The sequence below is a fragment of the Prevotella sp. CAG:255 genome (genome assembly GCF_000431195.1).
Lineage (GTDB): Bacteria > Bacteroidota > Bacteroidia > Bacteroidales > Bacteroidaceae > Prevotella > Prevotella rara.
This window is the reverse complement of sequence record NZ_HF986775.1, coordinates 32,407-87,425: the sequence shown is the minus strand read 5'-3', so window position 1 is coordinate 87,425 and position 55,019 is coordinate 32,407. Positions and strand designations below refer to the sequence as shown.

Here is a 55,019-nt window from a genome sequence, read left to right as displayed (position 1 = left end):
GAATATCAGGATCTGTGATCCGATTACTTCCTATTTCTGTCATTATCATATTGTTTTAAACTCGCTTAGACATTTAGATTTTTAACTTTTAATTTTTAATTTTCGCCAGAACTGTCCGATTACTTCCTATTTAAAATTACCTTATAACATTATACCAATTTGGTATTTGGATTTTTAACTTATCATCCTTAACTTAAATAAGCGGTATTTTAAGCGGATCAGAGATCCTTATATTCAATTCCGGCGGAGCGCAGATCCGCCGGCACATTAGTCTTGTTGATTATTGACGCAAGCATTACTTTTGCACATGGATTTTTCACTCTTCGTTCTTCACTCTTCACTTAAATATGCTCCTAGCCAACTCCGTTGGCGATAACTCCTCTAACTACTTTAACTACTAATTACAATATCCAACAAAGCAATTGGATTTTTCACTTTTAACTGTTAATTTTTAATTGCGCAAGCCTGCTTGCGCACTACGGTTCCCCTAATGCCTCTACGATCAGTTTTACCTGTGCGGGCGTATAGGTGCGCGACTTAGGCGATGCGCCTATGGCTGCAAGTTGTTCACGAAGGTTAGGATAGCGGTCTATCCATAATGAGAGCTTATGATAGGCGGCACGGGGATTCATGTCGGGGCAGTAAGCCTGGGCAAGCTCCATGCGGCCGTATGTGCGTATCTTGAAACATTCCATATCTGCTTTGACTTAAAGACTCCGTCGCTCCGTAGAAAGGCGTGAGATGCCTGCGGCAACGGGGACTGTTATTATGTAGCTAAGATACGAAAAAATTGCGAGATAAGCAAAGGTTTATGTAACTTTAAGTCACTGTAACTCACCATTTTACACATTATCTCATTTCTGACTTTTGCAGTGTTGTATCTTTGCAAAAGAAAGTTCAGTAAATTGATAATTATGAAACGTAGTTCTGCGTAAGCTAAAAGAAGTTCAGCATAAGCTAATTGGTGAAACAGGAAGTAAGCGGATTGAAAATCCTGATATTCCTTTCCGGCGGAGCGCAGATCCGCCGGCACAATAGCCAACGTAGTGATTGCGAGAAGAATCAATAATGCATTTGACTCTAACTACTAGCCAGCTCCGTTGGCGATAACTACCATAACTACTTTAACTCCTGACAAGAAACGGAGTTCGGCGCAGCTAATTGGTGAAACAGGAAGTAAGCGGATTGATAATTAGCTACGCTGACCGTTGGTTCCTGATATTCCTTTCCGGCGGAGCGTAGATCCGCCGGCACATTAGCAAACGTAGTGATTGCGAGAAGAATCAACAATGCATTTGACTTTAACTACTAGCCTGCTCCGCTGGCGATAACTCCTATAACTACTTTAACTCCTGACAAGAACGGGTAAATTAATTATGAATTATGAATTGTGAATTGTGAATTATAATCGTATTATTAATCTTTAAAACTTAAAAAACTATGATTCGTTACAAATTGTATCAGAACAAGATGGAAGGCAACACGGGGTATAACCTATGGTACGCCCGCGCCGTGTGCGACGAGACTTACGACACGGAGATGCTTGCCAAGCACATGTCTACTCACAACACTCCCTACTCGCCCGGAGTTATACACGGTGTGCTGAAAGACATGATTGCATGTATCAAGGAACTGCTGCTCGACGGCAAGAACGTTAAGCTGGACGACCTGGCGATATTCTCCGTCGGTATAAGGAGCAAGGGTGCCGCCTCTGTTGCCGCCTTCAACGTGGCCGAATATGTCAGCGGTCTGAAACTCCGCGCACGTGCCACCGGTAACCTCTCGACCTCTACCTTGAAACAGGACGCCGTGGTGAAACAGCTCACGAAATACTCGGTAACTGACACCGGCGAAGGAGGAGGAATTTAAGTGAAAAGTGAAAAAACAGAGTTTGACGTTAGTCAATCCAATTGTATTGTAGGTCCTTTTCGCAAGCATTATGTTTGCCGTTGACTCTAACTTTAACTCATGGTTGAATTGAACCCACAAGACATATGGATTTTCATTCTTAAGTTTTCACTTTCGTAATACTGCGATAGTTTAAGCGGATTGAAAACAGCCCTACGCAGAGTGACGAAAAGAAGCCACTTTGAAGCCTCCCCACGGGGGAGGTTTGGAGGGGCTCTTTTTCTTTAACTTAATATTAAATTTATAATAAATATGAACGACCAGAAGAAAACTATCTTTAAGATTATTATTCAGACTGTAATCAGTGTGCTGTCGGCTGTGGCTGCAGCTTTCGGCTTACAGAGTTGTATGTAAACTTACATGACCGATGAGAACAATTACTCTTATCATCATTCACTGCTCGGCGACTCCCGAAGGGAGGAGCCTGAGCTTTGAGGAGTGCCGGCGCGACCATATAATGCACAGACACTTCCGAGATATCGGATACCACTTCTATATCACGCGCGACGGCACCGTGCACGACGGACGGCCCATAGAAAAGGTCGGAGCGCACTGCGAAGGCCATAACTCCCACTCTATCGGCATCTGCTACGAAGGCGGACTTGACGCCAACGGCAAGCCGGCCGACACCAGGACTGAAGCCCAGCGCAAAGCCTTGAAATCTTTAGTAGAGAGAATGCACCGTCTGTTTCCTAAAGCCCTTATCGTAGGCCATCATGACCTAAACCCACGCAAAGCATGCCCATGCTTTAAAGTGGAGCCATAATTGGGTCGGAACGAGGATTCCGTAATGTCTATGTCAGGAGTTAAAGTAGTTAAAGACTCTTCACTTAAATATGCTCCTAGCTCACCTTAGTGAGCGATAACTCCTTTAACTTCTTTAACTCCCAATTACAATATCCAACAAGGCATTTGGATTCTTCACTCTTCACTCTTCGTTCTTCACTTAGAAAATACTCCTTTAACTCCAAATAACAATATACTCAACAAGACAATTGCAAAAATAATTAACAAATAACAGAATTATTAAGACATTATCATTAACATGGCATTGGGGCTTATGGTAAGATAAATAACACAGAAAGAACATGAAAAATGGACAAAACGAGGCTATTTGTTTCGTATATGACAAATTTAGGGCGGATATAGAATAATCTTAATCAAAGTTAAATCCGTAATTTTGCACACCAAAAAAGCGACATAAAGTATGAGATTACGGAAATTAGCCGTGTTGTTATTATTTGCCGGCAGCAGTGTTATGGCGTGCCGGGTGTCCGCTCAGAAACCGTTGAGGATGACAATTGACGAATTGTTTAGAAGAGTGGAACAATCGAATGTAGAAGTTAAAGCGGCACAAAAGGATGTGAACATTTCCAGACAACTAGAAAAGAACGCAAGGGCAAAGCGACTGCCCGACATCGGTCTGGAAGCAGGAGTAAATTATCTGGGGGATGCAACAATTCTGGAACGTGACTTTTCGGACCCTACACGTTCGGCAATGCCCCATCTGGGCAACTTGCTTTCTCTTTCGCTCTATCAGCCTCTATACTCCGGAGGTGAGATAACGGCAGGAATACAGAAGACGAGATATCAGACACAGATGGCATCTACCGACCTGAAGATTGTTACGGATAACATTAAAATGGAGGTGCTCGACTGCTATCTCAGTCTTCTGAAAAACCGCAACCTGCTGAGTGTGTACGACGAGAACATCAAGCTGACAAAACAACTGATTGAGGAGATGAAGGTGCGCTCTGAACAAGGGCTGGCACTGGCAAACGACGTTACGCGCTACGAACTGACCCTGTCGAACCTTACTTACGACAGAAGCACCGTGGCCGACGCCGTGGAACATCTTAACTACAGTCTGCTGGTGTATCTCGGACTTGACGAAGGCACGATGATAGAGCCATGGCTCGGCACGGACGAGATGAATCTGCCCGACCTTGGAGCAAGCCACTGGAGACAGGAGGCCGAGATGTCGCCAAAGCTGAAACGGCTCGACCTGGCCTACTCGCAGGCTAAGACCGAAGAGAAGATTGTGCGCAGCCGCATGATGCCAATGATAGGACTGACGGCAGGCAACAGTCTCGAAGGCCCGATAACCAACTGCGCTCCCGTGAAGAACAACAACATTAACACATGGTGGGTGGGCGTGAAGCTGTCGATGAACCTGTCGGCCTTCTACAAAGACAACACCTCGCTCAACGCCGCAAGGATGCAGACGGCAAAGCTGGTGGACAACCGCCAGGCCGAAAAGGAAACTATAGACCGAAAGGTGGACCAGATGTACAAATACTACACCGAGGCATGCCATCAGGTGGAGACGCAGAAAAAGAACGTGGAACTGGCCAACGAGAACTACAGGATTGTGGAGCAGCGCTATTCGGCCGACCTGTCGCTGCTGACCGACATGCTCGACGCATCGACGTCAAAGCTCGACGCCGAGGTAAGACTGGTTAACGCACGCGTGAATGTGGTGTACTATTATTATCAACTAAAATATATTTCAGGAAACTTTTAAACATGAACCGCAAGACAAGACGAATGATCCAGAACATCGTGGTTCTGGCTGTGCTGGCAATAGGTATATGGTGGATATGTGTACAGTTTATAAAATTCAACGTTTCAACCTTCACTGACAACGCGCAGGTGCGCCGACACATCGTGCCGGTGAACGCACGCGTGCAGGGCTACATCAAAAAGGTGTGCGTTGAGGAATATTCCTTCGTGCATAAAGGCGACACGCTGGTGATACTCGAAGACAGAGAATACAGGCTGAAGCTGGCAGAGGCCGAAGCCGAACTGCAGAACGCCGTGTCGGGCAAGACGGTGATGAGCTCGGCGATAAGCACCACGGAAAGCAACATAGGCGTGAACGAGGCGTCGATACTGGGCACAAAGGCCGAACTGGAGAACGCCGAACGCGACCTGCAACGCTACTCGGTGCTGCTGAAAAACAAGGCCGTTACGCAGAAACAGTATGACGACGTGAAGACAAGATATGAAAGCACAAAGGCCGAATATGACATGCTGTGCAGGCAGAAGCGCTCAACGTCGCTGACCAAGAACGAACAGACAAAGAAGCTGGGACAGCAGGACGCAAGCATAAAACTGGCCAAGGCGCGCAAGGACTATGCCGCACTGGACGTGTCGTACACCGTGATAACGGCACCTGCAGACGGATATACATCGAAGATAACGCTGCAGGAGGGACAGCTCGTGCAGCCAGGACAGACGCTGATGTCGGTGGTTGACGAAAACGACGTGTGGGTTGTGGCCAACTATAAGGAGACACAGACGGCAAAGATGAAGCCAGGCGACCGAGTGAGGATAACCGTAGACGCCATACCGGGCATTGAATATGTGGGCGTGATAGAGGCCATGTCGAACGCCACGGGGGCACAATACTCCATAGTGCCGCAGGACAACGCCACGGGCAACTTTGTGAAGGTGGAACAGAGACTGCCGGTGAAAATACGCTTCACGAAAGAGAACAGCAAAGAGAACATAAGGCGGCTGCGTGCCGGCCTGAACGTTGAATGTGAAATGATCGACTGATAATGGCCAAGCTATATCATACGACAAACACCGTTATACGCACGCGGCAGCTCCTGATGTATAAAGACTGGGTGCCGCCACGGCTGCGCTTCTGGCTGTATATGGCGTTCGGCTTTCTGTATCAGTATGTGGGAAGCATCAATACGTCGTACTCAAACCAGATTGTAAGCGAGATAGCGCTGCTCAACGAGGACATACAGATGGCAGGCTACTGCACCCTGGGCGGCATAACGGTGTGCTTCCCGGTGATGTACAGGCTGAAATTCTATATGTACACTCGGCAGCTGTTTTTCGTTTCTGCCATCGGAATAATAATATGCAACGCCCTTACCATGTCGGTAACCGAGCCGTGGATGATATGGGGACTGGCCTTCATTGCGGGCTTCTGCAAAATGCTGGGCATGTTTGGCTGCACGAGCGTGTTCCGTCTATGCGTAACGCCGTCGCGCAACTATGCCGTGTTCTTCCCTGTTGTCTACATCATGGTGTGCGGCGGAACATATCTTTCTGGCATAACGACGGCATATCTTACATACTACGGCAACTGGCGACTGATGAACCTGTTTGTCATAGCGCTGATGATGATTCATTGCGGCATAGTATATTTCATGATGAAACCCGACCATCGTCCGGGTCCGTTCCTGTCGCTAAAGGGTGTCGACTTCATAGGTCTGTTCCTCTGGAGCGCGTTTCTGATATCAGGCATGTGGCTGTTCACCTACGGCGAGTATTACGACTGGTGGACGAGCAGCACTATATGGCAGGCCACGGGCATAACGCTTGCGTTTTTTTCCGCAGCCCTGTGCCGGTCGAAGTTTCACGAAAAGCCGTATCTGCCGCTGTCTATATTCAAGTTCAGGTCAGTGCAGCACCTCATGCTGCTTCTGCTCGGCGTTGGCATTCTTCAGGCTGCACCCAAGCTGTTGCAGTCGATATATCTGTCATCTGTGCTGAAATACGACTCGCTCAACACGATATCGCTCAACTGGCCTATACTCTACGGCGTGGTGGTAGGCTCGCTGCTGGCCTTTGCCACATTCGTAAAGTGGCACTGGGGATTCAAGAAATACTTTATTGTGGCGCTTATGCTGCTCACCTTTTACGAAGTGTCGATGTATTTTCTCATCGACGGCGACACCAACAGAGAGGCTTTCTTCATCCCTCTGTTTGCCTTTGGCGTGTCTGAGGTGATGATAGGCTCGGCGTCTAACGTATATCTGTCGCAGTCGCTCCCCTTCTCTCACTTCTTCTTCGGCCTCAACTCCATAGGCTACATACGCTGCGGCATAGGAACGGCCTTAGGTTCAGCCACGGTGCAGCGCCTATACAACTGGTCGATATCAAAGAACAGCCTCAACGCGGCCGACAACATGGACGGCACGGTGATGCCGTTCGACCTGCCGTCGTGGAGCGACACGATGGCTGTGATATCCAAGCAGGCCGTGATGATATCCATAAAGGAGTGCTACGGCTACATGACGGTCATAGGCATACTGATGATGATGCTCATCATTATTCACCACTACCGCCTGCCCGTAATCCGCCTGCTGCCCAGAATGGCAGCCATACGCCAATGGATGAACACCGAGAAGACCAACGACCCGAAGGGCTCCGTTATTCCGAACAAAGCGGAAGAGGACGACGAGGATGAAGAAGATGACGCTGACTGTCTGGAAGATAAAAAAGAAAAAGAGAACTGACGGAAGACAGACACTCCAAAAAACTTCACCTTTCGCCAGCTCCTCGGAATGAAGAGCAAATAGAAGGCTAAAACACTAAGACGGCATAAAAGTTGTAAAATTTTGAACAGTTAAGTATGTTATATATATATTACTGTTCAAAATTTTACTATATTTGCAAAAACAAACAATGTTCTCAATATCCATGCTAATCTAAATAAGCATGCTTACCAGACATCTTGTTTGAGTAAACTTTATCCGTACATCATGAATAATGTTTTAGCAAAACTCGGCAACATACCGGTAACGTCCTCAATAATTGAATCACTATATCCACAATTAAAAGGAGGAAGCCAAAAAATAAGACAACTTGAGAAAAGCGGAGATATTATCCGCCTTAAGAGAGGACTGTACATATGTAATCCTGAGATATCAGACAGGCCTCTGTCTACCGAGCTTATCGCCAATCATCTTTACACCCCGTCATATGTATCTATGTCTTCTGCATTGCGTTACTATGGCCTCATACCTGAAATGGTTTACACTATGCAGTCAATGACGCTAAAACATTCACGTAGCTTTGACACTGCATTTGGACGGTTTGAATATACATACACCCCAAGAAAATCATTTTCAATAGGACTGTCGAGCATTGAAAAGGACGGATATGCGTTCGTGATGGCTACACCGGAAAAAGCACTATGTGACCTGATTGCCAACTCACCAAGCGTAAATCTAAGATCCATAAAAGATGCTGAAACGTATCTTGAAGAAGACATACGCATGGAGATGGACGACTTTTTAATGATGAACGTAAACATCTTTGAAGAATATGCCAAGACTGGCAAAAAGTCGGAATCAATAAGAACCTTAATAAAACTGCTAAACAATGACAAATGACATTTACGACAGTATGCTTTCGGCATACGACCTTTCTACCGAACAGAAGAAACGCAATGCCATATTTGAGGTTAACCAGCAAATAATACTTGCCGGTCTTTATAACGGAGGTTTCTTCAACATGGCTGCGTTCTATGGCGGTACATGTCTTCGTATTTTCCATGGTCTTCAACGCTTTAGCGAAGACATGGCCTTCTCTCTTTTGGCACCTGACGACGAATTTGATTTCAAGAAATATTTTCAGCCCATCATCGATGAATTTGCCGTTGTGGGAAGAAACGTGGAAATAAAGAAGAAAGACAAAAAGAGTTTCGGAAAGGTTGAATCGGCATTTCTAAAAGACAACACTGATGTTTACGACATATCTTTCCGTACAGACAAATCGATAAAAATAAAAATTGAGGTTGACACACAGCCACCGCTGAAATTTGAAACTGAGCAAAAGTTGCTGTTGCAGCCACATTCATTTATGACACGCTGCTTTGTTTTGCCCGACCTGTTTGCAGGCAAAATGCATGCACTGGTGTACCGTGCCTGGAAAAATCGTGTAAAGGGACGCGACTGGTATGATTTTGAATGGTATGTACGCCATAATGTACCACTTGACTTCAAGCATCTGGCAGAACGCGTAAAGCAGTTTAATAATGAGGAAATTGACATGGATACATTTATCGCGTTGCTGAAAGAAAAATTATCAACTGCCAATATAAATCAGGTTAAAAATGACGTCCTGCCTTTTGTCAGGAATCCGAAAGAACTGGATATCTGGTCAAATGATTACTTTGTACAACTGGCAGATATGATAAAGATTATAAATGTGTAAGAAATAACAAAAACTCGATGATATGAAAGAAATAAGATGTCCTAAATGTCAGAGCGTGTTTCAGGTAGACGAGGCCGACTATGCTTCTATCGTCAGTCAGGTTAAGAACGCCGAGTTTAACGACGAACTCAACCGCAGACTTGAAGAAGTGAGGAAACAATATGCGGCAGAACTGAAGGCCGACGTGATGAAGTCGGAACAGACGTTCGGACAGCAACTGTCGGCTAAAGACCTTGAAATAGGAGAAAAGAATACTGAGATAGAACGGCTGAAGGCGCAGATAGACAGCATGGCGCAGGCGAAGGCGCTTGAACTGGCTGAAGAGATGAGTAAGAAGGACCAGGAGATATCGGAACTGAAGGCTAAGATAGAGAGCACGGCACAAGCCAAGGCACTCGAACTGGCCGGAGAGATGAACAAAAAGGATCAGGAGATATCCGAACTGAAAGCCAAGATTGAGAGCACAGCACAAGCCAAGGCGCTCGAACTGGCCGGGGAGATGAACAAGAAAGACCAGGAGATATCCGAACTGAAAGCCAAGATTGAAAGCACGGCACAGGCCAAGGCACTCGAACTGGCCGGAGAAATGAACAAAAAGAATCAGGAGATATCCGAACTGAAGGCTAAGATTGAGAGCATGGTACAGACTAATGCACTTGAACTGGCCGGTGAGTTGGCAAAAAAGGACAAGGAGATTTCGGAACTGAAATCCACCATTTCGCAGAGTAAGGATGCCTGTCAGATAGCCGTGCTTGAGGAACAGCGAAAGGCGCAGGACGCCATGAAGGAGAAAGACAACAAGATTGTTGAGCTTACGGGCATGGTGAACCAGCAGAAGAATGAGGCCGCACTGCGTGAGAACAACATAAAGGAAACTTACGAGATACAGCTGAAAAAGAAGCAGGAAGAGGTTGACTACTATAAAGACCTGAAGACAAGGATGTCGACAAAGATGGTCGGCGAGACGCTCGAAATACACTGCAGCACGGAGTTCAACCGCATGCGCCCGCTATTCCCCAACGCCTACTTTGAGAAAGACAACGACGCATCGGGCGGCAGCAAGGGCGACTTCATCTTCCGCGACTACGAAGACGGCTTTGAATATATCTCCATTATGTTCGAGATGAAGAACGAAATGGACCAGACTGCGACAAAGCATAAGAACGAGGACTTCCTGAAGAAACTCGACGAGGACCGCAAAGCCAAGAAATGCGAATTTGCCGTACTTGTGTCGCTGCTCGAACCTGAAAGTGAGCTTTACAACACGGGCATCGTTGACATGTCGCACCGCTATCCGAAGATGTACGTCATCCGTCCGCAGTTCTTCCTCCCGCTGATAACGCTACTTGTGCAGACGTCAAAGAAGAGCATAGAGTATCAGCGCCAGCTAGCCATTGCGCGCAGCCAGTCGGTAGACGTAACCAACTTTGAGAGCCGCCTCAACGACTTCAAGGAGAAGTTTGCCAACAACTACCGCATTGCGAGCGAGAAATTTAAGACAGCCATCGACGAGATAGACAAGTCGATAACTCACCTGCAAAAGATAAAAGAGGCCCTCGTAGGCTCCGAGCGCAACCTCCGCCTTGCCAACGACAAGGCAGACGGACTGACAATAAAGAAGCTTACATACAACAACCCGACTATGAAAGAGAAATTTAAGGAAGCACGGGCTGTTGAGGAGGATGAGGACGAATAATACTCCTGAATGACACACATCAGGCAAAAAACAATAAGCCCCGAAACATCATTATTTACACACACAAGAATGTAAAACCAATGACGCTTCGGGGCTTATTATTATGTCTAATACAGCCACCTAAAAAGCAGTTTGATATAAAAATATCCGCATAATTTATTTCAGCAAATTGACAAAATCCAATGCGTCATCAGGCAAACTATAAGTCAACTTACCGTTGTCCCTTAATTCCATAAGCAGACGTCCCTGAAGATTTGGACCGACATATTTGTCATCTACTAATTTTACGCCCCAAGTATCTGCATACTTTTTACGGAATGTTGTCTGATCCTCAACTATATATCTGTTGTCGGTATCTTTAAGTTTTTCCCTGAAATCTGCATTTTGATCATACTTACATTGAAGACAGAACTTTATTGCGTCAACAATCATCTGTCCCCAATCGCTGCGCCTGTAAGCTCTCTCCCATTTCTTTGCTTTCATCTTCGGATTGCCGGCACCATATATATCCAACAAAACATCCTTATCCTTAAACTTCATCATCTGGAAGAGCTGCTCAGCAGACTTAAATTCAACACCGTTGACTACTATTGGAGTCCGTCCGAAGTTACTTAATATGCCCCACTCTTCTTTAACTTTATGTATGGTTACACATTGCTCTTTCGGATAATCTTTGATAGAATAATACTGTGGATAGTATTTTTCTATGAATGGCGCTATGCTATAAAAACTCATATCTGCTATACTTCGTTGTTTAATTGAAAAACCGGGACGACAGTGTCTTGTATAAGATGTTTACTTGCATCCAGACAAACCCGGTCAATCCTTATTATCTCTATTTTGTTGACATTAAAAATCGCACGATTTGTACCAAGAGAAGGATTTCGCCATGAATATGGCCACACAATACAGTCGACACCGATTTTGTTATCCAAAAACTCGGCAGCGGCTTTCTCTCCGATAAAGTCATCATTCCCAGTAAGTGTGTTTGCCAGATATTTACGGAATAATTTCCCGTCAGCCTTAACCTTATCAGGAATTTTCTCACCAAGCACATTTTCTGTACGCATAACAATCTTTGCATTAACAGGCTGCTTAAACATTATGTAATTATCATCCATCAATGAAGGCACTGCCACGGTATAGACAAAGTTTTCACCTTCTGACTGTGCTTTTTGACCTGAATAATGGGCAGCAGAACTATATTTTGAAGTGACATACACACCATAACCGAACTTAATCTTTCCGCTTCCCTCCAAGACATGCTTCAAGTCAAACTCAGTAAAATAGTTATGTGAGCCATGATACATAATATCTGTATTTTGCATATTATTTTTTTCCAGCCAATTTCAATTCATAAATATTAATTAGAAGCAAATATATAAATTTTTCAGAAAATATAAAAACTGTCTATCTGAATGTTGGATATTTTAAATCCCAGAACTTTCATATGTTGTCCTCATGACGCACCACAATACGCCATGAGGAAACACAATAATAACCGGCAGAAGCAACATATAAATAAAGAACAAAAAAACATTGTTGCTTACCAACCGGTTATGACACGAAGCAAAAAGCTAAAATCCTATTCTTACCTTATTTGATTTTCCTATAACCTCGTTTTTACAATATTCCTCAATCTTAGCAAGATTGACATTATCTTCGCCATACAGGATTGAATCGACTACAGCTTTACGCGCCACATTTTCGATCTGACCTCCAGAGAACTGATACTTACCTGCAAGAAACGCAGCAGAACTGTCATCAATAGTTGTCATTATAGTCTGCCATAATTTCTTTCTGGCCTTTTCTGTTGGCTTTGTAAACTCTATTTTATACAAGAAACGTCGTTCAAAAGCCTTGTCGAAATTTTTAACAAGGTTAGTAGTAGCAATGAGTATGCCGTCGAAATTCTCCATTTCCTGAAGTATGATGTTCTGAATAGAATTTTCCATTTTGTCAACAGAGTTTTTTGCATTGTCAATTCGAGAACTGATAATGGCATCTGCTTCGTTGAAAAGCAAAATCGGAATACGCTCAGAACGCTTGCACATCTCTTTGTAATTGTCAAAAACAGCCTTTATGTTTTTTTCACTTTGCCCAACCCACATAGAGCGCATCCGTGAGATATTAATCTGCATAATCTCTCTCCCGGTACATCTGGCTATCTGCTTAACAGCTTCAGTCTTTCCGGTTCCCGGCGCACCATAGAAAAGTATAGAAAATCCTCTGCTCATATTCTTCTCCTCAAGCCTTTGGCGAACAGTATTCAGATTCTTATCACTAAGCAGTCCGCACAGTCTGTCATATTGCTCAGAGACGGTATTATCGAATATCATCTGCTTTTCATTAATCGCGTCAGGCTTCAATATGTCCGTATGTTCGTCATTCACCTCGTCATAACATGCAATCTTTACGTTGTCAAGAAGAATTTTACGTGCCTTGTCAGTAAGCATGAACGTTCCGCGGTCTTTAAAGCCATTGCTCATTGAGAAATCTATCAGTCCAAGCTTCATCAGTTCATGACTTCCGTTCTGCAATGCCCTTAACTGACGGGCGCGTACAGACTCCTCGTCAAACAAATAAATAAAATTATCCAGCGCAACATTTTTTTATGTTGCTGTTCATAAGACATCTTCCCATCTGTGACAACAAGAGGACAGATTCATCCTCCAAGATTAGCTTACGGAGCCCATCGACAAAACATATTTCTTTATTTTCATCATACAACTCGTTTATTTCAACAACAAGTTCTTCCGTGTCAATTTCTTCCATCTTGCGTAAACTGAGCAAATTATATACAAACGAAAACAGTTCATACAAATCAGAAGCCTTACGCGGTTTACATACATACGGCTCATTTGCCACCAAAGCGTCCATCACGCCGTCGTTTATCTTATAACCGTCAAACGGGCCATGTGCGCCGGATTTACGCAAGATACGTTTTTTCTCCAGTTCGTCAATCTCCTTCTGATAGCACAATATCTTCAGATTTTTACATTTAAGTTCACTTGCGATATCGGCAAGAGTTATGCACGGATCATTGCTGAAGTTAATATAAAGAGCCATTAGCACAGTCTGCATACTGTTTAGTTTCTGACGTTCGGCAACATATTGAATATACCTTTGTGCTCTCTTTATTGACGCCGCACTTAACGACTCACCTGCAACAATCTCCAATATTCTTTCAAGACAATTCATCATTGTCATATCTTTCTTTGGTATCGGCTTCAAGCGGGTTGACTTACCCTTGCTCTTTGATGCTAATTCGGTTTCTGAATTGTATGTATGTCTCATTTTCTCAATATTTTTTGTTTGTAAATAGTACCTGTATGTTTTTGCTGAAGAAGACACGAGAACATATCTTGACGAGAAAAGATATGTAGATATAACGCCTTCGCACCGATGTATGCGAAAACGTTATATCTAAATTTAATCTTTATACGGGATCACTCTGAACACCGAGCAATAAGTGTTCGCTGTCTTCTGCGTCGTCGTAGACATTACCTTCCGTGTCTATATAGAATGTCTTTCCGTCACGGATAAATTTAATCGGCTCATCTATGTCGTCATGCTTTATGTCATCATATTCAGGACTTACATATACATCATTCTCAAAGGCATAAAGTCCTTTCTTATCATCTTTTCTAAACACAGCAAACTGATCTTCAAGTATCTGAATGTCATCATGCTCAACAGGGGCCACAAACCGTCCGTCGGAATTTATCAAACCCCAATAGTCGTCAGCCATTACAATAAAGCAGCCATAATATATCAACGGCGCAATCTCATGATACTCGCATGGAGCAAGCATTTCTCCGGAGCCGTCAGATTTTACCATTCCGAAGTTGCCATGATTAATAACAATATAAGGCATATTTTTCACGAAATAGCAATATGTGAATGCTATTTTGTCAAACTTAGCCGGAACAAGAATTTCTCCCAATACATTTTTTACTCCTGCCTTACCATCCTCATAAAAGATAACATCTGACCAGTCGAAACCGTTTTTGTATTTTTCTGCTTCAGCCAGTGCTTCGTCTCTCAATTTCTCGTCTGTCAGTTTATCAGCCTTAGCCAGCATGTTGTTATACACGCTCAGATTCTCCGATGTCGCTTTAATATTTTTCATAACTTTTCGTTTTTATAGTTAATAATAATTTATAATCAATTTGTTTATTCTTTGTGTATGCCATTCTGTCATAACCTGATGATTACAACGTCATGCTTTCCGTTTTGAGAATAGTCTGGAAAAGAAAGATTCTTTCTGAATCATTTCCATGTTTGAGGTATCAGTATACTTATCTATATTCAGTCCATAAACAACATTCATGTATTTTGCAATGGTCCTGAATTCCTTACCATGACTCCACGTCGGGTTTACATTATTATAGTATAAGAAATAATGTATCATCTCGTGGGTCATTAGCGTCCGTAGTTGAGCATCTGTATATTTATACCTGTCGCTTATCATGATACAGGCAGATAGAATTACGTCATTATAATAGTCACATGTAAAAGAACCTACAGGATCTTTCTTATGCATAAAATCCAGCTGAGGACACGGCAAAGTTCCACCGAAGAATCTGAAATTACATTCATCATACATGTCATACAGGTCAGGCAATGTCAGCACCTTTGCTGTTGCAGCCTTTGTCTTTGTAGTTTTTTGTCTATGTTTCATTGGCAATGCTTTTTAAGTTAAACATATTTATGTCAAAATAGGGGTGTTTCAAGTTTCAGTTTTTATTGTCGGATCTTTGTTGGCACCATTTTCATCACCAGCAAAAAGTAAGCCAATAGTTTCTCATACTTGATTTTTGTGCTACTACAGACAACGTCCCTTAGAAATTATCTGCTTTTTCATTCTTTAATGCATATCCTGAGGTCAAAATGTCATCTGGTTTCCTATAGCATCCTATCGAAACATTATCTCGTTTATTTTGTAAATATTGTTCCGCCATATCTTGTTCGTTTTGTTTTCATATTGCAAATTATACGGCAGTTATTTTTACTATCCAAAATAGGCTTAATAAATTTAACAACATTTTAAGATTTCTCAGCCAAATTAAAATATGTTTACCATTTTCCAACTTATTATATGGAATATCTGCCACATATCATTTTTCTCGTTTTTCATGCAAATAACCGTATATCAACAATAAAATATTTGCATATAATTTATTCTTTAAGCACCAATAAATGCGACAAAAAATAAGTTTTATTAAACAGTTCTAATAATTGCCTTATATTAAAATTACAACTACTACCTTAGTGTTTATAAATGAAAAAGCCCGACACTGATTATTTTTTATCAATGACGGGCAACAAATCTATTTTGAACTAAAATTTATTCTATATTATCATCCATACTTTGTCTATTAATTCTGACAGTTAGGTTTTGAATAGCAGACCTGCCAGTACGTATACCAGGAATATTTATTGAAAATCCAACTATATCCTCACAAGAATTCAAGGGGTATCTTTTACTGTTTATATTTGGTCTTGAGTTCCTGTCAATAATGTAAATCACAAGCTGAGGAATAGTTGACATCCCAAGCTTTTCACGTAAAAGATTCAAAGCTGTCATATTGTGCTTAACATTTCTCATCTCTGACAAGATTTCTTGATCATCTTTTCTCACATTAATATCAGAAAGGAAGTCATTAAACGAACGAAGTACACCTATATTTATTGTTCCATCTCCTGTTTCTTCATATCGGCGTGTTCGGTTCACTTTATTTATAGATATAGTGTCCGTGATCCGTCGTTCTCCGAGAGTTTCATTATGTCTGATACCAGCAAAAATAACACTCCAATTATCAAGCAACCCATTATTATAAACTTTATCCAACCACTTTTTAAAGACATTTAAGTCATTAAAACCTTTAAGTCTTTCAGAATATTTGTATTTACTCAAAAAGAATTTTATTTTTTGTGGAGGAATGTTCTTCCAAACTTTATTGTTTACTGCATATGGGTTTTCATGAACATCGGTTGACGAATTTCCTAACGACTCTATGAATGTCGACAAAAGATTAAGATTACTTTCAAGCATATTTTGATCATTCGTAAACACTCCTGTTTCCATGGTATGACCAGTAAAATCATAAGTTGCAGCAACGGCACCCTGCATTTTATTATCCGATACAATCTTAAGAAACTGTGTTGACGGCGATATCATGATTTTCGGACCACAATCAGCAGGATTCAGACCAATTTCTGCCATAAATTTTATTTCATTTCGAAGTTTCTGATCCATTTCAGAAATAAAACGGAACTGATCTCTTACTCTTGCTGAAAGCCATATTCGAGGGATAAGTTCATACCCTTTTCTGTAACCGAACCAGCGCCCCATCTGCATAAGAGTATCTGCACATCCTGCCGGTCTGAGAAAATAAGTTGAAATCAATCCCTCTATCGTAAGCCCCCTAGAAAGAGTATTTCCTCCAATAACCAGGAATGCAGGAGCATCACAAGGCATTTCGTTATTGTTAGGATAAATCAGTCTTGAGTTATTATTAGCGTCACTGTTGTCTATACATAGATGAATGCCTGAACTGTATTCTATTTGCTCATTGTCCAAATTCATTTCTAATGGAATAAGGCCTGATGATAAAATATTTTTTATATGCTCATGTAACTCCTCAAATGTAAGGTAGTCTTTTACACTATTTGCATAATTTTTATATTGCTCTATAAAACTTGATTTGCTGAAACTTTCACATTCACGCTCCCAAATTATACGGCATATATTAATAATATCTCTTTGTTTCTTTGAATCAAAAAATGACCTTATAGCATTTCCTATGTTGCTATGAGCATTAGTTAACCGACTTGTATGAACAAGCATACTTACAGGTTTCCGATAACCTATACAGCGCATATATGCCACACCACATAAGAACCAACAGATAGCATCTACCAAACTTTTAGGAATCTCGCTTCTTGTTCCGTCCTGAATATCCTTTACATTTTGAATATCACTATCCGGTATCAATCGTACAATGTCAATTCCAGAAAAAGAAATCGAATCATCATCACTCTCATATCCAAATATTTGTTGAGGACCAAAATATTCGTCTGAAACTGAAAGTGTTGCAATGAAATTGGACGGATATAACGATTCCTCTCCAGGAGCTTCATTCAGGACATTAGCATATGGCGTTGCGGTATAACCTATATAGTTAACAGCTTGGAAATTGCAACAAGCCTGATCTCCTTTGGAATTTCTGTTATTGACTAAATTTAGAATTAACCTATTTATAGTAGTACGTTGGGATTTGATTGCTGTATTTATGCTGGCCTGGTCTGCTTCATCATCTATTATAAGCAATCGAATTTCTTTTCTGGAACACTCATTACTATTGAGCCAGTCTATTAGGTTCTTAAGTCGTTTTGAATTCTTAAGACATACAGTAAGATAACGCATTTTACTCTCCTCTGTAAAATTTTTATCACATAGCCTTCGTCCATAACCTTCTACTCTTTGTGGTTTGTCTATTGCCTCCCAATTCAAGCTACAACTATTGGAATTCAAATCCTCTACCAATCTCCTCAATGTCTGAGCTCTAAGGTTCTCCATCATTCCAGACAATACGATAAACATATTCCATCCGGCATCAGCGGCCATTGCCATAAGAGCAGCCATATTTGCTGTTTTACCTGACTGAACATTACCAATAACCAAGCCCTTTACAGCTCCAGTTTCATGCGTATCACGGCTCAACTGACGGAGGATTTTAATATTAGCGTCTTCCATGACATTAACTACTTCATTTTTAAAACCTTTGCACCTTATGAGAAGCCTTTTATAGCATTGCCATGCAGAATCCTCGTCTGAAGATACATTAATGAGATTCTGCTCGTTTGTTGCATGGATAACTGTGGCTCCTTTGGTATCAATTAATTTCTCAAGACTCTCTTCTTCATTACGCTGTTGTTCGACAAGTTGGTACCATTCTTCTACAGTCAAAACAGGCCAATCCATATATTCAGTTGCAATAGCAAGAAATGTTCTTAGTTCAGCTTCTGAACTACCTTTTCCATAACGTAAATCATCCCATGATTTTCCTTTTATACGGCCTTCTTTTATCCATTCAATCTGTTTCTTCATCATTTCCCTAAAAAATTATTGGTTTGACATAGGTAAATATTCTACTTTTATTTCTTCTTTGAGTCGCAAAGCTATGAGATTCAGTATTTTCATTGCTTCTCTTGCTGTAAATGGTATTAACATATACAAAGTTTCATCAAGTTGAAAACGGTTACCATTTGGATTGGTTGCAGAAAAAAGATCCTGATTTTTACTAATCTCAATATTTGCTTTATTAGACACTCTTCGCGGTCCAAGCCTATAGATACAATCAGCAAATACCTGCCGATAGCTCTCATGGTCAATTACATCACCATTAGGCATTGTAACGACAAGACGATTTTTATGACGAGTTGTCCCAGGTTTATTCGGATCAGCAGTACCTTTAAACATTCCAACCTCAACTTTCATGTCTAGATTAAATTGACTATTAAGATTGATCAACTGATTAGTCTTTTCACGAGTATCTGTCTGATTAAAGTAGTACCATCCTGGTACTATCTCTTTGATATATCTTTTTAACTTAGGATTATATGATTGAGAAACCACTCTATTTTTTCCACGCATAAATGTAATTTCCGGAAATCTTTCTTTGCCTATTTTCCTTAACACTGCTATAACAGTGTTTACTGGTGATTTATAACAGAATTCCGTTCCGTCTATAAATGTTACTTTAATTATTTCCGCCATATTTATATCTTATTTGAAATTTATTATACGTTATTTGTGTTGAATAAATTCAGCATAATTACTTTCTTGCAGCAGATGGAATTGTTTTACTTATCATCTCGCTCAACAATTTAGCTGCATCAGCTTCACTGCATTTACCACTCAAAGGATAAAGATTTATTTGTAGTTGGTTGTCATTCATAGCTTTTAGTTTTCTTGAAAGCAAAGTTAATGGTTTTTCTTGAAACTATAAAACGTTTCTTATCTTTTTGTAAAAATTTAGTAAACTATTAGCAGGCTCCGAGCGCTGTGGCGTACTAAATAAATTGTCAATTCTCTCCAATAAAAGAAAGTATGTCAGTACACCGCAATTGACTAAAATTAGTGTCCCGGTAACGAATAAAAAACGGGCCACTTTCGGTTAAAAAGTGGCCCACTTACGATGCGTAAACGATAGGTTAATGATTTAAAACCTAAACACTGTTATTTGCTTACACATTTGCTTGCAAAAACATTTTTCCTGCTTATCTTTTAACCATAAGCGCATGTTTTCCTTTCAATTTTCAGCACTTAAAATCTTATATGCCAAAGACGGCGCAGACATTATACGTCTAAAGTAACAAAACAGACATATAACATTTTACATTTTTATCAAAGCTACGACAATCAACCTTCCCTACCCTCTCTGTTTCTGTTTGAACAACTGAAGAGGTTTGCCGTAGTTGAGCATGCGCCAAATCCACTCTAGGGGGCCGAAAAGGCAGTAATGGAGCCACAGACGGCTTAGCAACATCTGAAGGACAAACACGCCGAGGGCTATAATCTCTGTAAGCGAAAGGCCCACGCCGGCACCAAGACCGAAGCCTATGCCGTAGAAAAGGAACATGCCTGCTATAGACTGACAGATGTAATTGGTCAAAGCTATGCGGCCGGGAGCAGCAAGGGCGCGCCATACCGCCGAACGGCTGCTACGGAGATAAAGCAGGCAGAGGGACGACATATAGGCGAAGCCGAGCGGATAGACGCTGACGGCGTAAAGCAATGAGTGGGCAGCGTTGCCAAAAGGATGACCGCCAACGGCGCTCCATGCATAGGCAACAGACAAAGGAAGACCGACACTGAAGCCTATAACCGACACGCGGCGCAGCAAGTGTCTGTGGGCTGAAAGGTCGGCATATATCTTCTGACGCCCTATGTAATAGCCTATCAGAAACAGGCCGAGGACCTTAAAATAGCGGTTGCCATCGACAAACTCCTGCACTCTCACCAACGCTCCCTGAATAAGAAACTGAAACACCTGAGCATAACTGTCGGCATCGCGCAGCCAATAGCCGAAGTTTTCTTCTGTTATGCCGTACTTGCGGCAGTAATGCCACTGAGCCTCAACGGCAGGAGCCGAGAGACTGACGCCGAAGATCTGTGTCAGTGTGTCGACAGCCACGGGCAGCAAAAGGAAGAAGGCTGCCCACGAAAGCATCTTCCGGTTGCTCACGTTTCTGAACAACGGCAGCACCATTCCCATAAGAGCATAAAGCATTAGTATGTCGCCGCTCCAGATGAACATAAGATGCAGGAATCCTATAGCGAGCAACACGGCCATGCGCCTATAGAACAGTCTGAAAGCTCCGTTGCCTTTCTGCTCGGCATGACTTATTATTATCGAGAAGCCCATGCCGAAGAGCAGCGAGAACAGGGTGTAAAACTTACCGTCGATGAACACATACTGCAAGAATCGCACTATCCTGTCCACACCGGCTGAAGGCATTGACGCGGCAACGTCGGCCGGCTGAAACGTATAGAGCGAAAATTCGGGATAGTTGGCAAGGCAGATGCCAAGCAAGGCAAAGCCTCTAAGTGCGTCGAGAATGACATAGCGTTCCGACGGCTTTACTGGGGAATAGTTGGTTTTGGACATGGATATATTTTTTAGGAGTTAAGGAGTTATGAAGTTAAGGAGAAGTTCCTTGAGCATAGCGAAAAAAGACGTATGCCTTGAGGGGTATTGTCATTTGGAGTTAAAGTAGTCAAAGGAGTTATCGCCAACAAGTTGGCTAGGAGTTAAAGCCATATGCTTTGTTAATCCTTATCCAAAGATAGACACAAGACATTTGGATTTTTCACTCTTCACTTTCGTAAGGCGCGGTTTAATTTTTACTTTTTAATTTTTAATTACGCATCGCGCTCCCCACCTGCTCTTCACATTCACAAGGCAAATCATAATTAGCTAACGCTGAACTTTGTTTCTCCATTCTCAACTCTCCATTCTCAATTATCAATTTACTTTCTGTTCACCATCATCACGCTTATCAGTATCACGGCAAGACCGGCGAGCTGTATCAACGTTACGTCCTCATGACCAAGGCCGGCACCGATGACTACAGCAACAACGGGATTGACGTAAGCATGAGTGGCAACTTCGGTGGCAGGACGCACACGCAGCAACCAGATGTATGCCGTGTATGCCATCATTGAACCGAATACTATAAGATATGCCAACGAAAGCCATGAAACGGCTGATACTGCGGAGAGCTGCAAACTGCTGAAATCGCCCGACAATCCTGCGCACAAGGCAAACACGACGCCCGCACCAAGCATCTGCCAAGCCGACGACGACAGTCCGCCGTCATCATTGTCGCGGATGTGATATTTTGAATAGAGCGTGCCGCATGCCCACGATATGCATCCGCCTATAAGCAGAAGCACGCCATACTCATAATGACTGCCGCCGTGGCGCTGCATGTTGAGCTGTTCGAGATAGAGCATTGCCACACCAATAAAGCCAAGCACGATGCCTGCCACGGTGGAGACACTTCTTAAATTGCGACGCCACTGCGGTACATCGAGCAGCATTATCCACAAAGCCGTAGACGAAGCCATTATTGCGACAAGACTGCTGCTGACATAGCGCTGGGCAAACATGATTACGCCCTGGTCGACAAACAGAAGAATGATGCCGCACACGGCCGACTTAAAGATAAGTCCACGGCGCAACAGCCGCTCGCCACGCAACCGGCATACAGCAAGCAAGGCCAGACCTGCCACGGCGAAGCGCACCGTGCCGAGCACGAACGGCGGAAAGTCGTGAAGACAAACCCCGATGAAATAATATGTGGAGCCCCATACAACGTATATGAGGAAATAGGCTGCAGCTACCGTAAGGCGGCCGAGTGGCTGTGGCATAGGCAGTTTGTTTGGTAAATAGTAATAATTGTCAGGCCGAAAGCAGCGCACCAGCCCTTTGGCCGGCACGTTGCCCTATATACGTCAGCACCATAAGCAATGATGTCAGCCTCTGGTCTTTATCTCGCAGTTGGCTGGTGCCTTGATGTTCTCGTCTATAGTTACCGAACCTATTGAGTCGGCCACAATAACGCCCGATGTCGGATTCTTGATGTTGGTGATGGCTCCGCGAATGTCGGCGTTGAGCGTAGAATACTCGAAGGCCCTGTCGCACTCACTGTCGAACGTGCAGTTTTCCAACACCAGGTCGTGAGCATAGCACAGCGGCTGTTCGCCTGAGATATGACAGTTTACAAGGCGCAGGTTGCGCGAGTGCCATCCAAGATACTCGCCGTTAAGCTCTGAGTCGTAGATAGTAACGTTCTCCACCTCCCAGAAGGCGTCCTTGGTGGTTATCTTGGCGTTGTGTATCTCTACGTTCTTTACATACTGGAACACGTATTTACTGTCGCTCTCAAAGCCGTCTATGCGTATGTCGTTGCTGAACATGAAGGGATATGTGCCGCCATGCAGCTTCAGGTTCTTCACGTTGATGCGGTTGCAGCGCCAGAAAATCTCGTCGGCATCGTTTATCTCAACGTTCTCAATGTCGATGTCGTTCATCTCGCGGAACATCTTCGGCGCGTCTATCACGGTGTTTTTCATCGTCAGATGGTCTGAATACCACAATGCAGAACGTCCGCCAACGGCAAAATAGCAGTTGTCTATCGTGAATCCGTGGACATGCCAAAACGGATAGTTGCCTTCAAAGCGGCAATTGGTGGCCACAATGTTGCTGCATTCCTTTATGGCCGACTCGCCTTCGCGTATGGTTACGTTGTTGATATGCAGGTCGTGCGACGCGAACAACGGGCGTTCGCCGCCAAATTCGGTGTTCTCAATCAGTTTCATAATATGTAATCTTTTTATAATTTATTTTTTCGTTGTCAGTAGAGCTGCGGAGCGTTTCTTGCGCATCCGCCTTTAACAGACTATCGTCAGCAACGATATTTCTGTTGCTTTTTCTTTTGCAAAAATACGTATAATCAGATAAAAAAGCTGTATCTAATTTACTGATTAGATGAAACAATTCACAGAAAATATGATTTGCTCAAATTAATTAACCGCCAATATAGGGCTTTTCGGCACAAAATGATGACACAGAAACATTTGGCGGAGCGACCTGATTACCCCGAAACAACAGTTTATACTTACACCTGAAAGCAGCTGAATAATAACAAAAAAGGTTGGCAGCAACGGCAAAACGGCCGACAGAATCAATGGCTTTTCAGCGCAAATCTGACTCTTCAATACATCTAACCACCGCAAGATCGGCCTCAGCCCAGTCGACTGAGCGCAGCTCTTTAGCGCCGAGCCACACATAGTCTACATGCTCCGAGAGAACGAACCCGTCTGACAGCGGCTCACAGAGGTATGCATTGAGCGTTATCGAAAAGTCGGGATAATCATGACGGGCAGCCACAATCAGGCTGCCTACAGATATGTCATAATCAAGTTCCTCGGCAAGTTCGCGTTTCAAAGCCTCCTGAGGCGTTTCGCCGGGCTCAATCTTTCCGCCCGGAAACTCGTATTTGTAGCTTGTATAACTGTATTTTGTGCGGCCCTTTTTCACGCAGAAATATTTTCCGTCCTTGCGTATTACAGCTGCCACCACATTATAATGTTTAGCGTTCATATTCAGCCTTTCTCCTTTTCTTGTTTCTTATATACTGCCGCAAACGGTCATTCGCCCTGCCCTTCTGCCGCTTTGCGTCTCTTTGCCAGTTCAGCCTGCATCTTCTCGTTGAAACGCTTTGTTATGGGATAAAACACTACCGACGCCAAAGCTATGCCGAACACCACTGCCGGCACTATGCTCGACACGAGGCGTATGCCCTCAACAGCCCCGCTGCTCTGCATGGCTGTGCCGCCCGACACGTAGCCGAATGCCGACAGCAGTATGCCCGACAAGGCTCCGCCAAAGCCAAGCCCCATCTTCAGTGCAAACATTATGCCCGAGAAACAGAAGCCCGTTGCGCGTCGGCGGTTGAGATATTCCATATAGTCGGCCACATCTGCCACCATTGCCCACATAAGAGGTATCGTCGGGGCATAGGCCAGACTCTTCAATACACACAGCAGATAAACAAGCACAACATCATCTGGCGAAGGCAGATAGAACAGAGCCTGAAACAATACGGTGAGCGACAGGCACACTATATATACGGTCTTCTTGCCCAACTTGCCGGCAAGCCATCCCGAAAGGAACACCACACCGACTAACTGCATTATGGCGTTGAGTATGTTGAACAGCGAGAAGCCTGCCGAATAAGCCTCACGCTCGGTGCCGGCAAGTCCGAAGTTATGCAGAAACTCATAGAGCGAACGCTGGTCGAGATAGCTCTGAAAATAAAAGTTCATCGACGAGCCGAACATCGCCAGTGAGGTATATACGGCAAGACACAGCACAAACATTACGCGCCACGACACGTTGCCGAAGGTTTCCTTTACGTCTTCCTTAACGCTTGCCTTCTGTTGCGGCGGCTGGGCTATGCGCTCTTTGGTGGTGAAGAATGTTATGAGCAGACAGATAAAGGCGATGAAGGCAAACAGCAGAATGGTGCGGCTCCATCCACGACTCGCATCCGACCCGCCAAGGCGGTCAATCAGCGGCAGCGTAAAGCCCTGCACGGCAAACTGGGCTATGGTGCTTGCCACAAACCTCACAGTGTTGATGCTTGTGCGCTCCTTTATGTTGGCCGTCATCACTCCGCCGAGCGAGGCGTAAGGCGTGTTGTTGAACGAATACATCATCAGCAGAAGCACATACGACACGGCGGCATAAACGGCCAGCAGCGTCTTGTCCTGTATGTCGGGCCTGTGGAAGGCAAGGATGTAGAACAGGCAGAACGGCAGGGCCGATGCCAGTATCCACGGACGATATTTGCCCCAGCGCGTGCTGGTGCGGTCGGTAAGTATGCCCACTATCGGGTCGGCAAATGCACTCACCATAGGCGCCACAAGCAGCACTGAGCCGGCAATGGCTCCGTTGAGTCCGAACACGTCGGTGTAGAACTTCAGCTGATATATCATTATCATCTGAAACACCAGATTGGCAGCCAGGTCGCCCAATGAATAGCCGACCTTCTCGCCGAAAGAAATCTTACCGTTATATGAATTATCTGCTGACATCGTTCTTATCTAGCTTTTCGTTTACATGGCGTATACCTCTGCCAGGCTCACGCCCATTGCTCCGGCTCATAACCATGAGGCAGGCACACCGCCCCTCTCAGGGGCATGTTATTAGCAGGAACAAAAGTAATAAAAATTCCTGACAGGAATAACAAAACAACGAAATAATACAATAAATTATATTACCGTCAGCAATTCAAATTCCGTCCGTATATCTTTATCCTCTTCATTCGTCCATTTTCAGTGCCACGTTCAATATTCTGTCGTAACCATTCATATAGTCTGTGGCATAAACGGGATTTGTGATGTCGGGCTTAATGTCTTTTGCGTGATGCAGTTCCCCGTCCATGCAGCGCATGAGCATCCCTGTCATTGAGAAAGGAAACAGGGGATATCAAATAGCCAAACAGAAATATAATGTTTCTGCCCAAAAACTTTTTATTAAATTCTTCTGAATCTATTAATTAAGGCAACCAATATCAGCAGGCAGAATATGGCGATAATGATGAATCTGGTCTGATTCATTATGTCGGCATAGAAACTGCTGCCGGGGCTTATATAATCTATGACGCATGATGCAGAATTGTTTACCAGGTGCATGCCGAAGCACACCATAACGTTGCGAGTTTTATAATAAACCCAGCCTAAAAGTATTCCGCTTATGAACGTGCCGATAATCAGGCTCGGATAGAAATGCAGTATTGCGAACATAAAGGCGGAAATCAGAATACCTATCCACGGATTTGTCTTCCATTGGAGCAGTTTTTCCTCTATACCTCCGCGAAACACTATCTCTTCTGCCAGCGGAGCCAGTATGCTGATGCCTATTATACTTGCAAAAGAGAGCTGTCCGTCAGCTGCAACGGCTTCGCTATAGTCGTTAAGGTTTAGGGCCGAAACAAAAAGGTTGAGCGGCAATATTGAAACCAACATCATCAGCATTGCCATCAGATAGACTGATGCCGGAGAGTTATCTGAGCCATGCTGACCGAAAGACGGCAGCTTCACATATTTTCTCTTTATAAAGAGTGCGGCGATAAACAGATTGCTCAGAATCAGCGTGGCGCTGTCCATACTGCCCAACTGCATGACATCCTCTATCGGCATGTTGTTGTTGAGTACGTAATTCTCAAAAATCCAGCCGGCTACATAAACAATGGCCGGTACAAGTATCAATACGCCAAGAATGTATAACGAGTAATATGTTATGGCGACAAATGGTTTTGGCATTGTTTCCATCATAATTTATAAGTTTTTATAAGTTCTCCATATTTTATTTAAGGCATCGGCCTGAGTATGTTACGATTGTTGCCATCCGACATCATGTCTGCAAATATATAAAATTATTCGTATTACCGCCCGTTAATCTGAAAAAATATATAGGTCATAGAGAAAAACAATACCTTTTCCGACAGCAGATTAATTCTTATTTCTTTGCGTTTATCTTTTTATTTCATAATTTATATGTATCTTTGCCGCCGGATATGACACAACGCTCACGAACGCTGACAAGAGCATGCGCTGCCATGCTGCTTACCGTGTTTATGGCTTATTATGCCATAATCTCGGTGTATGCCCACGTGCATGTGGTCAACGGCGTGATGGTGGTTCACTCACATCCCTTTAAAGACAAGCACAGCCACCCTACGGGGCAGACGCTCGTGCTGCATCACCTCACACATTTTAATTCGCTCGAAGCCGGACCTGCCGCCGGGATTGAGGCGCCCGACGTGAAGTTTATTCACACATGCTACAGCAAATATACAGTGGCACACGCCACGCCCGACTACAATTCGGGCATATATCTGCGCGCGCCTCCCGTTTCTTCATTTTCATAAATCATTTTATCCCGAAATCGGCCGTTGGCATTCGGTTGGATTTTTGTTTTGCATTGGGCTGACTGACGTATGACTTTTTGCCGGCATGGTGAGCTATGCCTGCGAAAAAGCAGACGGCATGACGGCAACAAGAAAGCGAAAATACGGCCGGTAAGGTTATATCCTATGGCATTAATAACCTCCAAACGGCCCGATGACCGATCAGGGTTTATCTCAACATTATTATTTATGCTGTGACGACGCAGGCATGCCGTGCCGTCATGGCCGGATATTACGTATTTTTTAAGAAATAAATGAAGAAACAAATACTATTATTTCTGGCGGGCCTGCTGTGCTCGCTGGCAGGGATGGCCCATCCCGTTGAACCAAGTACGGTGAAAGAGGGCAACATCATAACAGGACACGTCATTGAGAAAGGAACAGAAGAAAACCTGGCCTACGCCACGGTGCTGATTGTGGAAAACGGCATGGGCACCATTACGGGCGACGACGGCCACTTCCGCCTGAAGGATGTGCCGGCAGGCAAATACACGCTGAAAGTGCAGCTCATGGGCTATGCCTCGCAGACCAAGACCGTTGTGGTGAGCAACGAATATACCGTTGACCTGCACTTCGTGATGGAGAAAGAGGACATCATGATGGACGAGGTGGTGGTGTCGGCCAACAGAAACGAGACCAACAGAAGGGTGGCTCCGGTGGTGGTGAACGTGATGAACAGCAAGCTGTTTGAGACGGTCAACTCTACCGACCTTGCCAAGTCACTCAGCTACCAGTCGGGACTGCGCGTGGAGAACAACTGCCAGAACTGCGGTTTTCCGCAGGTAAGGATCAACGGTCTTGAGGGTCCTTACTCGCAGCTGCTCATCAACAGTCGCCCCGTGATGAGTGCGCTGTCGGGCGTGTATGGTCTCGAACAGATACCCGTAAGCATGATCGAGCGCGTAGAGGTGGTGCGCGGCGGAGGCTCGGCGCTGTTTGGCGCCAACGCCGTGGGCGGCACCATCAACATAATAACCAAGGACCCTATAGACAACTCGTTCCAGGTAAACTCTACGATGTCGAACCTCGGCGGCAAGACATGGGAGCAGTATTTCGGCGCCAACGCCTCGCTCGTGTCAAAGGACCGCACATACGGCGTGGCCTTCTACCAGGCTTACAGGAACCGCAACCCTTATGATGCCGACGGCGACGGCTTCTCCGAGCTGGGCAAGCTCAACATGAACACCTTCGGACTGAGGGGATATTACCGCCCCACGCAGTTCAGCCGCCTCAGCGTTGAATACCACACCACCAACGAATTCCGCCGCGGAGGCAACAAGTTTGACCTGCAGCCGCACGAAACCGACATAACCGAGCAGACACGCCACGTGATAAACAGCGGCGGACTGACCTACGACATATTCATGAACGAATACAAGCACAAGCTGTCGCTGTACGGCTCGGTGCAGCATACCGACCGCAACAGCTACTACGGCGCGGGCATGGACGCCAACGCATACGGCACCACCGACGACCTTACGGCCGTGGGCGGAGCCATGTACTCGGGCAACTTCGACCGCCTGCTGTTCTCGCCTGCCACGCTGACGGGTGGCTTTGAATATCAGTTTAACGGACTTCACGACGTGATGACTGGCTACGGCCGCGACCTGAAACAGTATGTGAGGATTGCCGGGGCGTACCTGCAGAACGAATGGAAGATGAGATATCTGACGCTGCTTGCCGGATTCAGGCTCGACAAGCACAACCTCGTGGACAACGTGATATTCAGTCCGCGCGTCAACCTGCTGTGGAAACCCACCGACAGGCTGCAGGGCCGACTGACATGGTCTACCGGATTCAGGGCGCCGCAGGCTTACGACGAAGACCTGCACGTGGCTGCCGTGGGCGGCGAGGCAATGATGATAAAGCTGGCAGACGGACTGAAGCCCGAACGCTCAAACAGCTTCAGCGGCTCGGTCGACTGGGCTTTCAATCTGGGACACTTCAGCTCTAACCTGCTCATAGAGGGCTTCTACACCATGCTCAACGACGTGTTCTATCTCGAAGAGACAGGATTCGACGAGACCACGGGCACCAAGATACAGGAGCGCCGCAACGGCCACGGGGCAAGAGTCTACGGAGCCAACATCGACTATAAGATAGCTCACGGCAAGGAGGCGCAGCTGCAGCTGGGCTTCACCGTACAGCAGAGCCGCTACACCGAGGCGCTGGCATGGAGCAGCGACCCCGACGTGGCGCCCACAAAGCGCATGACGCGCACGCCCGACTGCTACGGCTACTTCACCTTCACGTCGGCTCCGCTCAAAAACTTCGACTTCTCTGTGTCGGGTGTCTACACGGGCAGCATGCTCGTGCCCCACTTCGCGGGATACATAGAGAAAGACAGAATGGAGAAGACGCCCGACTTCATGGACCTGAACCTGAAGCTCAACTACACCTTCGTGCTGAACGACCATCTGAAACTGCAGTTCAACGGCGGCGTTAACAACATATTCAACGCCTTTCAGAAGGACCTTGACAAGGGTGCCGACCGCGACTCGAAATATTTCTATGGCCCCACTCAGCCGCGCACGCTGTTCATAGGTGTCAAGATATTCAACTGACACTAACGGCCATAATTATCGGCCGCAACCATGCCCTGCCCCGCTACACACAGCATCTGCCGCAACAGCCATGCAGCAATGGTGCATGTGTAGAGGGGCATTTCGTCTGCACAAGCCAGACTGGTGACAACGAAACGGAGCAGAAACGCCAGCTCCACAGAAGAAAAGTCTTTACATTTTTCATGTACAGAGTTTTCTTTAAAATAGAAAACAGACTTATAACGGATGTTAAAGAAACTGCCAATCAAGCTTTCAGGATTTAACTTTGATTTACAATTAACACCGTCTGACACCCCCAGACCAATGGTTTTTATGCCCTTAATCAGGCTTTTTAGAGACACAAGTCTATGACTTACGAGGCAAAAACCTATTGTTTTTCACCCGTAAGTGGCCGAGTTATATTTTTTAACATTCACGCTCTGACATCTCTATCGGCATAAATCACGCTATATCAACAACTTAACAAAATCATGAAATTTCAGCGTTTTTCCGTCCGAAAGCCGTGTCTGCGCTGACGAAGGCCATTCTGAGAGCGTCAAAATCAAAAAGTTTTCTGTCTGCCAAGTTCTCAACAGGCAATAAAATAGAGGCGAGTAAATCCCGCTAAAATTCATCTCTATTTACTATTTGAAACTAGATTTAAAAAGTAGATATTTAGGCTTAATTTGTTCTCTTGAGAGGCCGAATTTATTCTAACCATTTCATTTCTAAAACACAAGGGAAAAAGTAATAGAAATTGCTGATGCCAATCTAATGTTTTACATAAGTTGTTATAGAATGTCGATTAAGATGGCAGAATATAGAACTGATGTATTATTTATCAAATATTTATCAGATTTTTTGGAAAAAATTGTGAGAATAAGGAAAATATAGTATTTTTGCATCAACATACTTACCCCGCTTCCCACTAGAACAGCGCGCTCAGGGTAAGTTTTTTTATTATATTAGATATGTCGAAGCAAATATATAACCAACCACAGATTTCGGTAAGTGAGCAGATTCAGCTATTAAAATCAGAAGGTCTGTCTTTCAAAGACGAAAAGCGTGCATTTCATTTGTTGCAGAATATCAGTATGTTTAGGATGAAAAGCTATCTCAAACCATTCAGACAGCACGAAAGTCATCAGTTTAAAATCGGCTCTACTTTTGAGGAAGCATACAATATTTACAAGTTCGATTCTGAACTTAGGAAGATGGTTTGCTCGGAACTGGAGAAGATAGAGGTGTCTGTTCGGACGCAGTTGTCATTGATTATGAGTGATGCAGCCGGTATATATTGGTTTGAGGATTCTGCGAATTTCCGTAATGCGAACCGTCATTCTTCTTTACTGAAAAGTTTGGATGAAGAACTTCACCGCAGTGATGATGATGCCATTGTTGCCTTTCAACAGAACTATTCTAACAAATTTCCTCCGAGTTGGATGACCTTTGAAGTCAGCTCATTTGGTACACTCTCCATGATGTACAGATGGCTCAATGCCGGTCTGTCGAGACGTCAGGTGGCAAAGTTCTATGGCCTGTCAGATACTGTAATGGAATCATGGCTGCACTCCATCGTCTATGTTCGCAATATCTGTGCACATCATAGCCGTTTATGGAATCGCAGACTTAGCATCAATGCCATAGTGCCAAGACGCACCAATCTAACTTTTATTCCAATCCCGAGTGATACCAAGAAAGTATATTACGTGCTTTCAATCATACTGTACTTCTTACAAACAGTAAATCCCAATACTACTTTTCCTGCCCGTTTTAAGGCATTGCTTAATAAATATCCTTCTATTGATGTATCTGCAATGGGCTTTCCAACTAATTGGGAATTAAATTCCTTATGGACTGATATAACAACATGTAGGATATAACTCATCAAAAGAGCTTCTGTGAGAAGAAACTCAAAGATTCCATACGGATACTACGCTGAATGCAACTGACGCTGAATGCCAACATGCCATGGGCATGACCGCAGCCATAAGCCGGAATGACATGAGGCAGACGGAGCCGTGGAGCCGCTGCAGAACCGGCAAACAGAACCGGCACGACAAGACTGAAAAACAATAGCCACAGGATCTACGCTGCTCACCAATAATCTGACACACAGACATTTTCATCACTTAATTCTTGCACAGATGTTTTTTTGTTATTATCTTTGCAAGACAAGTTTATACGAGCTATATACGGCAGTCTGACGCCATTGAACACGGATGCCTGCATCACGGCGCCGGCTGGCTATCACCTTACATTTTGTTAATCTCTAAACAACTTACAGAATCAAAAAAATTAACACCATATAAAGATGAAATCCCTGTTGCGCCTTATATTGCTGATAACGTTATTACCCGCTGTCGCCGCGGCCCAGCCCGACATGATAGTGGAGCACTACACCAAGGAGAGCGGACTGCCAAGCAACACGGTGTACTGCGCGCAGAAAGACGGCGACGGCTTTGTGTGGTTCGGCACATGGCACGGCCTGTGCTCGTTCGACGGCACTACGTTCACGCCCTTCATAACACGCACCAACCACAGGTCGGACATGCCGCCGCGCAAGGTGCGCAACATCATAGGCGACAAGAACGGATATCTGTGGATACGCAACACGGACAACCATCTGTATATGTTCAACAAGTATGACGAAACCTACCACGACATATACAACGAGCTGAAAAAGCAGTCGCGCAACGTGCAGGTGATAAAGATACAGGCCATGGACAACGGCCACATAATGCTGCTGACGCGCAACAAGGACGTGTTTGAGGCATACGTCAACGAGGAGAAGAAGATTGAGGTGAGAAAGATATTCGACTCGCGGCGCCACATCGACCCTGCCACAATGAAACTGAAGACCAACATCCTGGGCGAAAACAGCCGCTATGTCTACTGGATAAGCAGGAGTCTGGTGCTCAACATCGTTACGAAGAAAAACAGCGCCCCGCTGCTGGGCAGGATAAAGGACAGAGACATAACGTGCTTCAAGAAAAAGAAGCAGTATCTGTGCATCGGAACAGCACACGGCATCCTGTATATCATCAACACCGCCAACGGTCACACCGACCAATATGCCTTCAGGGGGATGCAGTCGGCCGTGTCGAGCATAAACATCATCGACGGCAAGGTATACTTCACCACGAAAGACGGGCTCTACTCCTTTGCCAGAGGCTCGGCACCGAGGCTCATAACATCGCAGGCATCGGGCATCACGCAGTCGTTCACCGACAAATATAACAAGCTGTGGCTGTGCTCCGGCAGGGGCCTGCTTATATGCCACGCCCCCAAGACAGCCACGTCGCAGACGTTCACCATGCCCACAGACAGCCTGTTTGCCGAGATGAAGTTCAGAGACACTGGCGCCAACGGCCTGTTCATACTGATGCGCAACGGCGAGGTGTGGCGCTACAACCATCAGACAAGGATGGTGCAGAACATCAACCGGCAGAAAGACTTCAGCAACTACACGTCGGAGCCTCACTTCTTTGACATCGACATCGACGCAAACGGCATCCTGTGGCTGTCGTCCACCAGCAGCGGTGTCTACAAGGTGTGCTTCCCGCGATACAACTTCAGGTTTATGTTCCCGCAGATGCTCATAACCGACAACGACAGCGACAACAACGGCATACGTGCCGTATATCAGGCACGCAACGGCGACCTCTGGATAGGCACGCGCAAGGGCGAGCTGTTCTGCATGGACCTGAAGACCAGGAACATAAAGCGAAAGTTCAGCAGCAACGAGATAGGCCCAGTCTACCACATAATGGAAGACAAGAAGGGCAACTACTGGTTCTCGACCAAGGGCGCCGGACTGATAAAGGCCACGCCCGACGCCATGGCGCCGCAGGGACTGCGCATAACACGGTATACCAACAAGCGGGGCGACCGCAACTCGCTGAGCAGCAACCGCGTGTATTACACCTATCAGGACAGCCGCGGGCGCATATGGGTGTGCACCTTCTACGGCGGACTGAACCTCATAGAGGAACGCGGCGGCAGAATAATATTCAGAAACAAGCGCAACGGGTTCAGGCAGTATCCGCGCTACGAGCTATACACCGACGTGCGCTCCATAACAGAAGACCGCAACGGACGCATGTGGGTGGGCACAACAGACGGACTGATGTCGTTCGACGGAAAGTTCAGCAAGCCGTCTGACATAAAGTTTGAGACCTACCGCGAAAGCCACAAGTCGGGAATAACCGACAACGACATCTTCACGATGTATAAAGACCACAAGGGATATATCTGGATGGGCATATTCGGCAGCGGCCTCAACAAGATAGAATATTACGACGAGAAGAACCGCCAGCCCGTGCTGAAGACATACATGATAAACGAGAAGCAGGGCGGCGACGTCATATCGTCTATCGTCGAGGACAAGAGCCACTGCCTGTGGATATGCACCGAGAACGGACTGGCAAGCATGAAGCAGGGCTCGTCTTACCTGAAGAGCTACGACAGGTTTGCGGGCTTCCCCGAGGTGAACATCGAGGACAACACGTCGATATGCCTGCACAACGGCACCATACTGATAGGCAGCCGCCAGGGCCTGCTGTCGTTCGACCCTGAGGCAGTAAGAAACGACAACGACGCCCGATACCCCACCTTCATAACCAACTTCAAGGTGGTCAACCGCGAGCTGTGGGACTTCAATCCGCCGATATTCGAAGGCTCGCTGAAGTATGCCGACAAGATTGTGCTCGACCACGACCAGTCGACATTCACCATTGAGTTCTCGGCCCCCTACTACGCCGACAACAGCCTTATACCCTACACCTACATACTCGACGGATACGAAGACGAATGGCACAACAGCGGCACCAACCGCATAGCCTCGTATGCCAACGTGCCGCCGGGCCACTATAAGTTCAGAGTTAAGGTCAACGACAACAACTCGCCCGAACGCGTCATCGAGATAATCATCAGTCCGCCGTGGTGGGCCACATGGTGGGCTTACACCATATACACCCTGCTGGCGCTGCTGGCTCTCTACGGTGCGCTGCGCCTCGTGATGTACATGATAAAGATGCGCAACGAGGTGTATATCAACGACCGCCTGGCCGAACTGAAGATACGCTTCTTCACCAACGTCAGCCATGAGCTGCGCACGCCGCTGTCGCTCATAAAGGGCCCGATAGAGGAACTGAAGAACACCGAGAAGCTGAGCCCTACGGGCAAGGAGTATATAAGCCTCATCGACCGCAACGCGCGCAAGATGCTGCAGCTGGTAAACCAGATACTCGACTTCCGCAAGATTCAGAACGGCAAGATGAAGATGCACGTGTCGTATGTCGACCTCAACAGCATGATAGAGCAGCTCATGCAGGAGTTCAGGATGCATGCCGAAGAGCGCGACATAGCCTTCGTGTTCGACAAGGCTGAAGAACACGTTACGGCATGGTGCGACGCCGAAAAGATAGCCATAGTGCTCAACAACCTGCTGAGCAACGCCTTCAAGTACACCGGCGAGGGAGGCAAGATATGCATAGCGCTCGAACACGACTACGACAGGCACATGTGTACGATAAGGGTTGAAGACGACGGAGTGGGCATACCAAAGTCGCAGCTTGAGGTGATATTCGAGCGCTTCTCGCAGGCAAGCAACAAGACGTCTGACGACAACGCCTACGCCGGCACGGGCATCGGCCTTTCGCTGTCGAGAGAGTATGTCAATATGCACCACGGACGCATATGGGCCGAAAACATCGACGGCGGCAAGGGTGTGGTGTTCTCTGTTGAACTGCCTACTGGCCGCGAACACTTCGACGAGAAGGACATCGAGGTCTACTTCGACGACAACACGGCTGGCAGCAAGACAGCTGACGAGGCCGAAGCAGAACAGGACACGCAGGAGCAGAAAGCGGAAGAGCCGCAGGACGACCTGCCTACGATAATGCTCATAGAAGACAACATCGACATGTGCCGCATGCTGCAGCTGCAGCTGCGAAGCAACAAATACAACGTATTTACGGCGCACGACGGCGAAGAAGGACTGAAGAAGATTTATCAGCACCACCCCGACATAATAATAACCGACCTCATGATGCCTGGCATGGACGGCATGGAGCTGCTGCGCAACGTAAGACAAGACTTCAACATCAGCCACATACCCGTCATCGTGCTCACGGCAAAGAACACCGAGGAAGACAAGCTGACATCCATAAAGAGCGGAGCCAACGCCTTTATAACAAAGCCCTTCAGCAGCAGTCACCTCATGGCCAGAATAAACCAGCTGCTCGAGGAGCAGCGCATCTTCCAGCGCAAGATGGTGGTGCAGACCACCGTGGAGAGCACGGCCGAGGCAGCCAACGACTCTTACGAACAGCACCTCGTGAAGAAGGACATCGAGTTTGTACACAAGATTCATGAGATTATTGAGGAGAACCTCAACTCTAACGACTTCAACATCGACACCATAGCCGGCACGATAGGTCTTAGCCGCTCTGCCTTCTTCAAGAAGTTGAAGAGTCTGACGGGCTTTGCCCCGGTAGACCTCGTAAAGGAGATAAGGCTGACCAAGGCTGCACGCCTCATAGAGACAACCGACGACAGCATAACAGAGATAGCCTACTCTGTGGGCTTCCGCGACGCAGGCTACTTCGGCAAGTGCTTCCGCAAGAAATATGACATGACGCCAAAGGAATACAGAGCCGAAAAGCGTCAGGCGCAGCAGCAATAGCATAGCCGGGACTACGGCACGAAATAAAGCTATGGCACGAAATAAGACTTAAAAGCAAGCTAAGGAATTGCACTAAACAGCACTCTGCATCAGCCTGCCTTCCGTCCCATTCGTTTATATTAACCAGAATGGACGGAAGGCACGTTGATTATATATAAACAGACAGCACGACAAAACTAACTTTCTTTCCAATATTGCAATAACATCGCTACGACAGCAAATCCTCTATGATAAAAGTACATTTTTTTGCTTTAAAAGAATAAAATTACAGTTTTTTTTCATATATTTGGAGTGCCGTACAACGGAACGGACAACGATGACGATGTGGACGGCGAAGGATTCTGCTGTGACGACGGCACGATGGAAGCTGCCATGGCTCAGGCCAACGCACCGGAGGACAACTTCCAGGAAGGCGACGCCTACGAGAACCTGCAGTTCTACTACCATGCAGACCATCTGGGCAGCAGCAGCTACATCACCAATCTGGACGGTGAAGTGGTACAGCACATAGAGTACGTGCCGTTCGGCGAAGTGTTCATTGAAGAGCGGAACAACATTTGGAATACGCCTTACCTCTTCAACGCGAAAGAATTCGATGAGGAGACTGGATTGTATTACTATGGTGCAAGATACTATGATCCGAGGTTGAGCGTATGGATGAGTACGGATGCCAAGCAAGAGAAATATATAAATATCAGCACTTATTGTTATTGTATAAACAATCCGATAATATTAATTGACTATGATGGAAAAGATATATATCCAATTCTTTTTCAAAATATGGATAGGCAAGGATATGCAATTGGAATTCCTTATCTAAGTAATAGAAAATATATTTCAGCAATGTGTATGTTTGGTCAAACAAGTTATGGACGGCAGTTTATCGGAGCTTTTTTGGAAAAAAACTATACTCAATATGGTGTAAAAGGTAATGGAAAATATTCAAAATATAGATTTAGAATAGAAGAATATGATATGTATACATATCAAGACCAGAATTATTTCATGTCCGATGTAGAAGGGACTTTTTCTGCATCGGAAATTGACGGAAAACTTAATATAGTACTAAAATTGAGTATTAAAGGGAAATCCGTTGATGAATTGGTAGAAACGATTAGTCATGAATTAGCCTTGCACGGGAGTGATATAGATAAAATAATCAATGCTTATGAGACTGGCGGAATAAACGCTGTAAAAAAGGAATTATCCAAAGATCCACATGGAAATATAGATCATGAAGCTTTAGCAAAACAAAACAAACAACATAAAGGTGTTTCGAATTACAATCAAGTAAGAAGAGAATTAATAAAGAAATATCCTTCTACAAAGAAAATTTTTAATAGTGAACAAAAGAAATATGAAAAGGAATTTGGTAATTAGTAAATTTGTTTTATTGATGATAGTAGCATCACTTCTGATGCCACTATCATCATGCAATAAAAAGAGAATACGTTTATCTTCTGATGAACCATTATCTTATTTTATAACATATTTAAAAGATGAAATAATAATAAATTCATCAGAACCACATCAGTTGAGTAGTCATTTTTTTTATAAAGACGGCGAATACTTTTCATCAAGAGACTCTATGTTATATTTCTCAACAATTAGAGATACTGTATTAAATAATAATAATGGCGGAACTTCTCTTAGAGTAGTAATAAAGAAAGAAAAAGAAGGGCTATTTAAGACTTCCAGTTATATAGTGCATAATACAGTTACAGACGACGGCCCCATATTTTTATATGTTACATATTATTATGATTCTAAATATCGCATATCCAAAGTAATAAAAGATACAATGTTAGAATATAAATAAGGACATTCTATTGATTAAAGCAGATAAAAAGAGCTTGATAAAGAAATTATTCCTACAAAAGTTTTTATAGTAAACAAGAAAACATGAAAAAGAATTCGGTAATTATTAAGACTGTTTTATCAATGATAGTAGTGTCATTTTTGATACAACTATCTTCGTGCGACAAGAAACAGATACGTTTATCTTATTATGAAAGACCCTCTTATCTTATAACGTACTCAAAAAATGAAATAGTAATAAAATCGTCAAAAAAGAAGGAAGCAGAACATTTCTTTTATAAAAATGGCGAATACTTTAATTCAAAAGATTCTACATTATTTTTCTCCGTAATTAAAGACACTATAGTTTCTATAAGAAATAAAGAAATAACTTTTAAAATGGAAATAGAGAAAGAAAATAATGGGCTATTCAAGACTACCAGGTTTTTATTACATAATCCCGGACCCAAATTTTCATATAGTATATATTACTATGATTCTAAATATCAAATTTCCAAAATAATAGAAAATGATTTAATTATATGCAAATAAATAATGTAATCTATAACACCTACGGACAAGGAAAATGAAAGAAATGCCAGCTTGACAACGTCAGTGACGTGAACTATCGCACGGAAGCCACTCCGGACGAGAGCCGGAAGACACGCAACAGCCACGCCTACGAGTATGACGCGAACGGAAACCTCGTGTACGTCAACACGGGACGCACGAAGAAAGATGGAACAACAGACGAGAAAACCCATGAGCGCAAGCTGAAATGGGACGAAGAGAACCGTCTGCTGGCCTCTGACGACGACGGATTCGTGACCAACTACTGGTATGACGCTGACGGCGAGAGCACAGTAAAGACCAGCGGCGATAGCGAGCAGGTATATGTGAACTCAGAGTTTGCCGACACTATAAAAATAACAACAGGCAATAAAAAGTTTTGTTTTATTCTTCATAATCACTCAATTTTAGCTAAGCCTTTGAAATGAGAATTATCATCGCAGTTGTTTTGAATATAATAATCAGCATAATCTATTTATTAGGCATGAGCCTATTAGATAGACTTGCTCCTATAGCCCATCCTGATATTGCTCACGGATTGACAATGATAGCTTGGACAAGCATATTATTTGTTATTCAGTTCCTATTATTATTCCTATTTTTATTTTTAGGAAAAAACAAATTTAATTTTTTTATCCCACTTATTCTTCCATGTGTATATGAACTAAGTATATTAGATGTATACCCGAAGCGTTCATTTGTTTGGCTATTCATTTTACTTGTATTGTATATTTGTTATTATTTATTCTTGATAAAATGTAATTTGTATAAAAAGTCCTCTTAATTATAAAAATTATTTATAAATACTAGATGCCTGATAAACGATAGACAAATGAGGCCAGGCAAGCGAGCACAAGCTTATTTCAAAAGAGAAAAGCCACATGCCGGACTATTGCGATGACAGATTTGGGCCGAACTACGTGTTTGGTATGGGCGGCGAACGTGCAGTGAAGACCAACACTGAAAATTTTACAAAGCCATAAACCGTGAATATAAGACGCAAAGAAACGTTTTGTTAAAAAAGAGCAAAGAACAAGACGATTGACAATGAAAACATTGCGTTTCAAATAAATTATGACTATCTTTAGGCGGGAAAAAGGAAAATCGATATAACACTTTATTGCAAGCCGACCATTAGCATTAATAAGGTTTTTAATTTCCCGAAAGAAATATGATTAAAGTTTAAAGGCCTTTTGCAGAGCGCTGCGCAGGCACACTCTCTCTACTCAGCTAAGTTAAACGACATGAAAAACAGCCAAGCATAAAGAAAATTTATCTTTGACATAATTAATAAAAAATTTATATGAGAAATTTTGCTGCCTATTTATTATTATTGTATCCATTAATATTATTTGCCTGCCCGCAAGACGGACAGCGTAATTTTGTGAACCATAATACCATATTACTTGACTCTACTGCGACGGACAACTGTGTTAAACCTAAAGAAACTTTACTTATTGATTCTGCTAAAGTGGCTATTTTTGCATCTGTACTTGATGCCAATAAAATATACATTTCAGTATATAAAGACAGAGAAGGCGTTATGAAACAGAAATTGTCTCCACACCTGAAAGAAAAGATATCAGAAGCAGAATCGAAGTTAATTATAAAAAAAATCAGTAATGTATTTATAGAGTCTAAAGGTGATATTATTATTTCTAAAAAATATTTTCCTATAGTAGTAGCAGCAGACTATCCTTGGATTACATTTGAAATTTATATAAAGGGAAAGAAAATTGTTAAAAAGTATATTGTGGGAAAACGACAAGGCAATTATGAAATAACATATTCGGAATCATTTTCAAATTTGTATAATTATTTATTTGAAAAAGCAAAAAATTTATTTGAACAAGGTATATTCTTACCAAGGAAAAGAATAGTCAAATGAAATTTAACGGAGAGTTATTAAATGATGGAAGTAATGTCAGGTTTGGATTAGAGATTATTGACAAGTTATATTTGCAGGCAATCTGCATTGTTAGGGAATTGTAGAGATCTTTTATGAAATCTATATTGAAAATATTTTGTTTTATTGGCAACTTATAAAAAATAATTAATATGAAAGTAAAATATATAATTTTATTATTATTGTTTTTCACTTCCTGCGGAAGCCTCACTGAATTGAAAATGTTGAATTGTAAGATAGAAGGCGTAAAATATAAGATTAAAGTTCCGAAAGGATATGAATTGTATGAATATTCTACAATAGAAGAAAACATGGTGCAATTGAATTATTCTGATTCGTCATGCATTTATTGCGGTTCTCCAGACATGACGCCCAATCATAGAAATATAAAATCGGTTAATGATAGTATATATTCATTGAGGTTTCAAAACGTACCTTTAGCAGAAGATATAAATGAATCTATAGGATTCAAGTTGATAACCATACGTCCTGATACATTAGACATTGCGGGACAAGATTCTGTAGGACTATTATGGAGAGACGTCATAATTAGAGATATATGTGTAGGTTATAAGAATGTAAAAAAATCAAATAAATTACTTTTTGACAACGCCATCAATTCATTACGATGATTATTGTTAGTTTATAAATATAATGGTAATAAATAATTTAGTATTCATTTTATTATATATGAAATCACAATGAAAATGAACGCAAACTGAAATAGAACGAGTATAACCGACCTATTGCGATGACGGATCCGTGACCAACTACGGGTTTGGTATGGGCGGTGAAGACCAATACTGAAAATTTTACAAAGCCATAAACCGAGATTCATTATATAAATATAAGACGCAAAGAAACTTTTTGTTAAAAAAGAGCAAGGAACAAGACAATTGATAATGAAAAACGTTGCATTTCAAATAAATTATGACTATCTTTAGACGGGAAAAAGGAAAATCGATAGAACACTTTATTGCAAGTCGACTATTAACATTAATAAGGTTCTTAATTTCCCGAAAGAAATATGGTTTAAGTTAAAAGGCCTTTTGCAGAGCGCTGCACAGGCAATCTCTTTCAACTCAGCTAAGTTAAACGACATGAAAATTAGTCTTATACCAGGATGGGGATGGATTGCTGATGGCGTATATTTCGGTTCTGATGTCATGGTGACATTATTTACGGGTAATTCTATAGGTGAACATTTAGATTATTATATCGAAGATAATTTTGATAAAAATAACGGAACTTTGTTAAAGTGGTGAAAATGGATTATATATATTATAGAATGTATGTATGGTACAAGAGAAAAAATGATTGTGCCATAGTAAATAGCATATTATTTATAGCTTCTGTTAAATTTTTTTGTGTTTCCCCATTATGGGGATTGTAATAGCATTTTTCGAGAGTGACAAAAATAATATGACTTTAATGTTATATTTAGTATATGCTATTTCAATGCTTATGCATTCATTGATAAAGTATATTAGGCAAACCAATTCGATATTAGAAAAGTACAAACATTCGAAATACAATAAAACAATACACAACTATGTAATATACAGCATATTACCGATAAGTATAATTGGAGGGATACTTTTTTATATTATACTTTATAAAACTGTTATCATTCCATATTCATTAAGAGGAAAATTCTTTTTCCTAATTGATTGTTAACAATAAGAGCGCATTCTCAACCTCTGAATTTTGAGAGCAGGCTGATGCTCCGCGAGGACGGAACAGGCGCCATAGAAATGATCCAAACTCAAGAAATAAATTTTATAAGATAAAATGAGTACGAACTTTAATTATTGTGTATTTTCTATCTTTTGCATCGAGGATTTTAATAAGATCCTCGATGCAATAAAAATAATATATAAATCTGAGCTAAAAGAAAAAAAAGCGGATATATATAACAGCATTTTTGACATTGATAAATTCATCAATCCTCCAAGTGGGGGAAAACATTTACCAAGATTTTGTTGTTGGAAAAATGAACTTTATAAAGATAAAATCTTTTTTATTTCAAACTATGAAGATGGATTAATAAATCTTTGTAAGCAGATCCAAATAAAATTAGGATGTAGCTTGATAATGTGTGCTATGTCAAATAATTTAACATATCCTAAATATATGTTTTATTATTTGAATCAAAGTGAAAATGAAAGATTGATTCAAGTGTATAAGGAGGATAAATGGATATTCTATGAAAAGGGATATGCCTTACCTTTTGAAAATGTAAACTTTTATAAAAAAAGACAAATTCGCGAGCGTTTAAATAATGAAATAATTTATTATTATTTAAACAAAAACGGTATAGATTTTGAATCTATAGACAAAAAAGTTATAATTTTTTTTGAGTTTGCTCGTAAGCATTGGTAATATATAAAATGTTTTTTTACTGAAAGTAGTATATGCGACATAGGTGTCGTTGTGGAAAAAATAAATTTATACAAAAAGTGTCATTGAAGTTTCTTATGAATGGATAATAAATAACAGTTATATCAGATAGCAATAAAAAGAGACGGTCAAATAGCTTGCATTCGATGACTTTTTAAGCTTCAATTTGTCGTCTTTTGCAGCTAAAAAGACCGCCTCTAAGATGCCATAAAATTTTTGACATGAAACGACCTGTATACGACACCAACGATCCCGACCACCTTACGCAGATAACGCAGCGGCTGGGCAACGGCACGGTCGTGACCAACATCGACAGAATGGGCCGTATTACAGGCGTGCGCGGGCCGACGCGGTAAATGTGGACTATGATGTTAAATATAGTCAACAACTGCAGGCAATCAAAGAAAATTATGCTACATTTGGGGTGCCGTACAACGGAACGGACAATGACGACTATGTGGACGGTGAAGGATTCTGCTGTGACGACGGCACGATGGAAGCTGCCATGGCTCAGGCCAACGCACCGGAGGACAACTTCCAGGAAGGCGACGCCTACGAGAACCTGCAGTTCTACTACCATGCAGACCATCTGGGCAGCAGCAGCTACATCACCAATCTGGACGGTGAAGTGGTACAGCACATAGAGTACGTGCCGTTCGGCGAAGTGTTCATTGAAGAGCGGAACAACATTTGGAATACGCCTTACCTCTTTAACGCGAAGGAGTTTGATGAGGAGACGGGACTGTATTACTATGGTGCGAGATACTATGATTCTTGGTTGAGCTTGTGGATGTCAACAGATCCATTGGAAGAAAAATATCCAAATATCAGTAGCTATTGTTATTCAAATAACAATCCTATAAAATATATCGACCCTGATGGGAATGATTGGTTTGTCAATGACCAAAATTTTTATGTTTGGTCTATGGCTAATTATGTGCCTGGATTTGATTATGCTGGTAATTTAATACCATCAGGTGTATCTCGATATCAAATCTTAGAAGAAATTAGAGGAAAATATTATCATAAGTATACAAGTAATATTTTTTCTTCTATTGGAAATTTTATTTTTGGGAAAAATAGTTTCATAGAAAAAAAGCCTATAGCCATGCAGAAGAATCATTCAATAATGAGCTGATTTATCAAGGGGCAACAATTATCTCTTTGTCTATAGTAGGAAGAAAGGGAAAGACTATTCTTGCTGCTTTTAAAGCAAGCAGTAAAAGTGTCTGGTCTTTACCGTGGCTTGAACGTGGTTTAATAATTGAGGAACAATTAGGAAAAAACTTGAAAGGAAATTTCCCGGTAATAGATAAATTCCTGAATGGTGTTGCAACGAGCATAAAAAGTATAGACCTTAATGCAAAGAGTTATCAAAATGGAAAAGTTTTATTTTCTACCTTAAAAAGGTATATCGATAAAGTAGCAAAATTCAAAGGACAACGTTGGAATGGGGTTGTCATCTCAGAAGAAGATATAACAAAAAGAACTTTGGACATAGCTATTCCAAGGGGTGCTTCTCCATCACAAGTAAAAGTTTTACAAGAAGCTACTAAATATGGAAAATCTAACGGAGTAGAAGTAAATATACAAGTTATTAAGTAAATATCAAAGAATTGTTATTTGCCATTGAGTATAAACTTATGGCAAATAACAATTTAATCAATTATAAAATTATATATGGCTATAAATAAACAAATAACAATATGTAAATCGGCAACAGAGTTTATTGTTTATCCAGAATCGAAAAATGAAATAGGATTATGGGTTGCGCATACACCTTGCTTTATTACATCGAATTGTGAAATTCATAATATTGAGAATATAATTAATGAAGCTTTACAATATAGTAATTCAGGGATACAAATTACAAATGGGATACAAAAAAATGTCCTAAAAGAATTGCACATTAAAAGTTGGAAGACATTGTATAAAATGTATAAAACAATCAGTTTATCCTTAACTGAAAATAAAATAATTATTACACCATATGTGTATACACAAAAAGGCGTATTTCCAGATACTGAAATAAAAACTTATTTCGATATTTGGGATTATAACAGTGCAATTATACAACTTCTTAAATTGTGATTCTCTATTATTCAAGTATGACGTTATGGAACGTGTTACCAGTATCACCCATGAATATATATACGCGAGTTCTGGATAAAACTCATACGAGCGGCAGCGGAAAGACGCTGAAGAGCATACAGGAAAGCGGTCCGGACGGAGCCATAACCACTACGTTCGAATACGACGGCATACAGCGGCTTGTACGCGTAACCGATGCTGACTAGTGATGCACCTGCCTCAGCATCATCTCCTAAAGGAACTTTTAAGCCATTTAATAATTGATGTTGAATATGTTAGAAAAAGAAATTAATAAAATTTTGGCGGATTGGAATCCACTATCCGTCCCCCAATATATCTCAGAATACGAATATGTCAGTTATGTACCTCATCTTAAATTATTGGGTAATAATGAGTATGAAATAAAAAAATATCTTATTAAGATAACAAAAAAAATGGGTATTACTGGAGATGATAAATTAATTGCGCACGACATCGATGGTGTTACAAAAAAAATTATAAATTTATACAAATAGAATTATTGACTTTTTCAAAAAAATAATAAATATCAATTATATATAAAGAGAGAGAGACAACCAAAAAGCTTGTATTTGATGGCTTTTCGTATGTCAATTTGCCACCTTTTGCAGCACCCAAAACTGTCTCTTAAATGTCATAAAATTTTTGACATGAAACGAACTTGCATATTACATCAACTACCCCGACCACCCGGAGAACAACGTAAGGTACTACTACGGCGAGCGCAACGCCTCTCAGAACCGCATCGGCAGGCTGATGCTGCGCGAGGACGGAACAGGCGCCATAGAATACTTCTACGGCAAGATGGGCGAAGTGACCAAGACCCGACGTACGCTGATCGTGCCTAACCAGGCCATCGCCACCTACGTGACCCAGTGGACCTACGACAGCCACAACCGACTGCTGGAGATGATCTACCCGGACGAAGAGAAAGTGACCTACACGTATGACCTGGGCGGACAGCTTACGAACGTACACGGAGAAAAATCGTACGGATATGACTATGTGAACCGCATAGGATATGACAAATTCGGCCAGCGAACGTACATGAAGTACTGCAACGGAGCGGAGACATTCTACACCTACGACCCGCAGCGTCGCAGACTGCAGAACCTGAAAGTGAATGCCGGAGGAAATACCATCATGGACAACGCCTACACGTATGACGCAGTGAGCAACGTGCTGAGCGTGGCAAACGGAGCTGCCCTGCCACAGAGCGGCAAGGCCGGCGGACAGATGAGCCACAGCTACACCTACGACGCACTCTATCGTCTGACAGGCGCAACCGGAACCTACACGGGGGCAGACAGCAAGACGGCAAGTTACACGCTGGCAATGGGCTACGACAACATGCACCGCATCACCTCGAAGAGCCAGCACCTTACACAGGGCAACCTGCAGTTTGACGGCACACTGAACGTGGGTTATGACCTGACGTACACCTACGGACAGGAAGATGGAAAGAAATTCCAGCTTGACAACGTCAGTGACGTGAACTACCGCACGGAAACCACTCCGGACGAGAGCCGGAAGACACGCAACAGCCACGCCTACGAGTATGACGCGAACGGAAACCTCGTGTACGTCAACACGGGACGCACGAAGAAAGATGGAACAACAGACGAGAAAACCCATGAGCGCAAGCTGAAATGGGACGAAGAGAACCGTCTGCTGGCCTCTGACGACGACGGATTCGTGACCAACTACTGGTATGACGCTGACGGCGAGCGCACAGTGAAGACCAGCGGAGAGAGCGAGCAGGTGTATGTGAACTCAGAGTTTGCCGGCGGACGCACCAACACGGCCAAGTTCTCACTCTACGTGAGCCCTTATCTCGTGGCAAACCAAGGCGGACGCTACACCAAGCACATCTATATAGGCTCACAGCGCATCGTATCCAAGATAGGTGACTTCGCATCCTACGGCGCAGATCCGAGGCGCATACAATATGCCGGCAGCGAGGCTGACGCGGTAAATGTGGACTATGATGTTAAATATAGTCAACAACTGCAGGCAATCAAAGAAAATTATGCTACATTTGGGGTGCCGTACAACGGAACGGACAATGACGACTATGTGGACGGCGAGGGCTTCTGCTGTGACGATGGTACGATTGAAGCTACCATGGCTCAGGCCAACGCACTGGAGGACAACTTCCAAGAAGGCGACGCCTACGAGGACCTGCAGTTCTACTACCATCCCGACCACCTGGGCAGCAGCAGCTACATCACCAATCTGGACGGTGAAGTGGTACAGCACATAGAGTACGTGCCGTTCGGCGAAGTGTTCATTGAAGAGCGGAACAACATCTGGAATACGCCTTACCTCTTCAACGCGAAGGAGTTTGATGAGGAGACTGGATTGTATTACTACGGTGCAAGGTATTATGACCCGAGACTGAGTTTGTGGATGAGCGTAGACCCTATCTCTAATTATGACCCACTGAATAGTGAGAATTTTTTAGATGGCCAGCATAATGGAGGTATATATAATTATGCAAATCTAAATCCTTATGTATATTGTTATAATAGAAGTACCGTCTATATAGATCCTAATGGGAAACAAGGTTTTAGTGGTGCACTCTTTGGAGGATTTATTGGAGGATTCACAGAGTATGCTTCTATAGTCGGTTCTAAGATGTTATTTAAGAACAAGACCTTTAAGGAAGCAAACAAAGAATTAGATTCGGGTGATTGGATAAACATTGCGTTAAGTGCTGGATTTGGAGCTGCTTCAGGCGTTATAGACAATGGCATATCAAGAATGACCAATTGGATAGCTAAACCTACAAATAGAAAAATCGTAACGAAACTTCTTGAAAATGGCATAGATATGGTGGAAGAAGCCCTCAGTCAATATATAGAAACTGGAAAAATAAGTATCTCATCTATGTTAGTAGGAGCGCTAACAGAGGTCGGCATGGGTAAGTTAATTGGTGAGAAATATGTAAAGAAAGCCTTAGGAGAAGCTACAGATGCTGTAAATGCTGCTGAAAAAAGGTTAGCGGACTTAAGTAATAGAAGGCATCCTAATGCAAAGTTGATACATAAGGCTCAAGAAGATCTTAACAGTGCAAAGCAATTTTACGGAATAATTAAAGGGTTAGATATTGGAAATGAAACTGCAAAGAAAACAGTTTCAAAAGGTGCTTCAGATAGAGTTGAATAACAAAATAAATCACGACATCTTTATTGGATGTCGTGATTTACTCATAAAAATAAGGAAATGAAAAGTGTTACAAATAAGGAACTTATAAGTGTCATATTGATAAATATCGGCGCATTAGCATTTGCTATCTATATTTGGCTCATATACGACCATAGACAAACGATAATCAATAGTGAGGAACCAATACAAAATTATTCGGTACTGGAAGTTAATTGCTATCGTAAAAGTGGATCAAACATACTCATAGAGTTCAAAGGAAAGCAATATTATGTAGAAGTTGTCAGAGATAAATGCATACAGTTTGATCCACAAAAAATACAATTCTTTTATGACAAAGAAAGAGATGAAGTTTATGAAGAAAGTGGGCTAGCGGTAAGACAGGTAGTAGCTTGTTTCATTCTATATTTATGCTCGTGTATATGGTTGTTTACAGTAATAAGAAAAAGACTTAGTAGTAGTTGATTACATATTAGACATTAACGGCTTCAGCTGTAAAACCTGTATAGGTATGATTCAGACGCTACACCAAGCACATCTATATAGGCTCACAGCGCATCGTATCAAAGATAAGTGACTTCGCATCCTACGGCGCATATCCGAGGCGCATAGAGTATGCGGGCAATACATACACCTTATATTATATTGCCACAGTTCGTCGTCAGGCAAATAGATTTTAATTAAACAAGGTGATTTATGCTCTCAGCCATCCTTGCAGGTCTTTTCGTACGTTTTTTCTTGACACAGCCCATTATGCCAGCGAAAAAGCAAACGGAAAGACTATTAAGATAAGGCAAAAGCACAGGCTGACCAATAACATAAAGCATTAACATTGCTGAATATTAATTACTGGTTTGGACATAAAAGACGGCAAACGGCATTGGAAAAGGTATGCTTTTAGATGATGAAACGTGGTGTTTTACGATGTAAAAGGACAGCTTTTACAAGCTGCATGGCCATGTAACGACGCAAAAAGGAAAAGAGATATGAAAAAGATTTTAAGAAAAAACTCATCACTCATCACAAAGCTGCATAAGGGCCTTGTAGTCAATGCTTTAGAGTGTGACGAGTTGCATTTCCAACTCATCACATCCGAGGTAAACGGTCTGTTGCGTGATGAGTACGGAAAGCAACTCATCACAACTTAACAAGCTGTAAATCAGCATATTAAAAGCTATTGTGACGAGTGATGAGTTTATTAAGATAAGTTTTTTGTATCAGAATTTTGCCGAATCACAATGGTCGCCAGTTTAGCGCTAATAAAAAAACGACGAAATGAATTTGGGTAATGATTTGCGAGATTCGGATAGTCACTACGTTATTTGAGCTGCGCTTATTGACATTTAAGCACAATTGGCCATTAGACCGCACATTGTTTTATCTGTTTTGTGTCTTCATGCTTTCAGCCCGTCTTTTAGTTTCTGAACGCTGATAGCCGATTAGGGTTAAAGCGCCTGTGCCCATTTTCGCAAAAGGCGTTTCGCATAATCGGGACGCACGAAGGTTAAATTTAGTTAATAGCATTTTTGCTTTTGATTACAAAGCAAATCAGTAATCGTTTAAAGAGAAAAACATCAGAAAATCTATTAACTTAATAAAATTAGCTTATGAAAAAAATTTTTACTTTAGTAGCAGTTGCACTTGCAGCAATGAGCGCAAACGCTCAGGATTATTATGCTGCCGCAACTTATGATGCAGACAAGAACGTAGTAATGGCAGAAGAATTCCAGAATGCTGTTATCGACACTCAGAACGGCAAATCTGTTGTTACCGTAGATCTTACAAATGTAACAATGACAGCAGTAGGCGGCACTACTCCTAAAGAAATAGACAAAGACGCAAACGTATCAGAATGGAATGCCATAGAATGGAAGACCGGCAACCAGGGCGACATCGAGTTTCCTTACGTACAGGGAACAGGTAACCCCTACGTTAAGCTTCTGGCAGAAGAAGTGATTACAGACGGCCAGCCTACAGGCACATACCGTCCTGCATACGAATACTACGAGCCGGACGGAAGCAAGGGTCTGCCCGTGTCAGGACTCTACTATGAGTTCAAGGCTAAGGCTGAAGGAACCCTCGTACTCGGTGTATGGATCAACAAAGGTAACCGCAAGCTCTTCGTTGTAGACAAGGAGACACAGAAGGCTCTGACACCTAACGTAGACTATACTCTGGACGGATATGAGAACGGCGTGACAAACGAAGACGGCACAAAGGCTTACACCATGGGCATTCCTACAAAGGGAACAGAAGGTGACGACCTGTACATCTGGGGTGCAAAAGGCGGCAGCCAGGCAATCTGGGGATGGCTGAACATACCTATGAAGGCTGACCAGACCTACATGGTGTTCCTGCACAGCGCACAGATTGGTGTAAGCGATGTTGAATTTGAAGCCGGCACAAGCGGCATCAACGACATAACAAACAACACATTTGACGCTGATGCTCCTGTATACAACCTTGCCGGACAGCGCGTAAGCAAGGATGCAAAGGGCATACTGATTCAGAACGGAAAGAAGTTCATCAGAAAATAAGCCTGATGACGATTGTGTACGAATCGTACGTAAACCAATAAACATCTTTTATACATAACGCACAAATAATCTTCCTAAAGACAGCACGCCTGTCATTAGGAGGATTATTTGCTTTTGGGGGATATGATTAATCCTGACTCTGCTAATCACAGTTTTTCTTAATGACTTGCCACTCCGGCAGCTGCACCATACCGTTGTTCTTTTTGACGAGATGCCCGCAGACACACAAAACTGGCGCAAACGGACAAGCAGAAGCATGCCATATCTAATGCGGACATCAAAACACAACCGGAAAAACTAATACATGAAGGATAAAAAAAACATATATTTTCTATGTCTGCCATGCGACAAATATGCACCATCCGAGACGTATCATGTTATAAATCAGCAGTTTACACCGGAGACAAAAGCGACAAATAGTTTAATGCAACCTTTTGTTTTTATTTTTTATTATATTTTGGTTACATTTTTCTATTATATCCGTCAAAGAATTGTAAAGGAGAAAATATGCCCTGATGCCATGGGCAAGACATACTTGAAAAAACAAATTTAATTATATTGTATAACATTAATAAAAACATTCTTATGAAGAAAAATCATTTTTCACTACGAAGAAAGGCATACGCCCTGATGTCGCTTGCGGCAGGCGTGCTGCTCTTTGCTTCATGTGCGCAGGATGGTTTCGACGAAGAAAGCTTCGACAGCGGTGTATACAACACACAGCTTGAGGCTCCTTCAACAGACGACATCCAAATCACGGCAAGCGCAGATGGAACACAACAGACCATCAGCTGGCCGGTAGTCTATGGTGCAGGCGGCTATCATGCCATCCTGACTAACACTACTGCAGGAGAAGTATTGATAGACTCTGTCTACGACGGCACTTCATTCGCCGTAGCACGTGTTGAGGACAACAACTACGAACTGTCTCTGGAGGTTCTCGGCAACGAGGAAAGAAACAACACAGGCTGCGACCCTGTAATCAAGACTTTCAACACCTTTGCCGTTGCATTTGCAACAATTCCTTCAGGAAGCGACCTCTGCGAATACTTCCAGAACAACCCTATACCTGAAGGCAACGAAGAGGAACTCGTATACGACCTTGAGGAAGGCGGACTGTATACAGTTTCTAATATTCTTGACTTTGGCGGAAACAAGATACAGCTGCGCTGTACAAACGACCAGAAGAGACCTACAATCACTTATGGTGAACAAGGAACAATACGCACATCAGCTCCTCTGAAACTGAAGAGCCTCAACTTTAACTGCAGCGCATCTGCAAACGAGGCAATAGGACTGAGCGAGACACCTGACGAGAGCATAAAAGGCGCAACAGGCAGCGGCGACTACTACAACATAATGGGTACGCTGCATATCACAAGCTGTAACTTTGAAGGAGTGAACGCCCAGTTTATACACGACAACAACGTGAAATATTGTATTGAGACATGTGTCATTGACAACACTGTGGTGAAACTGACATCTACAGCATCAAGCGGCGTAAACAGCAATGCCATAATCTACTTCAAGTCAGGATTCATCAACAATCTGACCGTACAGAATTCTACATTCTGGAACGCCGGCGACTCTGATGCAAAATACTTCATACAATACAACAACTCAGGACGCTGCGACCGTGCCGGATACACATCTAACAGCGTAAACATCAAGAACAGCACATTCTACAACATCGCAAAATCAGGACAGTGGGCTAACTACAGCGGATTCAGCGGCAAGGCAACATCAGTATTTGTACTGACAAACACAATATTCGTTGACTGTGCCAAGGAAATAGCACGCCGCTTCATCGGCGGTAACTTCAGCACAAGCCCGTCATACACATTCCTTAACAACACTTATCTGCAGGATGCTGCCACAGACACTTATGACAATGAAGAGAACTACGACAAGAGCGGCACTGCAATAAAGAGCAACCCGCAGTTTGCAGACCCGACAAACGGCGACTTCACTGTCAACGGAGGCGAACAGCTGTCTAAGAGAACCGGCGACCCGCGCTGGCTTCCGGCTGCAGAATAATAATCGATAACAAAAGAAAAACATAAGATATGAAAAGAAAATTCATAAAAGCTCTATGCTTCGGCCTCATGGTTTGTGCTGCCACACCGGCACTGGCACAAAGCCAGACGGTGAAGGGTACAGTCGTTGACGAAAACGGCGACCCTATCATTGGCGCATCTGTCCGCATAAGCGGCAAGGAGGGCACCGGTGTGATAACCGACATAAATGGTAACTACACCATCTCTGCACCCAAGGGCAGCAAGGTGACAATATCCTACATCGGATATCTTACACAGACCGTTGCTCCCGGCGGAAGAACACAAATGCAGGAAGACTCACAGAATCTTGAAGAAGTTGTCGTAGTAGGTTACGGTGTGCAGAAGAAGGCTCACCTGACCGGTTCTGTTGCAACTGTTCCGATGGACGAGATTCAGGACATGACCTCAGGTGGTCTGGCAAGCAGTCTGTCAGGACTTGTCAACGGTCTGAGCGTAAGCGGCGGCGACACCCGCCCGGGCGAAAACGCAACAATGTATATACGTGACACCAACTCGCTCGGAGACGTAGGTAGCGTGGCACAGCAGCCTCTGTTCGTCATCGACGGATACATCTATCCCAACGACGTAAAGGTGGGCAACTCAACACAGAACCTCGGTGCAGAGGCATTCAACAACCTCGACCCGGCAGAAGTGGAGAGCATCTCTGTGCTGAAGGACGCTTCAGCAGCCGTCTACGGTGCACGTGCGGCCAACGGTGTTATCCTCGTTACCACAAAGAAGGGTAAGCTCGGCGCACCGCGCATCTCTTACAGCGGTACATTCGGTTTCACAGACGCCGTATCACATCCCAAGATGCTGAGCGCATACGAGTATGGCCGTCTCTACAACGCTGTTGCAGCAGCCGACCCGAAGAACACATCGCTCAACCATCTTACAGACCTCTATCAGGCAGACGAGCTCAACGCCATGAAGGGCCTCAACTACGACCTGCTGGACAAATACTGGGAGACTGGCGTTACGATGAAGCATAACGTAAACCTCAGCGGAGCAACTGACCGTGCAAGCTATTTTGCAAGTCTTTCTTACTTCGACCAGGACGGTAACCTCGGCAACCTTGACTACAACCGCTGGAACTACCGTGCAGGAGTAGACGTTAAGGTAAGCCAGTGGCTGGGTGCAAACCTCAGTGTATCAGGCGACTACGGTAAGAAGAACACACCTTACATCAAGGTGGGCGGTACTTCTAACGAAAAAGACTACAACATCCTGCTCACACGTCCGCGCTATATTCCGGAGTATGTAAACGGCCTGCCAATCGCAGCATACGGAATAAGCAACACTCAGGTGGACGATGACCAGAACTACTCATTCTCTGAACTGAGAAACAACGGCGACTACAGCCGCACGATGAACTCTAACATCAACATTCAGGGAAGCATCAACTACGACTTCGGATGGAGCAAGATACTGAAGGGACTGAAGCTGAGATTCTCTTACTCAAAGAGCATCAACACAGACAAGACCAACCAGTATGGCTCTGAATACAAAGTGTACACAATGCAGACACGCCCCGGAAGCGGAAGCCACCTGTATACTCCGGTAGAAGGTCAGGACTACAGCCAGTTTATCACTGAAAACAACCTGCTGCCCCATACAATAGCCAACCG

At 43.3% G+C, this 55,019-nt stretch carries 47 protein-coding genes and 2 pseudogenes; 32 read left to right on the top strand and 17 right to left on the bottom strand.

Going from position 1 to position 55,019, the window contains the following annotated elements:
• Window positions 1-476 precede the first annotated feature (476 nt).
• Complete coding sequence (locus tag QVO66_RS02505) at window positions 477-695, bottom strand: DUF4248 domain-containing protein (protein ID WP_021853817.1); 219 nt, start codon at window positions 693-695, stop codon at window positions 477-479.
• A gap of 745 nt (window positions 696-1,440) precedes the next feature.
• On the opposite strand from QVO66_RS02505, the gene QVO66_RS02500 reads away from it, so the two are divergent.
• From QVO66_RS02500 to QVO66_RS02465, 9 genes are all read left to right on the top strand, one after another.
• Entirely contained in the window at window positions 1,441-1,869 is a 429-nt protein-coding gene (locus QVO66_RS02500; protein WP_021853816.1) for a DNA-binding protein, read from the top strand.
• A gap of 291 nt (window positions 1,870-2,160) precedes the next feature.
• Entirely contained in the window at window positions 2,161-2,262 is a 102-nt protein-coding gene (locus QVO66_RS13630) for a smalltalk protein (protein ID WP_021853815.1), read from the top strand.
• A 13-nt stretch (window positions 2,263-2,275) separates the two neighbouring features.
• Window positions 2,276-2,674, top strand: a complete 399-nt coding sequence (locus QVO66_RS02495) for an N-acetylmuramoyl-L-alanine amidase (RefSeq protein WP_021853814.1) — start codon at window positions 2,276-2,278, stop codon at window positions 2,672-2,674.
• A gap of 441 nt (window positions 2,675-3,115) precedes the next feature.
• Window positions 3,116-4,432 (top strand): TolC family protein, encoded by a 1,317-nt coding sequence (locus QVO66_RS02490; RefSeq protein WP_021853813.1) that lies wholly within the window; start codon window positions 3,116-3,118, stop codon window positions 4,430-4,432.
• 2 nt (window positions 4,433-4,434) lie between these two features.
• On the top strand, window positions 4,435-5,469 hold the full coding sequence (locus QVO66_RS02485; protein ID WP_021853812.1) for an HlyD family secretion protein: 1,035 nt from the start codon (window positions 4,435-4,437) through the stop codon (window positions 5,467-5,469).
• Window positions 5,470-5,471: 2 nt separating this feature from the next.
• Window positions 5,472-7,169 carry an MFS transporter gene (locus QVO66_RS02480; protein ID WP_021853811.1) on the top strand — a complete coding sequence of 566 codons (1,698 nt, stop codon included), beginning with the start codon at window positions 5,472-5,474 and terminating at the stop codon, window positions 7,167-7,169.
• 246 nt (window positions 7,170-7,415) lie between these two features.
• Window positions 7,416-8,048 (top strand): type IV toxin-antitoxin system AbiEi family antitoxin domain-containing protein, encoded by a 633-nt coding sequence (locus QVO66_RS02475; protein WP_021853810.1) that lies wholly within the window; start codon window positions 7,416-7,418, stop codon window positions 8,046-8,048.
• Entirely contained in the window at window positions 8,038-8,871 is an 834-nt protein-coding gene (locus QVO66_RS02470; RefSeq protein WP_021853809.1) for a nucleotidyl transferase AbiEii/AbiGii toxin family protein, read from the top strand. Before QVO66_RS02475 ends, QVO66_RS02470 begins: the two co-directional genes overlap by 11 nt.
• A 22-nt stretch (window positions 8,872-8,893) precedes the next feature.
• Window positions 8,894-10,567, top strand: coding sequence for a DUF2130 domain-containing protein (locus QVO66_RS02465; RefSeq protein ID WP_021853808.1), 1,674 nt, complete (start codon window positions 8,894-8,896; stop codon window positions 10,565-10,567).
• 156 nt (window positions 10,568-10,723) lie between these two features.
• Here the strand turns inward: QVO66_RS02465 and QVO66_RS02460 are convergent, their stop codons facing one another.
• The 15 genes from QVO66_RS02460 to QVO66_RS02390 form a co-directional block, all read right to left on the bottom strand.
• Window positions 10,724-11,302 carry an NADAR family protein gene (locus tag QVO66_RS02460; RefSeq protein WP_021853807.1) on the bottom strand — a complete coding sequence of 193 codons (579 nt, stop codon included), beginning with the start codon at window positions 11,300-11,302 and terminating at the stop codon, window positions 10,724-10,726.
• Between the two features lie 5 nt (window positions 11,303-11,307).
• Window positions 11,308-11,895 carry a hypothetical protein gene (locus QVO66_RS02455; RefSeq protein WP_288172467.1) on the bottom strand — a complete coding sequence of 196 codons (588 nt, stop codon included), beginning with the start codon at window positions 11,893-11,895 and terminating at the stop codon, window positions 11,308-11,310.
• A 249-nt stretch (window positions 11,896-12,144) separates the two neighbouring features.
• Window positions 12,145-13,149: an ATP-binding protein gene (locus tag QVO66_RS02450; RefSeq protein WP_021853804.1), complete on the bottom strand. Its 1,005-nt coding sequence runs from the start codon at window positions 13,147-13,149 to the stop codon at window positions 12,145-12,147.
• Window positions 13,150-13,159: 10 nt separating this feature from the next.
• Complete coding sequence (locus tag QVO66_RS02445) at window positions 13,160-13,864, bottom strand: hypothetical protein (protein ID WP_021853803.1); 705 nt, start codon at window positions 13,862-13,864, stop codon at window positions 13,160-13,162.
• 142 nt (window positions 13,865-14,006) lie between these two features.
• Entirely contained in the window at window positions 14,007-14,699 is a 693-nt protein-coding gene (locus tag QVO66_RS02440) for a WG repeat-containing protein (protein WP_021853802.1), read from the bottom strand.
• Between the two features lie 90 nt (window positions 14,700-14,789).
• Window positions 14,790-15,251: a SprT-like domain-containing protein gene (locus tag QVO66_RS02435; protein ID WP_021853801.1), complete on the bottom strand. Its 462-nt coding sequence runs from the start codon at window positions 15,249-15,251 to the stop codon at window positions 14,790-14,792.
• Window positions 15,252-15,917: 666 nt separating this feature from the next.
• Window positions 15,918-18,686, bottom strand: coding sequence for a Z1 domain-containing protein (locus tag QVO66_RS02430; RefSeq protein ID WP_021853800.1), 2,769 nt, complete (start codon window positions 18,684-18,686; stop codon window positions 15,918-15,920).
• A 12-nt stretch (window positions 18,687-18,698) separates the two neighbouring features.
• Complete coding sequence (locus tag QVO66_RS02425; RefSeq protein WP_021853799.1) at window positions 18,699-19,352, bottom strand: hypothetical protein; 654 nt, start codon at window positions 19,350-19,352, stop codon at window positions 18,699-18,701.
• Between the two features lie 655 nt (window positions 19,353-20,007).
• A complete protein-coding gene (locus QVO66_RS02420) occupies window positions 20,008-21,246 on the bottom strand; it encodes a DUF418 domain-containing protein (protein WP_021853798.1) in 1,239 nt (412 codons plus the stop codon).
• A 362-nt stretch (window positions 21,247-21,608) separates the two neighbouring features.
• The gene (locus QVO66_RS02415) at window positions 21,609-22,511 is read right to left on the bottom strand and encodes an EamA family transporter (RefSeq protein ID WP_021853797.1); all 903 of its coding nucleotides are present in this window, start codon (window positions 22,509-22,511) and stop codon (window positions 21,609-21,611) included.
• 105 nt (window positions 22,512-22,616) lie between these two features.
• Window positions 22,617-23,462 (bottom strand): DUF3737 family protein, encoded by an 846-nt coding sequence (locus tag QVO66_RS02410; protein ID WP_021853796.1) that lies wholly within the window; start codon window positions 23,460-23,462, stop codon window positions 22,617-22,619.
• A 376-nt stretch (window positions 23,463-23,838) separates the two neighbouring features.
• A complete protein-coding gene (locus QVO66_RS02405; RefSeq protein WP_021853795.1) occupies window positions 23,839-24,246 on the bottom strand; it encodes a (deoxy)nucleoside triphosphate pyrophosphohydrolase in 408 nt (135 codons plus the stop codon).
• Between the two features lie 47 nt (window positions 24,247-24,293).
• Window positions 24,294-25,742, bottom strand: coding sequence for an MFS transporter (locus tag QVO66_RS02400; RefSeq protein ID WP_021853794.1), 1,449 nt, complete (start codon window positions 25,740-25,742; stop codon window positions 24,294-24,296).
• A 226-nt stretch (window positions 25,743-25,968) separates the two neighbouring features.
• The gene (locus QVO66_RS02395; RefSeq protein WP_288172463.1) at window positions 25,969-26,115 is read right to left on the bottom strand and encodes a hypothetical protein; all 147 of its coding nucleotides are present in this window, start codon (window positions 26,113-26,115) and stop codon (window positions 25,969-25,971) included.
• A gap of 68 nt (window positions 26,116-26,183) precedes the next feature.
• Window positions 26,184-26,984 carry a CPBP family intramembrane glutamic endopeptidase gene (locus QVO66_RS02390; RefSeq protein WP_021853793.1) on the bottom strand — a complete coding sequence of 267 codons (801 nt, stop codon included), beginning with the start codon at window positions 26,982-26,984 and terminating at the stop codon, window positions 26,184-26,186.
• A gap of 242 nt (window positions 26,985-27,226) precedes the next feature.
• Here QVO66_RS02390 and QVO66_RS02385 point away from each other — a divergent pair, with 242 nt between their 5' ends.
• Window positions 27,227-27,580 (top strand): hypothetical protein, encoded by a 354-nt coding sequence (locus QVO66_RS02385; RefSeq protein ID WP_021853792.1) that lies wholly within the window; start codon window positions 27,227-27,229, stop codon window positions 27,578-27,580.
• 347 nt (window positions 27,581-27,927) lie between these two features.
• A complete protein-coding gene (locus tag QVO66_RS02380) occupies window positions 27,928-30,183 on the top strand; it encodes a TonB-dependent receptor (RefSeq protein ID WP_441295426.1) in 2,256 nt (751 codons plus the stop codon).
• 2 nt (window positions 30,184-30,185) lie between these two features.
• Here QVO66_RS02380 and QVO66_RS02375 read toward each other — a convergent pair whose 3' ends face one another.
• Window positions 30,186-30,524, bottom strand: a complete 339-nt coding sequence (locus QVO66_RS02375; protein ID WP_021853790.1) for a hypothetical protein — start codon at window positions 30,522-30,524, stop codon at window positions 30,186-30,188.
• Window positions 30,525-31,133: 609 nt separating this feature from the next.
• Here QVO66_RS02375 and QVO66_RS02370 point away from each other — a divergent pair.
• The 21 genes and pseudogenes from QVO66_RS02370 to QVO66_RS02270 all read left to right on the top strand — a co-directional run.
• The gene (locus QVO66_RS02370; RefSeq protein WP_021853789.1) at window positions 31,134-32,045 is read left to right on the top strand and encodes an Abi family protein; all 912 of its coding nucleotides are present in this window, start codon (window positions 31,134-31,136) and stop codon (window positions 32,043-32,045) included.
• Window positions 32,046-32,476: 431 nt separating this feature from the next.
• Window positions 32,477-36,850: a two-component regulator propeller domain-containing protein gene (locus QVO66_RS02365; RefSeq protein WP_021853788.1), complete on the top strand. Its 4,374-nt coding sequence runs from the start codon at window positions 32,477-32,479 to the stop codon at window positions 36,848-36,850.
• Window positions 36,851-37,126: 276 nt separating this feature from the next.
• Window positions 37,127-37,612 (top strand): annotated as a pseudogene (locus QVO66_RS02360) (RHS repeat domain-containing protein); the annotation flags it as partial.
• 595 nt (window positions 37,613-38,207) lie between these two features.
• Entirely contained in the window at window positions 38,208-38,669 is a 462-nt protein-coding gene (locus tag QVO66_RS02355) for a hypothetical protein (protein ID WP_288172461.1), read from the top strand.
• Between the two features lie 83 nt (window positions 38,670-38,752).
• Window positions 38,753-39,199, top strand: coding sequence for a hypothetical protein (locus QVO66_RS02350; RefSeq protein ID WP_021853785.1), 447 nt, complete (start codon window positions 38,753-38,755; stop codon window positions 39,197-39,199).
• A 68-nt stretch (window positions 39,200-39,267) separates the two neighbouring features.
• Window positions 39,268-39,645, top strand: a complete 378-nt coding sequence (locus QVO66_RS02345) for a hypothetical protein (RefSeq protein ID WP_021853784.1) — start codon at window positions 39,268-39,270, stop codon at window positions 39,643-39,645.
• An 875-nt stretch (window positions 39,646-40,520) separates the two neighbouring features.
• Window positions 40,521-41,105: a hypothetical protein gene (locus QVO66_RS02340; RefSeq protein WP_021853781.1), complete on the top strand. Its 585-nt coding sequence runs from the start codon at window positions 40,521-40,523 to the stop codon at window positions 41,103-41,105.
• A gap of 170 nt (window positions 41,106-41,275) precedes the next feature.
• Complete coding sequence (locus QVO66_RS02335; protein WP_021853779.1) at window positions 41,276-41,755, top strand: hypothetical protein; 480 nt, start codon at window positions 41,276-41,278, stop codon at window positions 41,753-41,755.
• A gap of 468 nt (window positions 41,756-42,223) precedes the next feature.
• Window positions 42,224-42,388, top strand: coding sequence for a hypothetical protein (locus tag QVO66_RS02330; protein ID WP_288172460.1), 165 nt, complete (start codon window positions 42,224-42,226; stop codon window positions 42,386-42,388).
• A 526-nt stretch (window positions 42,389-42,914) separates the two neighbouring features.
• On the top strand, window positions 42,915-43,505 hold the full coding sequence (locus QVO66_RS02325; RefSeq protein ID WP_021853776.1) for a hypothetical protein: 591 nt from the start codon (window positions 42,915-42,917) through the stop codon (window positions 43,503-43,505).
• Between the two features lie 239 nt (window positions 43,506-43,744).
• The gene (locus tag QVO66_RS02320; protein ID WP_021853775.1) at window positions 43,745-43,879 is read left to right on the top strand and encodes a hypothetical protein; all 135 of its coding nucleotides are present in this window, start codon (window positions 43,745-43,747) and stop codon (window positions 43,877-43,879) included.
• Window positions 43,852-44,412: pseudogene (locus tag QVO66_RS02315) on the top strand (RHS repeat domain-containing protein); the annotation flags it as partial. The gene QVO66_RS02320 and the pseudogene QVO66_RS02315, both read left to right, overlap by 28 nt.
• Window positions 44,413-44,687: 275 nt before the next feature.
• The gene (locus tag QVO66_RS02310) at window positions 44,688-45,128 is read left to right on the top strand and encodes a hypothetical protein (RefSeq protein ID WP_288172459.1); all 441 of its coding nucleotides are present in this window, start codon (window positions 44,688-44,690) and stop codon (window positions 45,126-45,128) included.
• Between the two features lie 75 nt (window positions 45,129-45,203).
• Window positions 45,204-45,614, top strand: coding sequence for a hypothetical protein (locus tag QVO66_RS02305; protein ID WP_021853773.1), 411 nt, complete (start codon window positions 45,204-45,206; stop codon window positions 45,612-45,614).
• A 50-nt stretch (window positions 45,615-45,664) separates the two neighbouring features.
• The gene (locus QVO66_RS02300) at window positions 45,665-45,820 is read left to right on the top strand and encodes a hypothetical protein (protein ID WP_288172458.1); all 156 of its coding nucleotides are present in this window, start codon (window positions 45,665-45,667) and stop codon (window positions 45,818-45,820) included.
• Between the two features lie 66 nt (window positions 45,821-45,886).
• Window positions 45,887-46,129 carry a hypothetical protein gene (locus QVO66_RS02295; RefSeq protein ID WP_021853771.1) on the top strand — a complete coding sequence of 81 codons (243 nt, stop codon included), beginning with the start codon at window positions 45,887-45,889 and terminating at the stop codon, window positions 46,127-46,129.
• A 550-nt stretch (window positions 46,130-46,679) separates the two neighbouring features.
• Window positions 46,680-48,800, top strand: a complete 2,121-nt coding sequence (locus QVO66_RS02290; RefSeq protein ID WP_288172474.1) for an RHS repeat domain-containing protein — start codon at window positions 46,680-46,682, stop codon at window positions 48,798-48,800.
• Between the two features lie 983 nt (window positions 48,801-49,783).
• Complete coding sequence (locus QVO66_RS02285; RefSeq protein WP_021853768.1) at window positions 49,784-49,945, top strand: hypothetical protein; 162 nt, start codon at window positions 49,784-49,786, stop codon at window positions 49,943-49,945.
• Between the two features lie 459 nt (window positions 49,946-50,404).
• Window positions 50,405-51,334 carry a hypothetical protein gene (locus QVO66_RS02280; protein ID WP_021853766.1) on the top strand — a complete coding sequence of 310 codons (930 nt, stop codon included), beginning with the start codon at window positions 50,405-50,407 and terminating at the stop codon, window positions 51,332-51,334.
• Window positions 51,335-51,919: 585 nt separating this feature from the next.
• Window positions 51,920-53,371 (top strand): DUF4992 family lipoprotein, encoded by a 1,452-nt coding sequence (locus QVO66_RS02275; RefSeq protein WP_021853764.1) that lies wholly within the window; start codon window positions 51,920-51,922, stop codon window positions 53,369-53,371.
• A gap of 29 nt (window positions 53,372-53,400) precedes the next feature.
• On the top strand, window positions 53,401-55,019 hold a 1,619-nt coding region (locus tag QVO66_RS02270; RefSeq protein ID WP_288172457.1), incomplete at its 3' end, for a SusC/RagA family TonB-linked outer membrane protein.

What these genes read in the sequence shown, in the direction of transcription:
- QVO66_RS02325 (WP_021853776.1), top strand. Translation starts at nt 42,915, where the DNA reads ATGAGTACGAACTTTAATTATTGTGTATTTTCTATCTTTTGCATCGAG.
- QVO66_RS02470 (WP_021853809.1), top strand. Translation starts at nt 8,038, where the DNA reads ATGACAAATGACATTTACGACAGTATGCTTTCGGCATACGACCTTTCT.
- QVO66_RS02440 (WP_021853802.1), bottom strand. Translation starts at nt 14,699, where the DNA reads ATGAAAAATATTAAAGCGACATCGGAGAATCTGAGCGTGTATAACAAC.
- QVO66_RS02300 (WP_288172458.1), top strand. Translation starts at nt 45,665, where the DNA reads ATGAATATATATACGCGAGTTCTGGATAAAACTCATACGAGCGGCAGC.
- QVO66_RS02380 (WP_441295426.1), top strand. Translation starts at nt 27,928, where the DNA reads ATGGCCCATCCCGTTGAACCAAGTACGGTGAAAGAGGGCAACATCATA.
- QVO66_RS02485 (WP_021853812.1), top strand. Translation starts at nt 4,435, where the DNA reads ATGAACCGCAAGACAAGACGAATGATCCAGAACATCGTGGTTCTGGCT.
- QVO66_RS02445 (WP_021853803.1), bottom strand. Translation starts at nt 13,864, where the DNA reads ATGAGACATACATACAATTCAGAAACCGAATTAGCATCAAAGAGCAAG.
- QVO66_RS02285 (WP_021853768.1), top strand. Translation starts at nt 49,784, where the DNA reads ATGAAAAAGATTTTAAGAAAAAACTCATCACTCATCACAAAGCTGCAT.
- QVO66_RS02290 (WP_288172474.1), top strand. Translation starts at nt 46,680, where the DNA reads ATGAAGTACTGCAACGGAGCGGAGACATTCTACACCTACGACCCGCAG.
- QVO66_RS02400 (WP_021853794.1), bottom strand. Translation starts at nt 25,742, where the DNA reads ATGTCAGCAGATAATTCATATAACGGTAAGATTTCTTTCGGCGAGAAG.
- QVO66_RS02390 (WP_021853793.1), bottom strand. Translation starts at nt 26,984, where the DNA reads ATGATGGAAACAATGCCAAAACCATTTGTCGCCATAACATATTACTCG.
- QVO66_RS02350 (WP_021853785.1), top strand. Translation starts at nt 38,753, where the DNA reads ATGAAAAAGAATTCGGTAATTATTAAGACTGTTTTATCAATGATAGTA.
- QVO66_RS02340 (WP_021853781.1), top strand. Translation starts at nt 40,521, where the DNA reads ATGAGAAATTTTGCTGCCTATTTATTATTATTGTATCCATTAATATTA.
- QVO66_RS02395 (WP_288172463.1), bottom strand. Translation starts at nt 26,115, where the DNA reads ATGACAGGGATGCTCATGCGCTGCATGGACGGGGAACTGCATCACGCA.
- QVO66_RS02330 (WP_288172460.1), top strand. Translation starts at nt 42,224, where the DNA reads ATGAAAATTAGTCTTATACCAGGATGGGGATGGATTGCTGATGGCGTA.
- QVO66_RS02320 (WP_021853775.1), top strand. Translation starts at nt 43,745, where the DNA reads ATGAAACGACCTGTATACGACACCAACGATCCCGACCACCTTACGCAG.
- QVO66_RS02430 (WP_021853800.1), bottom strand. Translation starts at nt 18,686, where the DNA reads ATGATGAAGAAACAGATTGAATGGATAAAAGAAGGCCGTATAAAAGGA.
- QVO66_RS02355 (WP_288172461.1), top strand. Translation starts at nt 38,208, where the DNA reads ATGAAAAGGAATTTGGTAATTAGTAAATTTGTTTTATTGATGATAGTA.
- QVO66_RS02455 (WP_288172467.1), bottom strand. Translation starts at nt 11,895, where the DNA reads ATGCAAAATACAGATATTATGTATCATGGCTCACATAACTATTTTACT.
- QVO66_RS13630 (WP_021853815.1), top strand. Translation starts at nt 2,161, where the DNA reads ATGAACGACCAGAAGAAAACTATCTTTAAGATTATTATTCAGACTGTA.
- QVO66_RS02495 (WP_021853814.1), top strand. Translation starts at nt 2,276, where the DNA reads ATGAGAACAATTACTCTTATCATCATTCACTGCTCGGCGACTCCCGAA.
- QVO66_RS02385 (WP_021853792.1), top strand. Translation starts at nt 27,227, where the DNA reads ATGACACAACGCTCACGAACGCTGACAAGAGCATGCGCTGCCATGCTG.
- QVO66_RS02465 (WP_021853808.1), top strand. Translation starts at nt 8,894, where the DNA reads ATGAAAGAAATAAGATGTCCTAAATGTCAGAGCGTGTTTCAGGTAGAC.
- QVO66_RS02365 (WP_021853788.1), top strand. Translation starts at nt 32,477, where the DNA reads ATGAAATCCCTGTTGCGCCTTATATTGCTGATAACGTTATTACCCGCT.
- QVO66_RS02275 (WP_021853764.1), top strand. Translation starts at nt 51,920, where the DNA reads ATGAAGAAAAATCATTTTTCACTACGAAGAAAGGCATACGCCCTGATG.
- QVO66_RS02410 (WP_021853796.1), bottom strand. Translation starts at nt 23,462, where the DNA reads ATGAAACTGATTGAGAACACCGAATTTGGCGGCGAACGCCCGTTGTTC.
- QVO66_RS02415 (WP_021853797.1), bottom strand. Translation starts at nt 22,511, where the DNA reads ATGCCACAGCCACTCGGCCGCCTTACGGTAGCTGCAGCCTATTTCCTC.
- QVO66_RS02370 (WP_021853789.1), top strand. Translation starts at nt 31,134, where the DNA reads ATGTCGAAGCAAATATATAACCAACCACAGATTTCGGTAAGTGAGCAG.
- QVO66_RS02460 (WP_021853807.1), bottom strand. Translation starts at nt 11,302, where the DNA reads ATGAGTTTTTATAGCATAGCGCCATTCATAGAAAAATACTATCCACAG.
- QVO66_RS02280 (WP_021853766.1), top strand. Translation starts at nt 50,405, where the DNA reads ATGAAAAAAATTTTTACTTTAGTAGCAGTTGCACTTGCAGCAATGAGC.
- QVO66_RS02425 (WP_021853799.1), bottom strand. Translation starts at nt 19,352, where the DNA reads ATGGCGGAAATAATTAAAGTAACATTTATAGACGGAACGGAATTCTGT.
- QVO66_RS02405 (WP_021853795.1), bottom strand. Translation starts at nt 24,246, where the DNA reads ATGAACGCTAAACATTATAATGTGGTGGCAGCTGTAATACGCAAGGAC.
- QVO66_RS02295 (WP_021853771.1), top strand. Translation starts at nt 45,887, where the DNA reads ATGTTAGAAAAAGAAATTAATAAAATTTTGGCGGATTGGAATCCACTA.
- QVO66_RS02505 (WP_021853817.1), bottom strand. Translation starts at nt 695, where the DNA reads ATGGAATGTTTCAAGATACGCACATACGGCCGCATGGAGCTTGCCCAG.
- QVO66_RS02500 (WP_021853816.1), top strand. Translation starts at nt 1,441, where the DNA reads ATGATTCGTTACAAATTGTATCAGAACAAGATGGAAGGCAACACGGGG.
- QVO66_RS02335 (WP_021853779.1), top strand. Translation starts at nt 41,276, where the DNA reads ATGAAAGTAAAATATATAATTTTATTATTATTGTTTTTCACTTCCTGC.
- QVO66_RS02305 (WP_021853773.1), top strand. Translation starts at nt 45,204, where the DNA reads ATGGCTATAAATAAACAAATAACAATATGTAAATCGGCAACAGAGTTT.
- QVO66_RS02480 (WP_021853811.1), top strand. Translation starts at nt 5,472, where the DNA reads ATGGCCAAGCTATATCATACGACAAACACCGTTATACGCACGCGGCAG.
- QVO66_RS02435 (WP_021853801.1), bottom strand. Translation starts at nt 15,251, where the DNA reads ATGAAACATAGACAAAAAACTACAAAGACAAAGGCTGCAACAGCAAAG.
- QVO66_RS02420 (WP_021853798.1), bottom strand. Translation starts at nt 21,246, where the DNA reads ATGTCCAAAACCAACTATTCCCCAGTAAAGCCGTCGGAACGCTATGTC.
- QVO66_RS02490 (WP_021853813.1), top strand. Translation starts at nt 3,116, where the DNA reads ATGAGATTACGGAAATTAGCCGTGTTGTTATTATTTGCCGGCAGCAGT.
- QVO66_RS02475 (WP_021853810.1), top strand. Translation starts at nt 7,416, where the DNA reads ATGAATAATGTTTTAGCAAAACTCGGCAACATACCGGTAACGTCCTCA.